The organism is Chryseobacterium aquifrigidense, assembly GCF_006716485.1.
Classification (GTDB): domain Bacteria; phylum Bacteroidota; class Bacteroidia; order Flavobacteriales; family Weeksellaceae; genus Chryseobacterium; species Chryseobacterium vietnamense.
The window spans coordinates 1-57671 of the sequence record NZ_VFPD01000003.1; the positions used below are offsets into that span (position 1 = coordinate 1).

51 protein-coding genes (1 of these 51 running past the window's edge) are annotated in these 57671 nt (G+C 36.6%); 23 read left to right on the top strand and 28 right to left on the bottom strand.

What is annotated here, in order from left to right; genetic code table 11:
* Positions 1-622: 622 nt before the first annotated feature.
* A complete protein-coding gene (locus FB551_RS18615) occupies positions 623-2278 on the bottom strand; it encodes a SusD/RagB family nutrient-binding outer membrane lipoprotein (protein WP_142018533.1) in 1656 nt (551 codons plus the stop codon).
* A gap of 26 nt (positions 2279-2304) precedes the next feature.
* Positions 2305-5445, bottom strand: coding sequence for a SusC/RagA family TonB-linked outer membrane protein (locus tag FB551_RS18620; RefSeq protein ID WP_142018534.1), 3141 nt, complete (start codon positions 5443-5445; stop codon positions 2305-2307).
* 683 nt (positions 5446-6128) lie between these two features.
* On the opposite strand from FB551_RS18620, the gene FB551_RS18625 reads away from it, so the two are divergent.
* Complete coding sequence (locus FB551_RS18625) at positions 6129-6326, top strand: hypothetical protein (RefSeq protein ID WP_142018535.1); 198 nt, start codon at positions 6129-6131, stop codon at positions 6324-6326.
* Between the two features lie 81 nt (positions 6327-6407).
* On the opposite strand, the gene FB551_RS18630 is transcribed toward FB551_RS18625, so the two are convergent.
* Positions 6408-8036 carry an acyl-CoA carboxylase subunit beta gene (locus tag FB551_RS18630; protein ID WP_047428580.1) on the bottom strand — a complete coding sequence of 543 codons (1629 nt, stop codon included), beginning with the start codon at positions 8034-8036 and terminating at the stop codon, positions 6408-6410.
* 281 nt (positions 8037-8317) lie between these two features.
* Positions 8318-8839 carry a GNAT family N-acetyltransferase gene (locus FB551_RS18635; protein ID WP_142018536.1) on the bottom strand — a complete coding sequence of 174 codons (522 nt, stop codon included), beginning with the start codon at positions 8837-8839 and terminating at the stop codon, positions 8318-8320.
* A 171-nt stretch (positions 8840-9010) separates the two neighbouring features.
* Here FB551_RS18635 and FB551_RS18640 point away from each other — a divergent pair, with 171 nt between their 5' ends.
* From FB551_RS18640 to FB551_RS18655, 4 genes are all read left to right on the top strand, one after another.
* Positions 9011-9889 (top strand): DMT family transporter, encoded by an 879-nt coding sequence (locus tag FB551_RS18640; protein WP_047428574.1) that lies wholly within the window; start codon positions 9011-9013, stop codon positions 9887-9889.
* A gap of 13 nt (positions 9890-9902) precedes the next feature.
* The gene (locus FB551_RS18645; protein WP_047428571.1) at positions 9903-10985 is read left to right on the top strand and encodes a putative type IX sorting system protein PorV2; all 1083 of its coding nucleotides are present in this window, start codon (positions 9903-9905) and stop codon (positions 10983-10985) included.
* Positions 10986-10995: 10 nt separating this feature from the next.
* Complete coding sequence (locus FB551_RS18650; RefSeq protein ID WP_142018537.1) at positions 10996-11739, top strand: hypothetical protein; 744 nt, start codon at positions 10996-10998, stop codon at positions 11737-11739.
* Positions 11740-11816: 77 nt separating this feature from the next.
* Positions 11817-14681 carry a T9SS type A sorting domain-containing protein gene (locus FB551_RS18655; RefSeq protein ID WP_142018538.1) on the top strand — a complete coding sequence of 955 codons (2865 nt, stop codon included), beginning with the start codon at positions 11817-11819 and terminating at the stop codon, positions 14679-14681.
* Positions 14682-15071: 390 nt separating this feature from the next.
* On the opposite strand, the gene uvrC is transcribed toward FB551_RS18655, so the two are convergent.
* Entirely contained in the window at positions 15072-16865 is a 1794-nt protein-coding gene (gene uvrC, locus FB551_RS18660; protein ID WP_047428562.1) for an excinuclease ABC subunit UvrC, read from the bottom strand.
* 86 nt (positions 16866-16951) lie between these two features.
* On the bottom strand, positions 16952-17713 hold the full coding sequence (locus tag FB551_RS18665; protein ID WP_142018539.1) for a hypothetical protein: 762 nt from the start codon (positions 17711-17713) through the stop codon (positions 16952-16954).
* A 130-nt stretch (positions 17714-17843) separates the two neighbouring features.
* On the opposite strand from FB551_RS18665, the gene hutH reads away from it, so the two are divergent.
* The 3 genes from hutH (at position 17844) to FB551_RS18680 (ending at position 21481) form a co-directional block, all read left to right on the top strand.
* On the top strand, positions 17844-19331 hold the full coding sequence (gene hutH, locus FB551_RS18670) for a histidine ammonia-lyase (RefSeq protein ID WP_142018540.1): 1488 nt from the start codon (positions 17844-17846) through the stop codon (positions 19329-19331).
* Between the two features lie 130 nt (positions 19332-19461).
* A complete protein-coding gene (locus FB551_RS18675) occupies positions 19462-19908 on the top strand; it encodes a GNAT family N-acetyltransferase (RefSeq protein ID WP_142018541.1) in 447 nt (148 codons plus the stop codon).
* 91 nt (positions 19909-19999) lie between these two features.
* Positions 20000-21481 (top strand): S8 family peptidase, encoded by a 1482-nt coding sequence (locus FB551_RS18680; protein ID WP_142018542.1) that lies wholly within the window; start codon positions 20000-20002, stop codon positions 21479-21481.
* 81 nt (positions 21482-21562) lie between these two features.
* Here the strand turns inward: FB551_RS18680 and FB551_RS18685 are convergent, their stop codons facing one another.
* From FB551_RS18685 to FB551_RS18695, 3 genes are all read right to left on the bottom strand, one after another.
* Entirely contained in the window at positions 21563-22726 is a 1164-nt protein-coding gene (locus tag FB551_RS18685; protein WP_142018543.1) for a carboxypeptidase-like regulatory domain-containing protein, read from the bottom strand.
* A gap of 45 nt (positions 22727-22771) precedes the next feature.
* Positions 22772-23599, bottom strand: coding sequence for a 4,5-DOPA-extradiol-dioxygenase (ygiD, locus tag FB551_RS18690; RefSeq protein ID WP_047428543.1), 828 nt, complete (start codon positions 23597-23599; stop codon positions 22772-22774).
* Positions 23600-23679: 80 nt separating this feature from the next.
* On the bottom strand, positions 23680-24192 hold the full coding sequence (locus tag FB551_RS18695) for a YceI family protein (protein WP_047428539.1): 513 nt from the start codon (positions 24190-24192) through the stop codon (positions 23680-23682).
* A 319-nt stretch (positions 24193-24511) separates the two neighbouring features.
* Here FB551_RS18695 and FB551_RS18700 point away from each other — a divergent pair, with 319 nt between their 5' ends.
* The gene (locus FB551_RS18700; RefSeq protein ID WP_142018544.1) at positions 24512-26650 is read left to right on the top strand and encodes a S9 family peptidase; all 2139 of its coding nucleotides are present in this window, start codon (positions 24512-24514) and stop codon (positions 26648-26650) included.
* Positions 26651-27039: 389 nt separating this feature from the next.
* On the top strand, positions 27040-28065 hold the full coding sequence (locus tag FB551_RS18705) for an LLM class flavin-dependent oxidoreductase (RefSeq protein ID WP_047428533.1): 1026 nt from the start codon (positions 27040-27042) through the stop codon (positions 28063-28065).
* A 75-nt stretch (positions 28066-28140) separates the two neighbouring features.
* Here the strand turns inward: FB551_RS18705 and FB551_RS18710 are convergent, their stop codons facing one another.
* From FB551_RS18710 to FB551_RS23370, 3 genes are all read right to left on the bottom strand, one after another.
* The gene (locus FB551_RS18710; RefSeq protein WP_142018545.1) at positions 28141-31176 is read right to left on the bottom strand and encodes an AAA family ATPase; all 3036 of its coding nucleotides are present in this window, start codon (positions 31174-31176) and stop codon (positions 28141-28143) included.
* Positions 31177-31179: 3 nt separating this feature from the next.
* A complete protein-coding gene (locus tag FB551_RS18715; protein WP_142018546.1) occupies positions 31180-32385 on the bottom strand; it encodes a metallophosphoesterase family protein in 1206 nt (401 codons plus the stop codon).
* Positions 32386-32529: 144 nt separating this feature from the next.
* On the bottom strand, positions 32530-32682 hold the full coding sequence (locus FB551_RS23370) for a hypothetical protein (RefSeq protein ID WP_167497896.1): 153 nt from the start codon (positions 32680-32682) through the stop codon (positions 32530-32532).
* A 158-nt stretch (positions 32683-32840) separates the two neighbouring features.
* On the opposite strand from FB551_RS23370, the gene FB551_RS18720 reads away from it, so the two are divergent.
* The 3 genes from FB551_RS18720 (at position 32841) to FB551_RS18730 (ending at position 34604) form a co-directional block, all read left to right on the top strand.
* Positions 32841-33701 carry a hypothetical protein gene (locus tag FB551_RS18720; RefSeq protein ID WP_226798736.1) on the top strand — a complete coding sequence of 287 codons (861 nt, stop codon included), beginning with the start codon at positions 32841-32843 and terminating at the stop codon, positions 33699-33701.
* A gap of 7 nt (positions 33702-33708) precedes the next feature.
* The gene (locus tag FB551_RS18725; protein ID WP_047428524.1) at positions 33709-33957 is read left to right on the top strand and encodes a VF530 family protein; all 249 of its coding nucleotides are present in this window, start codon (positions 33709-33711) and stop codon (positions 33955-33957) included.
* A gap of 146 nt (positions 33958-34103) precedes the next feature.
* The gene (locus tag FB551_RS18730) at positions 34104-34604 is read left to right on the top strand and encodes an FKBP-type peptidyl-prolyl cis-trans isomerase (RefSeq protein ID WP_047428521.1); all 501 of its coding nucleotides are present in this window, start codon (positions 34104-34106) and stop codon (positions 34602-34604) included.
* Between the two features lie 202 nt (positions 34605-34806).
* Here FB551_RS18730 and FB551_RS18735 read toward each other — a convergent pair whose 3' ends face one another.
* Positions 34807-35184, bottom strand: a complete 378-nt coding sequence (locus tag FB551_RS18735) for a YchJ family protein (protein WP_142018547.1) — start codon at positions 35182-35184, stop codon at positions 34807-34809.
* A 148-nt stretch (positions 35185-35332) separates the two neighbouring features.
* Complete coding sequence (locus FB551_RS18740; protein ID WP_142018548.1) at positions 35333-37474, bottom strand: M3 family metallopeptidase; 2142 nt, start codon at positions 37472-37474, stop codon at positions 35333-35335.
* A gap of 254 nt (positions 37475-37728) precedes the next feature.
* Here FB551_RS18740 and FB551_RS18745 point away from each other — a divergent pair, with 254 nt between their 5' ends.
* Positions 37729-38556, top strand: a complete 828-nt coding sequence (locus FB551_RS18745) for a head GIN domain-containing protein (RefSeq protein WP_142018549.1) — start codon at positions 37729-37731, stop codon at positions 38554-38556.
* 1 nt (position 38557) lies between these two features.
* On the opposite strand, the gene FB551_RS18750 is transcribed toward FB551_RS18745, so the two are convergent.
* The 5 genes from FB551_RS18750 to FB551_RS18770 all read right to left on the bottom strand — a co-directional run bounded on the left by FB551_RS18750 (position 38558) and on the right by FB551_RS18770 (position 42999).
* The gene (locus FB551_RS18750; protein WP_142018550.1) at positions 38558-40447 is read right to left on the bottom strand and encodes a monovalent cation:proton antiporter-2 (CPA2) family protein; all 1890 of its coding nucleotides are present in this window, start codon (positions 40445-40447) and stop codon (positions 38558-38560) included.
* A gap of 3 nt (positions 40448-40450) precedes the next feature.
* A complete protein-coding gene (locus tag FB551_RS18755) occupies positions 40451-40972 on the bottom strand; it encodes an NAD(P)H-dependent oxidoreductase (protein ID WP_142018551.1) in 522 nt (173 codons plus the stop codon).
* Between the two features lie 194 nt (positions 40973-41166).
* Positions 41167-41982, bottom strand: coding sequence for a TPM domain-containing protein (locus tag FB551_RS18760; RefSeq protein ID WP_142018552.1), 816 nt, complete (start codon positions 41980-41982; stop codon positions 41167-41169).
* Positions 41963-42391, bottom strand: coding sequence for a TPM domain-containing protein (locus FB551_RS18765; RefSeq protein ID WP_185150224.1), 429 nt, complete (start codon positions 42389-42391; stop codon positions 41963-41965). The genes FB551_RS18760 and FB551_RS18765 overlap by 20 nt, the downstream gene beginning before the upstream one ends.
* 2 nt (positions 42392-42393) lie before the next feature.
* Positions 42394-42999, bottom strand: coding sequence for a LemA family protein (locus FB551_RS18770; protein ID WP_047428498.1), 606 nt, complete (start codon positions 42997-42999; stop codon positions 42394-42396).
* A 73-nt stretch (positions 43000-43072) separates the two neighbouring features.
* Here FB551_RS18770 and FB551_RS18775 point away from each other — a divergent pair, with 73 nt between their 5' ends.
* Entirely contained in the window at positions 43073-43570 is a 498-nt protein-coding gene (locus FB551_RS18775) for a dihydrofolate reductase (RefSeq protein ID WP_142018554.1), read from the top strand.
* A gap of 147 nt (positions 43571-43717) precedes the next feature.
* Positions 43718-44287 (top strand): membrane protein, encoded by a 570-nt coding sequence (locus FB551_RS18780; RefSeq protein WP_047428490.1) that lies wholly within the window; start codon positions 43718-43720, stop codon positions 44285-44287.
* A gap of 79 nt (positions 44288-44366) precedes the next feature.
* On the opposite strand, the gene FB551_RS18785 is transcribed toward FB551_RS18780, so the two are convergent.
* The 3 genes from FB551_RS18785 to FB551_RS18795 form a co-directional block, all read right to left on the bottom strand.
* Positions 44367-45002, bottom strand: a complete 636-nt coding sequence (locus FB551_RS18785; RefSeq protein ID WP_047428487.1) for a trimeric intracellular cation channel family protein — start codon at positions 45000-45002, stop codon at positions 44367-44369.
* Positions 45003-45112: 110 nt separating this feature from the next.
* Complete coding sequence (gene coaD, locus FB551_RS18790; RefSeq protein WP_047428484.1) at positions 45113-45577, bottom strand: pantetheine-phosphate adenylyltransferase; 465 nt, start codon at positions 45575-45577, stop codon at positions 45113-45115.
* Positions 45578-45663: 86 nt separating this feature from the next.
* Positions 45664-46647: a D-alanine--D-alanine ligase gene (locus FB551_RS18795; protein ID WP_142018555.1), complete on the bottom strand. Its 984-nt coding sequence runs from the start codon at positions 46645-46647 to the stop codon at positions 45664-45666.
* Positions 46648-46803: 156 nt separating this feature from the next.
* Here FB551_RS18795 and FB551_RS18800 point away from each other — a divergent pair, with 156 nt between their 5' ends.
* From FB551_RS18800 to murI, 5 genes are all read left to right on the top strand, one after another.
* On the top strand, positions 46804-47895 hold the full coding sequence (locus FB551_RS18800) for a PASTA domain-containing protein (protein ID WP_047428481.1): 1092 nt from the start codon (positions 46804-46806) through the stop codon (positions 47893-47895).
* Positions 47896-47968: 73 nt separating this feature from the next.
* Entirely contained in the window at positions 47969-49042 is a 1074-nt protein-coding gene (locus tag FB551_RS18805; protein WP_185150225.1) for an RluA family pseudouridine synthase, read from the top strand.
* A gap of 51 nt (positions 49043-49093) precedes the next feature.
* Positions 49094-50044, top strand: a complete 951-nt coding sequence (locus tag FB551_RS18810; protein ID WP_047428474.1) for a PorP/SprF family type IX secretion system membrane protein — start codon at positions 49094-49096, stop codon at positions 50042-50044.
* 51 nt (positions 50045-50095) lie between these two features.
* Complete coding sequence (gene hemW, locus FB551_RS18815; RefSeq protein ID WP_142018556.1) at positions 50096-51220, top strand: radical SAM family heme chaperone HemW; 1125 nt, start codon at positions 50096-50098, stop codon at positions 51218-51220.
* Between the two features lie 59 nt (positions 51221-51279).
* A complete protein-coding gene (gene murI / locus FB551_RS18820) occupies positions 51280-52110 on the top strand; it encodes a glutamate racemase (protein WP_142018557.1) in 831 nt (276 codons plus the stop codon).
* A 79-nt stretch (positions 52111-52189) separates the two neighbouring features.
* On the opposite strand, the gene FB551_RS18825 is transcribed toward murI, so the two are convergent.
* The gene (locus FB551_RS18825; protein WP_142018558.1) at positions 52190-52789 is read right to left on the bottom strand and encodes a nitroreductase family protein; all 600 of its coding nucleotides are present in this window, start codon (positions 52787-52789) and stop codon (positions 52190-52192) included.
* 83 nt (positions 52790-52872) lie between these two features.
* Between FB551_RS18825 and FB551_RS18830 the strand changes: the two genes are divergently transcribed.
* The gene (locus FB551_RS18830) at positions 52873-53220 is read left to right on the top strand and encodes a winged helix-turn-helix transcriptional regulator (RefSeq protein WP_034693356.1); all 348 of its coding nucleotides are present in this window, start codon (positions 52873-52875) and stop codon (positions 53218-53220) included.
* Here FB551_RS18830 and FB551_RS18835 read toward each other — a convergent pair.
* The 5 genes from FB551_RS18835 to FB551_RS18855 all read right to left on the bottom strand — a co-directional run bounded on the left by FB551_RS18835 (position 53217) and on the right by FB551_RS18855 (position 56237).
* A complete protein-coding gene (locus FB551_RS18835; RefSeq protein WP_047428461.1) occupies positions 53217-53789 on the bottom strand; it encodes an RsmD family RNA methyltransferase in 573 nt (190 codons plus the stop codon). The two genes, FB551_RS18830 and FB551_RS18835, sit on opposite strands and share 4 nt — an antisense overlap.
* A gap of 84 nt (positions 53790-53873) precedes the next feature.
* Entirely contained in the window at positions 53874-54590 is a 717-nt protein-coding gene (locus FB551_RS18840) for a DUF3822 family protein (protein WP_142018559.1), read from the bottom strand.
* 18 nt (positions 54591-54608) lie between these two features.
* Complete coding sequence (locus tag FB551_RS18845; protein WP_142018560.1) at positions 54609-55103, bottom strand: Smr/MutS family protein; 495 nt, start codon at positions 55101-55103, stop codon at positions 54609-54611.
* A gap of 110 nt (positions 55104-55213) precedes the next feature.
* The gene (locus FB551_RS18850) at positions 55214-55711 is read right to left on the bottom strand and encodes a metallophosphoesterase family protein (RefSeq protein ID WP_142018561.1); all 498 of its coding nucleotides are present in this window, start codon (positions 55709-55711) and stop codon (positions 55214-55216) included.
* 58 nt (positions 55712-55769) lie between these two features.
* Complete coding sequence (locus FB551_RS18855; protein ID WP_142018562.1) at positions 55770-56237, bottom strand: hypothetical protein; 468 nt, start codon at positions 56235-56237, stop codon at positions 55770-55772.
* Between the two features lie 88 nt (positions 56238-56325).
* Between FB551_RS18855 and FB551_RS18860 the strand changes: the two genes are divergently transcribed.
* On the top strand, positions 56326-57671 hold the 5' portion of the coding sequence (locus FB551_RS18860) for a serine hydrolase (protein ID WP_142018563.1). The gene runs 199 nt beyond the window's last position; only the first 1346 of its 1545 coding nucleotides appear in the window; its start codon is at positions 56326-56328; its stop codon lies off the right edge, out of view.

Sequence of the window (57671 nt, forward strand, 5' to 3'; positions counted from 1 at the left end):
TGCTAACGCGGGAGAGTAGGCCGCCGCCAGTTTTTATTTTATTTTTAAAAATCCTTTATCATAACGATAAAGGATTTTTTTTTGCTTTATACCCAACTCAGGGTTATGAGTAATGAGTAATGGGTAATGAGTAATAGATAATAGATAATAGATAATAGATAATAGATGCGCGTAATAAGCAATCATCAATTATCACTTATCATTCATGTTTCTCCCTAGCCCCGATAGCAATGGTTACCCCGCAGCAGTGGTGTAGAACCGCGGGCTTCGCGCATGGGAAAGCACTAGGCGCGAGGAGTATGAATGAATAGCGGGAAAAAGCTCCTGATTACTATCTGTAATTCATTTGTTATCCCCATCATTCAAATTAAAATAAAACTATCATCCTCTAAGGATCCAAGACCAAAAATAGTGAAGATTGTAAAGTATGGTACTTAGACCCTGAGGATGACATAAAGAAATTGTAAAGAAACTTCACTAATAGATAAATTTCTCTATGTAAGTCACTTTCAATTAATTGAATTGTTGTGAAGGCTTTACACTGTACTTTTTCGTATTACAAAATAACAAGAGCATTATTATTGTTCAATTGTTTATCACAGAGTAGACTTTATTCGTGCGATTATTTCTTATCCCACCAAATTCGGCCTTGTATATCACTTTCACTGGTTCCAAAATCAGGATCCTGCTTCATTTGGTTCAGTGCTTCATTTTGATTTTTATAATTCAGATTATCTTTTGAAGGAGTGGGAAGAACAATTCTTCTTGGCATAGTAAGCAGAACTCCAGCCCCATTAACTGTATTCTCTAGCTTTAGAGAAGTTGAAATATTAGGCATTCCTGTTCTTTTAATCAATGCCCATACTTCATTGGGCTGTTTGAAATAGTTGAGATATTCCTGAATTATGATTTGTTCCAGTGCCGATGATGGATTAAATTTGATCTGCGGTTCATTAAGATAAGCTGTAATATCGTTATCATTGGCTGCTGTATAGCTATCTACCAATGCTTCTTTGGCAATATAGTTATAGGTTTCAACAGACGCTCTGATTCCCTGTTCGTAAAGATCTTTTGCATTCGCAGGAATAATGTTTCTTGCTGCCAGTTCTGCCTTTAATAAAGAATAATCAGCGTACGTAAGAATGGGAAATACTGCATTTCCTGTTCCAATAATGCCATTAGAAGTATTTTCCGGTCTCCAGATTCTATATTGCAATCTGGAAATTGTATCATAATTCACTCCATCTAATAATCTTTTTGCAGAAGTGTAATAACGGCTCATGTTGGCTGGTACCATATTAGGACTGACAGGACCACCAACATAACGCTGACCTTCCGTAACGTGTTGCATTTTACCGGCAGCTGCGAGCTTATTTATATTTTGTTGGGAATAATCATTCTGCTGAAAAAATATTGATATTCTGGGATCTTTGTTTTCATTCATAAAATCAACCATAGGTTTTGTGGCAGACATTCCTGCAGGATTAAAATTACCATGCTCTGTAAATCTTCTGGCGCGTAACATGAAGCTTGACGCTGTACTGTTAATCTCATCCCTTGATAAAACCTGTGTAGCAATGGCCGTCACTTTGGATGGATTTCTTTTTATGAGCCTTGATGCAATTTTTAATCTTAGCGAATTGGCTACTCTTTTCCATTTGCTTATATCTCCTTTAAAAAATAAATCTTTATCTCCCGGATTTACCTGTACGGATTGATCTGCACTTTGTATGGCCGTATAAACATCATTTAGCTGTGTGTCAAAAACATCATACAATTGTTCCTGCGTTTCAAAGCCGGGCGTCTGTGTACCTCCATATCGGGCCTGAAAAGCTTCTGTATAAGCCACACTTCCATTCACATCTGTTACATACCATGCATAATAAACTTTTAAAATTGCAGCGATGCTTTTAATGTTTACGTATTTTATTTGTTCTTCGGCCGGCATGTGGTCAATTTTGTAAATAATGTCTGTGAGTAAAGCGCCATGGTCTCCATAAAAAATATCTTTCCTTTGATTCATATTTGAACCATCATCCATGAACTGTGAAGAGTTACCGGTACTGGGCACCAGGGTCTGGGTCCAGGGCATAATTCTGCGGTAATAATCGTAATAATATTCAAAACTGCCATTATAACCTTTCATAATGGCTAAAGTCAGAAGTTCTTCAGGGGTAGCGTTTATTTGATCTACCGGATTTGTATTGATCTCAGCAAAATCGCGGGTACAGGATATAAAAAAGAGAGATGACAGAGTAACTATAAGTATTTTTTTCATTTTTGATCATTTTTCGAGTTACTATTTTAGAATGAGAAATCCAGATTGAATCCGAAATATCTGGACATGGGAGAACCTCCATATTCCGCAAAGCTGCCTGCGCTGTTGGAATATTTTCCTTCCGGGTTTATTCCATCCGGTAGTTTATTGTATATATAAAATAAGTTCCTGCCTATAAGGGAAAGGTTCAGAGTATTTACTCCAAGAGACTTGATCATTTCAGGTTTAAAAGAGTAGGTCAGACGTGCTTCACGGAGAGATATCCATGTATTTTCAAACACGGCCTGTTCCCGGATACCATTGCCCCATGAGGCTAGATTATCATAATAGGAAGCCATATTTACAGGGTTGATCCATCCTTTTTCATAAGCTTCCTGATAAGTCATTCCACTTACATCTCTGGAGACTCCCTGTTTATCTTTTATAATGGAATTTTGGCCAAATACTCCATCGGGAATTACCCCATATTGAGTGTTGCCCTGGGAATCTGTATATTTGATTCCTCCTCTTTCCTCATCCCTATACTTTAACGTGGATGACAGGTTGCCAAGCTGAACGCCATAATTGTAGGTGGCGGAAAGAATATCACCTCCTACTCTGGCATCTATCAACACACTTAAAGATAAATTTTTATATCTGAAAGTGTTTCTGAAGCTGGCTAAAAAATCAGGAGTTAATTTCCCTACTGTAGTATATCCCTGATTTTGGTAAGAATCTGATCTCAGGTAAGAACCATCAGCTTTCAGAACTTTCATTCCGTTTCTGGGATCGTCAATTTTATTGCCATTCACATCCAGCGCCTGATATCTGGCATAGGCATATTTGGTTTGGATCAAACCATATTGTTGGCCTGGTATTGCTATACTTTTGAAATCAGTCCCCATACCCCAGTTTAATACATATTCAGTAACGCCGGGATAAAGTTCAATCAGCTTATCTCTGTTTTGAGAGAATGTAACTGTGGTATTCCATTTGAAGTTAGGTTGTTTCACCGGAACTGCGTTGACAACTACCTCGATGCCTTGATTTTGCAGATTTCCGGCGTTGATCTGCTGTTGGCTGAGTCCCGATTCTTGCGGTAAGGAAAGTGTTAACAGCTGATTCGTCGTATTGGTTTTATAAAAAGAAACATCAAAATCCAGCCGGTTACTGAAGAAAGCCATATTTAATCCAAATTCTACAGATCTGCTCAATTCATTTTTTAAATTTAAATTCGCGAGTGAGTTACTATTGAAGCCGACTAGCGGAATGCGGGTTCCATCTGGGGAATTGTAAGCAGAGGGGTCGGGTTTGTAATAAAGGCCGGAGCTTGTGTTGTATGGTGAAGTATCTCTTCCTACCCATGCCAGGCTTCCTCTCAGGCTTCCGGAGTTTATCCAATCCGGAAGTTTAAAAGAATTGGAAAATATCCAGTTTCCAACAAATGAAGGATAGAAATAGCTTATACTTCCATGTCCATCAGGATATGCCAATGTGGAAGACCAGTCATTCCGGCCTGTAATATCGATGAATAGCTGATCTTTCCATGCGAAATTAGCAAAGGCATACAAACCCTGGATTCTTTTAGGGGACTGATTACCATCGGTATAATAGGTCTCGCTTCCTATCGGATCTATTGAGTTCTGGATTTGGAAAACACCAGGAGAATTAAGCCCTCCATTTGTCCATTGTCTTGTAGCTTTGTATTTTGATCTGAAATCTTCTCCTCCAACAGATGCATTGAGGGTGAGATTTTCTGTTAATTTGAAGTTGGCGTTTAATAAAAATTTAGTAGTATACTGTTCCTTTCTTCCTTCCAGAATGCTATACCCACCACCAGCGAATCCTGCATTTTCTCCGAGTATTTTAGATTCATTAAGAAAATCATAATTGTTGAAATTGCCGGTTATCATCAAGTTAAGCCAGTCTGTTAGCTGGGATTTGAGCTCTAGCCTGCCTATATAATTGTTTTCCTTCTGGGTTCTTGTGTTCTGGAAAATATTAAAATAAGTAGACGTCATACCGTAAGGATCTGCACTGTCTTGTTTTCGTCCCCCATTTACAGGATCCAGATAATTGTTTTTCCAATATACAGCATCAAAACTTCTGGGAGTACCATAAATGAAACTAAAGAGTGGACTCTCATTTCCTCCCTGAGGTACGGGATTCTGACCGAAAGAGCGGTTATAATTGAAACTTGCATCTACCTGCAAATATTTATTGTACTGATGGGTTGCACGAATAAAATAGGCATTTTTGATAAACTTATTACGGGGAAGAATACCATCAGCTTCCTGATTGGTATAACTCAATAAGATTGTAGATTTATCATTTCCTCCGGAGAGCTCGAATGAGTTTTTCCGATCAAATCCTACCTGATAAATATCTTTGTAATTATTTGGCTGAGGATTCCACAGAATGGTCCTGCCATCAATATCCTGTACTGGTTTTCCGTCAAATTTTGGCCCGTAGCTGTAAAAAAAATTGTTTGGATCAATAAAACGGTCTCCGTTAGCATCCGTTGAAAAATTGGGTCCGATACCGGCACCGAATTCATTCTGAAACCTGGGACCGCTATAGACATGCTGTGTAGTAAGAGAAGAATTTATCCGGACACCCAATCCATTCGTACCTTTTCCTTTCTTCGTTGTAATGACAATAACCCCGTTAGCAGCCCGGGAACCATAAAGAGCCGATGCTGCAGCACCTCTTAGTATGGAAACGGATTCAAAAACATCTGAGTTCAGGTTTTTCATTTCATTACCGAAATCATAACCGGATCCCCAGGAATCAGCACCGGTTACTCCATTATCAATAATTACTCCATCAACTACTATCAACGGCTGGTTATTGTTACCTAATGATGTGTTTCCGCGGATCTGAATCCTGGCGCTGGACTGCGGACCTCCGGATCCTGCCGTAATTTCTACACCCGGAAGTTTTCCCTGAAGGGCTTCCATGGGATTAACAACACCAGCCTGGGTAATGTCTTTGGCCTCAACTTTGGTAATGGCATAGCCTAATTTTCTCTGATCTCTTTTGATCCCAAGTGCAGTAACAACAACTTCATCGATTTGTTTATTCTTTATTGAATCTTTCTTTGCATTTTGACCACTTACGTGGTTTGTACTCAATAGAAAACAAAAAACACCAACAGCCAAGGGAAGTCTTGTACTTAATTGTTTCATTTTGTTCATCATTTGCTTATTGCAATATATAAAAAAAACTGATACAGCAAGATAAATTTAAATATAACGTATTGGTTATCAGCGCTTGCAAGGTTGTTGTTTTCTTGTTAATGCTGATTTTAATGTATAATTTTCTTTAATTAACAATATTGAAAATATAAAAAATGACTATCTATTATTATCTGTAAATTTTATTTTTTTACTTTTTATATGATATGAGGGTTTTGTTATTAAATAAAGGATTGTAAAGTATTTATTGTTATTTTATATAATGTGTATGGGAAATCCCTTATCGTTATCACAATGGTTTTTTGCTTTATACCCAATAGGTACAGAATCAGATATAAGTAATGAGTAATGAGTAATGTAATGTAGTAATTATCATTAATCATTTATTCTTCAAAACCCAAATTACTCACCTTAACCGCCAATCCATTTCCAGCTGCTGTTTTACTACAGTTTACCGGATTATATCTGTCACGTTGTAGGAGGCTAAGTAAATTAGATTAAATTGTATAAAGCATAATTCAATAGTCTCTATAACAATCATTTGTCTGATTTTTAGTAACTAAGGTAATAGAACTTTTAATTAAATTTCACCATGTTTGGAAAAAATAGTAATTTAGAAAAGCGTTATCCGAAAAGCTTAAATAGAGTAGGAAATATCAAAAACTAAAATAACTATGAAAAATCTGGTAAAGGTTTCAAGAGAGAGTTTAAAATCATTAAAAGGAAGTGGAGGACCTGCATGTCCTGATGATCCTGCATTTGGAATGTGCTATCCTCCGGGCTGGCCAAATGGAATTTGTATGACTAAGTATCAATGCTGTATGAAACTTGGTGGGCCCATAGAATTTTGTAAGGAAGAATATGGCAAGTAAAATACTTCCTATTTTAAAGGATAAATAAAAAACGGCTATCTCAAAATCCTGAGATAGCCGTTTTCTATTTATGAATAATGATCATACCTGTATTACTCCAAGGTTGAATTTCTCTGTAATAGGAGCATGATTTGCTGCTTCAATTCCCATAGAAATCCACTTTCTTGTATCGGCAGGATTGATGATAGCATCTGTCCATAATCTTGCTGCGGCATACGTAGATTCAGTTTGTTTCTGGTATTTCTTTGAGATCGTATCCAGAATTTCATTGTGCTCCTCTTCGGAAATTTCTTTTCCTTGTTTTTTCAATGTTGATTCCTGAATCTGAGCCAGTACTTTTGCAGCTTGCGCTCCACCCATTACTGCCAGATCTGCCCAGGGCCATGCAACAATTAATCTTGGATCATAAGCTTTTCCACACATTGCATAATTTCCTGCTCCATAAGAATTACCTGTAATAATAGTGAACTTAGGAACAACAGAATTGGAAACTGCATTTACCATTTTAGCTCCGTCTTTGATAATTCCGCCATGTTCTGATTTGGAACCTACCATAAACCCGGTAACATCCTGTAAGAAGATCAAAGGTATCTTTCTTTGATTACAGTTGGCAATAAATCGGGTAGCTTTATCAGCAGAATCAGAGTAGATTACCCCTCCGAACTGCATTTCTCCTTTTCCACTTTTTACCAGCTTCCTCTGATTGGCTACAATGCCTACAGACCAGCCATCCACTCTGGCAGTTGCGCAGATAATACTTTTACCATAGTCTGGTTTATATTCATCATACTCGGAGTTATCCACAATACACTTGATAATTTCATAGGTATCGTATTGCTCAGCTCTTGAAACCGGCATAATTCCGAAAATATTTTCAGGGTTTTCTTTTGGTGGAAAGCTTTCTATCCTGTCGAAGCCTGCTTTTTCAGTACTTCCGATAGATTTCATGATGGTTTTGATCCTATTTAGAGCGTCTTTATCATCTTTAGCTTTATAATCCGTTACTCCCGAAATAGAGCAGTGAGTGGTAGCTCCACCTAATGTTTCATTATCAATACTTTCCCCGATAGCAGCCTTTACAAGATAGCTTCCGGCAAGGAAAATAGAGCCCGTTTTATCCACAATCATAGCCTCATCACTCATAATGGGAAGATAAGCTCCTCCAGCTACACAACTCCCCATAACAGCGGAGATCTGGATGATTCCCATAGAACTCATTTTAGCATTATTTCTGAAAATCCGCCCAAAATGTTCTTTATCCGGGAAAATTTCATCCTGCATAGGAAGATAAACACCCGCAGAGTCTACCAGATAAATAATAGGCAGTTTGTTTTCCATAGCAATTTCCTGTGCTCTCAGGTTTTTCTTTCCTGTGATAGGAAACCATGCACCTGCTTTTACAGAAGCATCATTAGCCACTACAATACATTGTCTTCCGGAAACGTAGCCAATAACTACTACAACGCCCCCGCTAGGACATCCTCCGTGCTCCTGGTACATCTCATATCCTGCAAATGCTCCTACTTCTATGGAATCTGAATCTTTATCGAGAAGATAATCTATTCTTTCTCTTGCTGTCATTTTTCCTTCATCACGAAGCTTTTGAAGCCTTTTCTCACCACCTCCTTTTTTAATTTCAGTGAGTAAGCGATTTATTTCAGATAATTTTAATCTGTTCTGATCCTCTCGTTTATTGAATTCGATGTCCATAAAATTTTCAATTTTTTACGCTTAAAGATACTATTTTTATGAGGAATACGAATTGGAAGTAAAACAGATGTTTAATTATTTGGTTTTTAGTAATTTGTGAAATTTTTAACTAAAAAATATTTTCAAATAATTTATATTTTTTCTAACTTTACATAAGAGTAATGGAGGGTGATAACCTCTGAAAATTACTCTGTTCCTAGTTTATTTTTTTAATAGTTTATTATTTGAAGGCCCTGAAAGTTTAACAAATTTTCAGGGTTTTTTTAGTAATGCGTGTGTTGTTAGTAATATTTTCTATATTCTATAATATTCAGATCGGTAAGATGATTCTTCTGTTTTTTATATTTTTTTGCAGGAATAAAGCCTAGCTTTTCCGGAATTTTTCTGCTGGCTCTATTGTCTTCATCTACAGGATATAAAATATAGTTTAAAGTAAAATTCTTTTCCAGAAATTCTATCAGGGCCGTTATGATTTCAGTCCCTAATCCTTTCCCCTGAGAACTCTTTTTTAGCCATAAGCCAAGTTCAACAGATTCTTCTGTTATGTTATGCATCCCGCAACATCCTATAAAATCCCTATCAGAATCAATAGCAGCCATTACAAGATCTGTGTTTTGTAATAAAGTTCTTTTTGATTCATTCACAAAGGTGATTATATCCTGTCTATTCCCTTGCGGGTTAAAAGGCATATATCTGGTCACCTCATTGGTAAAATGTTCCAAAATATCATCGATGTGTAAGTCTTTAACAGGACTTAAGGTCAGACGTTTTGTTTTGATTTCTATGCTCTGGCTTAATATCATAATTAAATAATTGATCCTTTTTATTAAATTAATAGAATGGTTCTGAATTAAGAGTAAAGCTGTTAAAAACTTTATTTATTATCTTTTTATTAATGTAAATTTATATTTTTTTGCAAGATTTATAAAAGCGTATTTGTAAATTTGCACGTTAAAATAAAAAGGGGATAGGGTATGCATAAATTGGCACTTTTCAGATTGCATTTAATAGTATTTTTGTGGGGGTTCACTGCAATTTTAGGAAAACTGATTCAGGCCAATGCTCAGATTCTGGTGTTTTACAGAATGTTGTTTGCCTCTGTTTTTCTTTACTTATTTATCCGGATTTTTAAAAAGGAGAGCATAAAGGTCTCCAAAAAAATATTTTTTCAACTGGCAGCCATAGGTTTTGCCATGGCACTTCATTGGTATTGCTTTTTTTATTCTATTAAAGTTTCCAATGTTTCTATTGCCTTAAGCTGTCTCTCATTATCTACGCTTTTTGCCTCCATTCTCGAGCCTATTATTTTTAAAAGGAAAATTGATGTATCTGAAGTGTTAATGGGAACTGTTATTGTCGCCTGTATACTATTGATCTTTAAAACAGAATTTCATTTTAAGGAGGGTATTATGTATGGAATTCTGTGCGCTATATTCGGGACTGTTTTTTCTGTTTTTAATGGTAAGATGTTTGGGAAAACAAGTTCAGGAAATATCATTTTTTATGAAATATTCTGCGGTTGGTTCATTTTAATGATATTTTATTTGCTTTCAGGGCAAATTTTTCAGATGAATGAAATAAACTACAGAGATCTGGCGTTAATATGCTTGTTAGCCAGTGTTTTTACAGCTTTTCCAATGCTGGAATCTGTGAATTTAATGAAATATATATCACCCTTCACTTTAATTTTAACAGTTAATTTAGAACCTGTCTACGGAATTATACTAGCTTTTTTTATCTTTGGGGAATCAGAACATATGAGCCCTATATTTTATATTGCTTCAGGTGTTATGATACTGGCAATCATTGCAAACGGATTAATAAAAGCCAGAAAAACTAAAAACTTAAACTAAGCATCAAATTTATATGATGAAAAAATATTTTTTACTTGCATTTTCACTGCTGTTTGGGCTTTCTCAATCTCAGATTATCAGGAAATATTCCAATGAATTCTTAAATATCGGTGCCGGAGCAAGAGGTCTTGCAATGGGAGGAGCAGTAATTACGAACCAGGATGACGTATATTCTCCAATGTGGAACCCTGCCGGTTTAATGTCAATTGAAAGAGACTGGCAAGGGGCAGCAATGCATGCAGAATACTTCGAGTCCATTGCAAAATATGACTATCTGGCCTATGCAAAAGTACTTGAAGAAGGTGTTTTTGGGGTTTCGGTAGTAAGGCTTGGAGTAGATAATATTTTGAATACTACCCAAATGATTGATTCTGAAGGAAACATTGATTATGATAAAATTACCAAGTTTTCTCAGTCCGACTATGCTGCTATTCTTTCTTATGCTTTCCGACCGGGAGGAAATCCAAAATTGGATGTAGGGGTGAATGCTAAAATAGTTTATAGAAATGTAGGTAAATTTGCGAATGGTTATGGTTTTGGTTTCGATGTCGGAGCAATTTACAAGGCAGATAACGGATGGAAGTTCGGGGGAATGGTAAGAGATATTACAACTACGGTAAACTTCTGGACGATTAATCAGAAAGAACTTTCTACTGTTGTAAACGGGGAAGAGTTTAACCCTGCACCTAAAGATAAGCTGGAACTTACGATGCCTAAGCTGAATGTAGGTGCCAGCAAATTATTCGAAATTAATAGCAGTGTGTATGTATTACCGGAAGCAGGGATCAATGTTGATTTTGCTAAAACTGCATCTTTAATTTCAACAGATTTTGCCAGTATCAGTCCATATGCCGGAGCTGAACTGGGATATCAGAAAATGATTTTTGTGAGATTGGGGATCAACAGATTCCAGTCTATTACAGATATAGAAGACCTTAAGAGAAAAGTTTCTTTCCAGCCGAGTGCAGGTCTTGGGATCAGATATAGAGGGCTTACACTGGATTATGCAATTACGAATTCAGGGATTGGCGGATCTAATTTCTATTCCAATTTCTTCTCATTAAAACTGGATATGGGAGCATTTAGAAACGATTAAAATTATAAAAATGAAAAAGTTATCAATATTGGTGATGGCTGTTTGTTCAACAATGGCTTTCGCACAAAAGGTTTCAGATTATAAATATGTTGCAGTTCCCGAAAAATTTCAGACTTTCAACGGAGATTACGGATTAAAAAACTCTTTTGTTAAAGCTCTGACAGAAAGAAAATATATAATTCTTCCTATCATTAAAGATAACTGGCCGTCTGAAGCAAAAATCAATTATTGTAATGTGATTACAGCAGATGTTCTCAATGATAAAAGTATATTTAAAAATAAACTGATATTACAGTTTAAAGATTGTAATAACAACCTGATACTGGAGTCTAAAGGGAGTTCAAATATTAAAGAATTTGAAGAAGGATTAGGTGAAGCATTGAAACTGGCTTTAATAAAAGTACCAGCTTCCAATCCGGTTGCCCTACTTCCTGCATCCGGTAATACTGTTCAGAATTCATCTTCTGAGCCTGTAGTGGCTGTAGCATCTGCAACAACTCCGGAATCAAGTAATTACTCGAATGGGAAACTGAATCTTCAGAAGATACAGATTGATCCTAGCCAGTTTATTTTGGCAAAGTCTGGCAGCTCTGTACCTTTTGCGGTTTTCAAAGCAACATCAAAGAACGCTGTCTTCCTTGTAAAAATGGCTGATGGAAATACTACCATCGGATATTTTGAAAACGGAAATATTGTGATAGATATTCCACAGACTGACGGAAGATACTCCAAAGAAGTTTTTGCTGCTAAATAATTTACATCAATAATAAAAAACAGATCATCCTTAATTCATAACTTTTTAGAATTAAGGATTTATTTTAACTAATAGCTATGAAAAAAGTTTACATTTCTATACTGGCAATACTGTCAGTATTTTCGAGCGCACAAAGTGTATTTAATACCCAGTTAAACGAAATTAATTTTGGGGCTTCCAGTGATCCTGATAGTTTTATAAAATACAATAATCATATTCTTTTCACAGCCACCAAGTCTACAGAGGAAGGAAGGGAACTGTGGAGCTTTGATCCGGGTACTCAAAAATCAATTCTGCTGAAGAATGTTTTTCCGGGATACAGCATTGGGATGGCTGGAGATCCGTCTTTTATGAGGCTCAATAATAAAATTTACTTTATTGCTGTACAAAGCAATAGCTCGTCCAATAATCAGCTTTGGGTCACAGACGGAACCACGGTAGGAACATCCAAGGTAAAAGATCTGAATTTTGAGTTTTCGGTGGCTGCAACTGCTGCGGTTGGAAATAATATCTTTTTCTACCACCACAATGAACTTTGGTCTTACAATACCGTTACAGATAGCCTGCAGCTATTAAAAACATTTCAATATTCCGGTGATGTAAAAATGTATACCATGAATAATACTTTGTTCCTGGCCGCAGATGACGGCACACATGGAAAAGAGATATGGAAATCAGATGGAACCGTTGCCGGAACATCTTTATTAAAGGATATTGTTCCCAATGCAGGTGGAAGTATTAATGGCGATTTTAAAGCACTGATCTTTAAAAATAAACTATACTTCGTTGTTAATCTTGGAACAGGAACAGCGGGATATGAATTATATTCAACAGATGGAACGGAAGCGGGAACAGTATCCATAAAATCTGTAGGTTATCCGCAGCTGGAAGGAGCTGCCGCTGATAATTATTTTGTTTTTACAGGATTTGATGCAGCAAATGGCTATGAACCATGGGTTTCTGATGGAACAACGGCAGGAACTTATCTGTTGAAAAATCTAATGCCTGGAGCTACAAGTTCTATGGCAATGAAGAAATTTGTAAAATATAATAACAAAATATTCTTTGAAAGTAGTGCCAACGGTGTTAACTCTATGTATGGTAATTATATCTGGGAAACAGATGGTACAGAAGCCGGATCTGTTCTGTTCAATACGCACGCAGGAGCTTTGATTTATGGAAACAGCTCAGATAATAATCATTTGATTCTTACGATGGCTAATTATGGAAACAGATATTGGATAGTGAATGGAAATTCTTCACAGAGTTTTGAGATTTCAGGACTTGGAATGCCAAATAATAATAGTTTTGTAGACCTGAATTCTAAAATTTATCTTACCGGAAATACCCCTAAATATGGCACTGAACTATTTTCACTAAACCCGGTGACCCATCAGACTGCAATAGCTTCGGACATCAGTAGATTTGAAAGTTCTTTGCCTCATGCATTTCAGGTACTGAATGATGATCTTATTTTCATTGCGACAGACAGACAGTATAACAGCCAGATTTATAAGAGAAATAAAATCACACAGCAGATTGAGAGAATATCCAGCTTTGGAGGAAATTCGTTTATAGGTATGGGCAGTGACTTTAATGACAATTTCATTAAAGTAGGAAACTATCTTTACACTCCGGAAGCAGCTTACAGAACAGATGGTACAGAAGCCAATACTTTGTCAATATCATCCCCCAATATTACCAGCAGGGTACCGTATACCAGCTTGAACGATAATACATTGCTTTTTGCCGGATATAATAATGTGGTAGGAACTGAACTTTGGAAGATTGACAATACTTCCAATACTGTTAGTATGGTCAAAGATATTTCCCAGGATAATATGGGAAGTCTTTATTCTGTAGATTCAAAAACTGCAATACTGAATGGTTTTGCTTATTTTGTGGCAAAAGATAATGGAAAACTGGGGATCTGGAAAACAGATGCTACTGAAGCCAATACCCAAAAGGTAATACAGTTCTCCTATCAGGATGGGACAGATGGAGATATTAAAGTACTGAACGCTTTTAATAATAAATTATTCTTTACAAAACAACAGGAAAATACTCCTTCGAATTACAGCTCTGGGCAAAACGAACTTTGGATTTCAAACGGTAATCAGGCATCTGCTACATTACTGAAATCTTACGCTGCGCCTTATGGCTCTTCAAGTATTGCGAGAGAAACAATAATATTTAATAATAAACTTTTTTATGTCACTTCAGGTTATCCTTCTCCAGCGCTGCATTCTACAGATGGAACAGTGGCAGGGACAGAACAGATACTAGCGGGAAACTTTTTGGGTGATGTAAAATTTAAAAAATGTGGGAATCAGTTATTTTTTACCAATAACAATAGTACACAGTTGTGGAAAACAGATGGAACAGCGAATGGCACATCTGATTTATCCCAAAATTTTTCTTCAGTGAAAGATATGACGTGTGCCAACAATTATCTTTACTTTCTTAATGGGGATTCCCAAAAGGTATGGAAAAGTGACGGTGTTTCAACTTCTCCGATGGATATTTTCGTGACAAACGATGATAATCAGCTGTTGGTTAATGAAAATATTCAGAAAATGGGAACAGATGGCGGGAAATTATTTCTGACCATGAATACCAAAGAACATGGAAGTGAATTGTATGTAGTGACTGATCCACTGCCTGTTTATCTTGCAACCCATGAAATATCAGGCGCAGAAAGTAAAAGAGGAAATGCAGATCTGCAGATTTATCCTAATCCTGTTTCAGAATATTTTTCAATAAAACTGAACGAAAATTCTAAAATAGAAAACGTGAAAATTTTTGATGCCTCCGGAAAACTTGTGAAGAATATTATCTACAATAATAAAAATATTGATGTAGCAGAACTTCCATCAGGAATATATTTTGTTAAGTTAAAAACAAATAAAGGGGAATATGTAGGTAAGATTATAAAAAAATAATACGTGTAAAAGGCTCTTAAAAAGAGCCTTTTATAATATATATGCTGATGTGTTTTTCATTTTTGAAACTTTAAACATTCCATCCTTTAGCTATGGAAAGTAATCTAACCATTGATGGAAAATGATACCGTTAAAATAGGTGTAAAAATGAGAAAAATTTTCACAGTATTATTGTTATTAGTTGATAACTCTAATTTATGAAAAAAATACATATAATAATATTTTTAAGTAAAATATTTATTTATTTAGGTGTTTTGTTGCTGTGTTAGTGTTATATCAGGAGGAATTTTAGTTTTTGTCTCATTTTGATAAAATAGAAATATCTTATGAAATCTTACGAATAAGCATCTTTTATTTGTGGTAACTTCACCACTGTAGTAAGCGGGATCATTAATTAGCATTAAAAAACGCCCAAACTACCTTAGCTTTACTTTTACCCAGAATTTCTTCCAGGGTTTCCAGATTAGCTTCTTTGATTCGTTTTACAGATTTCAGTTTAGACAGAAGTAATTCAATAGTTTTTTCTCCCACACCAGGAATTTCCTCCAGCTCAGATTTTATAGTAGAATTTTTTCTTCTTGTTCTGTGATGTTTTACCCCAAATCGGTGGGCTTCATCACGGACACGCTGAAGGATTTTCAACGTTTCAGATTTTTTATCAAGATATAAAGGAATAGGATCTTCCGGGAAGAAAATTTCTTCCAGTCTCTTGGCAATCCCTACAATGGTAATTTTTCCATAAAGTCCTAATAACCTCAGGCTTTTTACAGCAGAAGACAACTGCCCTTTTCCACCATCAATCAGAATCAGCTGAGGAAGGCTTTCCCCTTCATCCAGCATTCTTTTATAACGGCGGTAGATAACCTCTTCCATTGTTGCAAAGTCGTTTGGCCCTTCTACGGTTTTAGGGTGGAAAATTCGGTAATCTGCCTTACTTGGTTTCCCATCTTTAAAAACAACACATGCCGATACCGGATTCGTTCCCTGAATATTGGAGTTATCAAAACCTTCAATATGTCTTGGCTCTACAGGCATTCTCAACAGTTTCTGCATTTCGGCCATAATTCTGTTGGTATGTCTTTCAGGATCTACAATCTGAACCTGCTTCAGCTTTTCCAGACGGTATTCTTTAGCATTCTTTTCAGAAAGCTCTACAATTCTTTTTTTATCTCCTACCTTGGGAACAATAAGTTTTACATTTGGAATTTCTACAGAAAGATGAAACGGTAAAAGAACTTCCTTAGAATCTGAAGAAAACTTTTGACGGATCTCTATCAAAGCTTCCTCCATAATATCTTCATCGGTTTCCTCAAGAATCTTTTTAATTTCAGTAGTAAAACTCTGTATAATATTTCCGTTTCTGATTTTAAAGAAATTGACATATGCTGCTGTTTCATCACTGGTCATTCCGAAAACATCTACATCATCAATATTAGGGTTAACAACCGTGTTTTTAGCCTGATAATCTTCAAGAATATCCAGTCTTTCCTTAATGATCTGGGCCTCTTCAAACTTTAGGTTGGTCGCCAGTTTCATCATCTGATTCACCAGATAATCTTTTGCTTTACGGAAATCTCCTTTGATAATTCCGCGGATAGCATCTATTTTTTCGTCATAATCTTCCTTGCTTTCAAGATCTTCACAGGGGCCTTCACAGTTTTTGATGTGATATTCCAGACAGACTTTATATTTTCCATCTGCGATCTTGGCCGGAGAAAGATTCAGGTTGCACGTTCTAAGCTTATAGATGTGTTTTATGGTATCCAGCAATATCTTTGCAGGACGTACTTTTGCATACGGACCGTAATATTCTGATCCGTCTTTAATCATATTCCGGGTCAGAAAAATTCTGGGAAAATCTTCATTTTTGATACAAATCCATGGGTAGGTCTTGTCATCTTTCAACATGACATTATAAAACGGCTGGTATTCTTTAATCAGATTATTTTCCAGTAAAAGTGCATCATACTCACTGTTTACAATCGTTGTTTCCAGTCGCTGGATTTTGCTGACCATTATTTTGATCCTGTATCCTGAAAGGTTTTTGTTGAAATAGGAGAGTACCCTCTTTTTCAGATTTTTAGCTTTCCCAACATACAAAAGCTGTTCGTTTTTATCATAATAACGATAAACGCCGGGTTCGGATGGTAAGGTTTTGAGCTGTAGTTCTAAAGAAGGATTCATATAACAAAATTAAGGAAACTTTCCCTATTTAAAAAAGAAAAACCTGAAGATGACTCTACAGGTTTTATTTTATGGTTCAAAGTATTTTATCCGTTTGCCATTGCAGTATATTCACTTACAAGAAAACTGAAGTAATCCCATTCCACAGAGTTCTTAGGATATTTTTTCATAAAATCCTGGTTATCTCCAAAAAGGAAATCGTAATTATCTTCAAAATCATCTTTATGCAGCCACATCACTTTGTTGCCCTTTTTTACATAATAAGATTTGATAACCCCGCCTCCAAGCTGTGGAGAGCCCATTACAGAAAACCCTGTAGTTTCTTTAGCCCTCGGATCGTGGTATACTGAAATAATATCATCAAAACCTGGGTTGATAACCTGCATCAGAAATTCCTTATCATCTTTTTTGTTCTTTAGAGAAACAGTCTGGTTGACAAAATAAATTCTGTCATTATTGGTGTTTTTCGTCAATTTCTTAGTTCCGAAATTTCTGATATTCCCCATATATTTTGCCACTTTTGCAATCTTCTCCGCATTGCTTGGATACACATACATCTCATTGATCTGATCCGCATTGAAAGTTGCATTCTTTTTGGTAACACTGTCTTTAATAGCGACTTCGTAGATCTGTCCTTTTTTGGTTTCAATCTTATTACAGAAACCTTTGTAGGTAGTTCCGTCTTTTAGGATGATGGTAGATGTTTTCTTAGGAGATGGAGTATTAAAACCCTCATTAAAAAGGTAAGTTTCCATTTTTTTGATATCCTCTTTAGAGTATTTTACTTTCTGCGCGAAAGCAGTTGTGCTTGCTACACATACAGCAAGAAGTAGAGTTTTCAGTCTCATGTATTATTGTTTTTAATTTTCAGGGCTAAAAGTAGTAAATTATTTCGCTTGTTTTATAAAAATATAGAAGATTGAAATTTAGCTTTTCCAATTATTGTTAAATGCGTAATTTTAAGGAAATTTTTTAGAAATGATATACGGAGTAGATGTTTTTACTTTCCATGATGTTCTGGAAATATGTAAAAAACCTAATAAAGCCAAGCTAAACAAAGCAGCAAAAGAACAAATTTTAAAATCTCAGAAAAACGTACAGAAAATAGTAGAATCAGACAGATGTGTATATGGAATCAATACAGGATTCGGGCCATTATGCGATACTAAAATTTCAGCGGACGAAACAGCTCAGTTACAATATAATCTGATCATTTCTCACGCCGTAGGAGTAGGAAAGCCTATTGATAAGGAGCTTTCCAAGATTATGATCATTGCCAAAGTGCATGCTCTTTCGAAAGGATTTTCAGGAGTTTCCCTGGAAGTTATTGAAAGAATGATTCTGATGCTTGAAAAAGATATCATTCCGGTGGTTCCTGAACAAGGATCTGTAGGAGCTTCAGGAGATCTTGCTCCGTTAGCGCATCTTGTATTGCCCTTACTTGGTTTAGGACAGGTTTGGGAAGGAGATCAGGTATCTGATACCATGGAAGTTTTGAAAAAGCATGACCTTGAACCCCTGGCTCTAGGCCCAAAAGAAGGATTAGGCTTGATCAACGGTACGCAGTTTATCCTTGCTCATGCCATCAAAGGACTTGAGAAATTTGAATACTTATTAGATCTTGCAGATATGACAGCTGCTATGAGTATTGAAGCTTACAGAGGTTCTGAAAGCCCTTTCAAAAAAGAGCTTCATGAGATCAGACCTTTTGAAGGCAGTAAAAAAGTAGCTGCAAGAATGGTTAAATTCCTGAAAGGATCACAAAATATGAAAGCTCACGAAGACTGTGAGAGAGTTCAGGATCCTTATTCCATGAGATGTGTACCACAGGTTCATGGAGCCAGCAGAAATGCCTTTGAGCACCTTAAAGGAATGGCAGAAACAGAATTGAACTCCGTTACCGATAATCCGATCGTACTAAGTGCTGAAGAATCTATTTCAGGTGGAAACTTCCACGGACAGCTGATGGCGTTGCCTTTGGATTATGCTACATTAGCAGCAGCAGAATTGGGGAATATTTCGGACAGAAGAAGTTATTTATTATTGGAAGGAAAATACGGACTTCCAAGATTATTAACGGAAAGCTCAGGGTTAAATTCCGGGTTTATGATTCCTCAGTATACTTCAGCAGCTTTGGTTACAGAGAATAAAACATTATGTTTCCCGGCATCAGCAGACTCTATTCCAACAAGTTTAGGTCAGGAAGATCATGTTTCTATGGGAAGTATTTCAGGAAGAAAATTCAATCAGGTTCTTGGAAATCTTGTCAATATTCTATCTGTTGAGTTGATGTTTGCAGCTCAGGGACTTGAGTTCAGAAGACCTGCGAAATGCTCTAAAGTAATTGAAGAAAACTTTGCGATTCTTCGTTCTAAAGTTGCCAAGCTGGAAGATGACAGGCTGATCGGTAAAGATATGCTGGCAATTGCTGAGTTAATTAACGAAAGAAAATTTATTGTCAACTAATATAAGATAAAATAAAGGCTTCCGAAAGGGAGCTTTTGTGTTTTCTAATTAATGGCTGGGTTTAAACCTTATAGGTTTCAAAAACCTATAAGGTTTGATTCTACCCACATTAATCTTTAAACCAAACAAAATGTATATACTCAGAACAGATTCCACCCATAAAGATTTTCAAACACTGGTAAAATCCCTTGATGCTACTTTAGCCGAGCATAACGGCGAAAATGATGATTTTTTTGCTCAGTTCAATACAATTGATAGCATCAAAAATTGTGTCGTAGCTTATATAGATGATATTCCTGTTGCGTGTGGAGCATTCAAGCCCTTTTCAGAAGATACGGTAGAAATAAAAAGAATGTTTACCCATCCGGAATTCAGAAAGAAGGGACTAGGTTCCACCATTGTAAAAGAACTTGAAAGCTGGGCTGCAGAATTGAACTTTACAAAAGCCGTATTGGAAACTTCCCGGGATTTGAAAGGCGCCATCTCAGTGTATGAAAAAAGTGGTTTTTACAAAATACCGAATTATGGGCAATACGTTGGAATAGAGCAAAGTGTCTGCTACGGGAAAGTATTATAATTTAATATTCGTGTAATGCTAAATTCATTTTTTTTCAATTTTTAATTCCTGTTAAAGTGTTATATTGTGGCTCCAACCAAAATTATAACATATGAAAAAAACTGTATTCCTACTGGCAATATTTTTTGCCTTAAACTCGTGTTCCAGAGAAGAACTTCAGAACGAAAATGTAAAAACTGAAATGTCCCAGAAAGATCCGCTGACTGCAAAACAGATCAACGAAAGGATCAATCAGGCAATTAAAACGGACGGTACTTTTAATTGGAAGAATGAATCCGACCATTTCGTTTGGAGTGCTATTTTCCGCGGAAATAAAATGGTATCTATCGGTTTTGGAGCTTCTAAAGATGATTTCGACAGAAGTAAATCTCCAAACAGCAATGATATCGAAAAAGAAGTTCTTTCTGTGATCAAAAAATATGAAGGAAAAGACGAAAGAAATTTCCTCCTTCTTTCAGATCAGTATCTTAATCAGATGGATGTTGTCATTGAAAATGAGGAAACTGTTTCCGCACTTCGCCAAATGAAAAATATCCGATATGTAGAACCTGCAGATTATCATTATTTTGAATTTGAAGCTCAATATAATGCAGCTGCAAAATCTTCAGGAAGTGGTTCGTCAGGATGTGGATTTTCATCATCTGTATTAAGTACTGCAGATTATACTTCAACGACACCAAGTGCAAAAATACCGTGGGCTTTCACTAAACACAGCATTCCTGAAGCCTGGAGCTACAGTACCGGAGCAGGCGTAACTATTGGCCTTATTGATACAGGTGTTTCACCTGAACAGACTTTGTTGGGAGGAAGCTTTAATAATGGTGCTTCTTCAGGCAGAACAATCAGTAAATATGGAGTATATAATTCTGACGGATCAGGAGATCAGTGCGGACACGGAACAAAAATGGCTTCCGTAATGGCGGCTCCGAGAAATAATGCAGGATTACCTGTAGGAGTAGCTTATAATGCCAATCTGATCGCCTACAGAGCTGCAGAAAATGTTGTTCTTGAAACTTCCAGCGAACAGACTGCTGTAAAAACGGCTTTCACAGAATTGGGTAACAATACCAATGTGAAGATCATTTCTATGTCGATGGGGCATATTTTCTCTGTCGGGAAAATTGAAGACGGTGTGAAATACGCTTATTCTAAAGGAAAACTGATCTTCTGTGCCGGTGGTACTTCTACCAGTTTCACTAGTTTTGTCGGAGTAATTTTCCCTGCATCCATGCCGGAAACTCAGGCGATAACAGGAGTGAAAGAAAATACTTCCAATCAGAAATGTGATGTGTGCCACTCGGGAAGTCAGATTGATTTTACCTTCCAGATGGAGAGACCTTCAGGAAATACTGTTCCTGTATTGAGCTATTACAACGGACAGGCAGATTATGTGGGAGGTTCTTCAGTAGCTACAGCAGCTACAGCAGGAATTGCAGCGTTGGTTTGGGCTAAAAATCCATCATGGACGAGAGATCAGGTTCTCAATAAAATGAGACAGGCAGCTACTTACTATCCAAACGTAAATTCAAGCTATGGCTACGGAAACATCAATGTTCTGAAAGCGGTACAATAAACAATATCCTTACAAATAAAAAGAAAAGGAAATATCTCGGCTGAGGTATTTCCTTTTTAATATAATAATCGGTTCCTGAGATTAATCTCCTAATTGATAATCAAGAGGGAGCATATTTTCAATTTTATTTTTTGAGAAATCGCCTTCATTAATGAGTTGATCAGGCATTGTAATATTACCTTCCTTTGAAACTTCGAATGATTCTCCATCAGAATGCAGAAATGATGATAATATACTTCTGTCTGTTCTTTTTACAAATTCTTTTCCTTTAAGTTCATAATAAAACTTAGGATAGTTGACCTGCAGGATATCTTTAAATTCAAGAAACACATGCCCTTCCGGTCTTTTAACATAATCCGAATCAGGGATTTTAGTTTTTACAATAGCCAGCATGTATGGGCTCTGAGTATTTTTTCTACGGGCAATTTCTCTGATATTTTCAGGAATCGTATGTAAATCAGGTTGGGTGACGAGGTCCAGATAATTTTTTAAAATATTTAATTCTTCCTCTGTGGGATACTTTGGGTTAGGAACTCTTACTACCTGATTCACTATAAAACCTGCCTCAGCAATTTTATTCTCATAGATACTTCTGAAAAAATGAAGCTGACTGCCTTCGTAGGCATTCATCCGGTTTAATTTCACCTTATCCGTATTTTTTGTTTCTTTAAAAAAACTGGTTCCGGAATAATTAACCATTTTAGAATTGAAATCCGAAGAAAAGGCGATCAGATTATAATTGATTTCATAGCCCAGATTTTTATTTTCAATAATGAGTGTATTGGGGGCTTTTACTTTCAGAATCTTATTCTTTTTGTCGTAGGAAAACTTTAAAGATCTTTGATTTTTGATTTTCACATCATCACGATGATTACCTATAAATGTGTCCAGAAAATAATTGATATAGTTCTGATAAGCTTCGGAAGTGTAAGGAACGAGTCTTATTTCTTCGATAGCATTGGTTTTGGTCAATACCACTTTTAAAGTCTTGTTGATGATATCCGGTAATCCGATGGTAATGGTTTCATAATCTTCCTTTTGAAAAACAAGATTTCCGTATTTCTGAGCAGAAACATGTAATGTGAAACTTCCGTCTTCTTCCGAAACGGCCCCTGTTTTCGTACCGTCAAGATAAATGTTAACACCAGAGATCCTGTGGCCGGTATCATCCACCACAGTTCCTTTTACCATTTGTGCGGAAAAAAGGGAAGTGGTGAGTAAAAAAAATAGTAATACTGTTTTCATGGTAAACAATATTACTAAACTTTTAGTGATAAACAAAAGAAGAATTTATCCGATTCTTACACTTGTCATACTCAATGATCCTCCAATAAGATCGTCATTAAATAAACTAAGCTCTTCGGACTGATCTTTTAACCCCAAAGTATACAATAAAGGGAGATAATGATCAGGAGTAGGAACAGCATACTGTAAGAACGTTCCCTGCTTTTGGTAATCAATAATATTCTGAAAATTACCATCAAGTAGCCAATTGTTTGTTTTTTCACGGGCTTCCACTGCCCAATCCCATCCGGCTCCCACCGTATTTATATTTTTCCAGTCAATAAGACGGAGGTTATGAACAATATTTCCACTTCCGATAATAAGAATACCTTTTTCACGAAGTTTGTTCAGTCTTTTGGCAAGATCATAATGATACTGCGGAGGTTTTGTATGATCAATACTCAGCTGTATCACAGGAATATCAGCATCGGGATACATATGTTTGATAACTGACCATGCACCATGATCAAGTCCCCAGCTGTGATCTTCTTCCACCTCTACAGGAAGAAGTAATTCTGCGGTTTCTCTGGCCAGTTCGGGACTTCCCGGAGCAGGATACTGCACATCAAATAGGGCTTTTGGAAAACCATAAAAATCATGAATGGTTTTCGGCATATCCATCGCAGTTACAAAAGTTCCGTCTGTATACCAGTGGGCAGAAATACAAAGAATTGCATTAGGTTTGGGAATTTCTAAAGCTGCTTTCCGGAAACCCTGTACAAACTGATTCTCTTCAATGGCATTCATTGGTGAACCGTGCCCGAGAAATAAAACAGGCATTCTCTGTGTACTTTTAAAACCGTCACTTATATTTTGGAGATCGTTGAGGTTCATAAATATTGAAGATTATAAAAAAATAAAAGGTTCAAGGCTTTTAGAAAAATCCCTGAACCTTTTAAAATATGTGTTATTGACTATGCTTGTTTTACAAACTGTAATTCACCAGCTACTTTTACATCATCACTTACCATTACACCTCCTGCTTCAAGAGCCGCATTCCAGTTTAATCCAAAGTCTTTTCTGCTGATTTTTCCCTCAAAAGAGAAACCTGCTTTTGTATTTCCCCATGGGTCTACGTTAATTCCTCCGAAGTCTACATCAAGATTAACAGGTTTTGTAATTCCGTTGATGGTAAGGTTTCCAACGATAGAATTATTTAACGCCTGAGATTCAAAAGTGATGGTAGGATGTACTTCAGCATTGAAGAACTCTGCAGATTTTAAGTGATTGTCTCTGTCTGTATTGTTTGTGAATACAGAATCCGTCTGGATGGTAGCAGTCGTTTTAGCGTTTGCAAAGAATTCGTCCTCAGAGTCAATTTCAGCAGTGAAAGTTCTGAAGCTTCCTTTTACGTTAGAGATCATCATGTGTTTTACTTTAAAAGTAATTTCACTATGCGTAGGGTCTAAAATCCATTTTGTTGCCATTGTATTTCGTATTTTTTGTTTGTTATTAATGATGCAAATTTAGGACAGCGTACCTATACAAGTCATTGATATAGGATAAGAAATGAGTTTTTAACATTAATCATCACTTTTGCAAGTGAATGGTTAATTTATTTCAATATCAAATTGACAGGCGTAGCGGATTGACCATTGACCATTCACCTATCCCATTAAAAATTCTACTATTAAGTTAAGGAATAATTCCTTTGAATGCATGAATTCCATTTTATGAATGTTTTAATTTAACATTTCTTAACGAATGGTTTTTATTTCTTATTTTTGGAGGATTCAATTTTATACAATGAAATTACATAAATTTTCTTTATTGATGCTGGTTTTAGGCAGTTCAGCATTTGCCCAGACCCAGAAGTTTACCATGGCGGAGGCTGTAAATGGAATGAGAACCAACCTTGCTGTGAAAAATATCTCCCAGTTTTCATGGGCTGCAGATGGGAAATCCTATATTCAGGCCGTAAAAGGCGGTTATCTGATTACAGATTTGAAGACCAACAAACAGGATACTTTGATCTCGTTGAGCCAACTGAACAGAAATCTTTCCAATGATAAGTTTAAAGCTGTTCCACCCATTAAATTTACAGGAAATTCCAGTGGGTATTTTACAACAGGTGGTAAAATGTCATGGATTGAAAAATCAGGAAACGATTGGAAAGTAAAAAGTACAGCCACAATTGACGAGGATGCTGCAAACGTGAAAATGTTTGGGGACGGTCAGACTTTTGCCTTCACTGCAAAGAATAATTTATTTGTAAACAGAAATGGGAAAACCATTGCTGTAACCAGCGAAAGCAATGAAAATATCATTAGCGGACAGGCGGTTCACAGAAATGAATTCGGAATTGATACCGGAATTTTCCCGGCACCGAACTCTGAGAGCGTAGCTTTCTATAAAATGGATCAGAGTATGGTAGCAGATTATCCGATCATCGACTGGTCTGTAACTCCTGCTGTAAACCATAATATCAAATATCCAATGGCTGGACAGACTTCTCACCAGGTGACATTAGGGGTTTTCAATATTAAAACTCAGTCAACCACTTTCTTAAAAGTGGAAGGTGAAAAAGACCAATATCTGACAGCCGTTACCTGGAGCCCCGATTCAAAGTATATCTTTGTAGCTATTCTGAACAGAGGTCAGAATCATATGAAAATGAATCAGTATGACGCTGCGACAGGAGAATTGGTAAAAACGTTATTTGAGGAAACAGACAGCAAATATGTGGAGCCACAACACCCGCTTACTTTCTTCCCTAATTCTAATACAGACTTCATCTGGCAGAGTCAGAGAACAGGATATAACCACTTGTTCCATTACAGCCTTGAGAAAGGTCTGGTAGCACAAATCACGAAAGGTGACTGGCTGGTAACAGATATTTTAGGATTCAACGAGAAGAAAAAAGAAATCTATTTCACTTCAACAAAAGAAACTCCTTTAGAAAGACATTTGTATAAAATTAACTGGACCAACTTTAAGATGCAAAGGCTGGACAGTGAAGAAGGAATGCACATCGGAACTTTGAGCAGTGACGGGAATTATCTTTATGATGCATACAGTAATGCCAATTCACCAAGAGTTGCCAACATTATCAATACAGCCAATTTAAAAACGACCAATATCCTTACTTCTGAGAATCCATTAAAGAATTATCAGAGACCGGAAATAAAAAATGTAGAATTAAAGGCTGATGACGGAACTCCTTTGTATGGAAAAATCATCCTTCCAACCAATTTTGACCCGAATAAAAAATATCCAACTATTGTTTATCTGTACAACGGGCCACATTTACAGCTGATCACCAACAGCTTCCCGGCTTCAGGAAACCTTTGGTACGAATATATGGCTCAAAACGGTTACATCATTTTCACAATGGACGGAAGAGGTTCTTCTAACCGTGGAATGAAGTTTGAGCAGGCTGTATTCAGAAATCTGGGAACTACAGAAATGAACGACCAGATGAAAGGAGTAGACTACTTAAAATCTCTTCCGTATGTAGATGGAGACAAAATGGGAATCCACGGATGGAGTTTCGGAGGATTTATGACAACAAGCTTTATGCTTCGTAAACCGGATGTATTCAAAGTAGGAGTAGCAGGAGGACCAGTGATCGACTGGAGTATGTACGAGATTATGTACGGAGAAAGATATATGGACACGCCACAGGAAAATCCACAGGGATATGCAGCTGCTAATCTTTTGGATAAAGTTCAGAACCTGAAAGGAAAATTACTGATGATCCACGGAGCGCAGGATGATGTAGTAGTATGGCAGCATTCTATTAAATTCATCAAATCTGCTGTGGATAACGGAGTTCAGCTGGATTACTTTACGTATCCGGGACATCCGCATAACGTGATCGGGAAAGACAGGGTTCACCTGATGCAGAAGATTACAGATTATTTTGATTTATATCTGAAGAAATAATAAAGAAATCCAGCCTAAAACCAGGCTGGATTTTTTGTTTTTGCTAATCTTTTTGGAAAACGCAAAGGCGCAGGATTATTAAATGGATTATGTTGTAAGGCGCAAAGATTTTATCTGAGATAAAATTGTTCAACTCTAATACTATTTGCACAAATCTTTGCTGAAAATCTTCGATTTTCTTGCGCCTTAAACAGATGAAGATAAAGATCCTTTTGCGCCTTTGCGCTTTCCAACAAAAGTACAATTTGCTTTGCTCGCAATGACACTCTCGTGTTATTAGTGATACATTAGTGTTATTTGTGTTTTAAAAAAGTAACTTTTCGATCTTAACAAACATCAATGTTTTTGATTTTCCATAGTGGTAACTTTGTATCACTAAAATCAACAATATGGAATTAGGAATAGGAATGTTCGGGGATCTGGCTTTTGACCAGTCAACCGGAAAATATAGAGATGCAGGAATTAAGATCCGTGAAATACTGGATCAGGTAAAATTGATGGATGAGGTAGGAATTGATGTTTTCGCTATGGGAGAACATCACCGTCCGGATTACGCTGTTTCCTCTCCGGAGATTGTTTTGGCAGCAGCAGCAAGTATTACAAAAAATATAAAACTGGCCAGTGGAGTGACTGTTTTGAGTTCTTCGGAGCCGGTAAAAGTATATGAAGATTTTTCAACGCTGGATTTAATTTCAGACGGAAGAGCAGAAATATTTGTAGGACGTGGAAGTTTCATAGAATCATTTCCTTTGTATGGCTATTCGTTGAATGACTATGAACAGCTATTTGACGAAAAATTAGAATTATTGCTGAAAATCAATACTGAGGAAAATGTAAGCTGGTCAGGAAAGCTTCGTGCTCCGATGCAGAATCAGACGGTATATCCAAGAGCAAAAAATGACGGAAAACTTTCCATCTGGAGAGCCGTTGGAGGAACTCCGCAATCTGTTTTAAGTGCTGCACAATTGGGAATGCCTTTAGTGGTGGCTATCATTGGAGGAATGCCAATTCAGTTCAGAAACCTGATCGAATTCTATAAGCAGGAATACCAAAAAGCGGGACATGATGTTTCTAAAATGCAGATCGCAATCCACTCCCATACTTTTGTGAGTGATGATCAAAAAGTAGTCGATGGATATTTCCATAATTATAAATCGCAGATGGATAGGATAGGCGCTTCCCGAGGGTGGGCTCCATATACAAAAGCACAGTATGACGGAGGAAGAAGCAAAGATGGTGCACTATTTATCGGTAGTCCTGCTGAAGTAGCAGATAAGATTGCATATATGAAAGAGATTTTCGGAATTACAAGGTTTATCGGGCATATGGATGTAGGAGATCCTGCTCATGAGGTAATGATGAAATCTATTGAATTGTTTGGAAATGAGGTGAAGCCTGTTATAAAAGGACTGTAACAGGGAAGTTTATTGATAGCAAAAGCCACAAAAGATCTGTTATTTTGTGGCTTTTGTTATTTTAAATATACCGGACTAAATAATTTCAATGATACTTCCTCTTTCTTCATCTTTAATAATATTCAGAGCCGTCGGAATCTTTTCCTTTAGCTCTTCAACATGCGAAATAATACCTACAATCCTGTTTTCTTTCATCAGATTGGTAAGCGTTTCAAATACGATATTCACGGATTCTGTATCCTGCGTTCCGAAACCTTCATCAATAAAGAAGAAATTCTTGTCCGCCTGTGCATTGGCCTGAACACTTTCTGCCAGTGCCAGAGCAAGGCTTAACGATACCTGAAAGGCCTGTCCTCCGGAAAGCGTTTTTACACTTCTGCTTCTTCCTTCGTTGAGGTAATCAATGATTTCAAAATCGTTATTTTCATTAAGCTGGATACTCAGCTGGTTTCTGGTCATCCGGTGGAAACGCACATTGGCATGATCACAAAGCTGTCTCAGATAAATAGACGAAACATATTGTACAAAACCAGCACCTTTAAAAAGGTTCATCATGATTTTCAAATTCTCTGAGCGTTTTTGCAGTTTTACAAGTTCTTTCAGAAGTTCCTCTTTTTTCACAAACTCCTTTTCCAGTCGGTCTATTTCGGCAGTTTTTGTGACTACGGAATCACTTATTTTTTTCTGCTCACCCTGTGCTTCATTGAATTGCTGCTCAGCCAGAGAAAACTGTTCATTATTAAATGAAAGGCCTTTCAGTTTTAGTTCCAGTTCTGTAATGAATTTCTTTAAAGCTTCGAATTCAACTTTGAAATGCTGAACTTTAGCTCTTACCAATTGAATATTAATCTCCTGAAGTAAAATATTCTCAACTTCTTTAACTTCTGTAAAATTCTGATCTGCCAAAGCTTTGAAAATAGCCTCCTCATTTCCTGAAATTTCCTTCTCAAGTGCTGCAATCTGCTTTTCAGATTGGTTGACAATAGTTTTCTGTTCAGCAAGTTTTGGAGAAAGAATTTTTTCCTGTTCTACGGTCTTCTGATAATTTTCTTCAATCTCTTTATTAGAAAGGGCAAGCTTTCGATAAGATTCTTCAATCTCTTTTATTTCCTTTTCAGCATACAGATTCCACTCCAGAATTTTAAGCGCAGAACGGCTGATATTGATTTGTTCCTGTTTTGAAACTTCTTCCAGACGGAAAGCTTCCAGAGCGCTCTTATACTTTTCCAGTGTTTTGGTTTCTCTGTCAATATTTTCCCTTTCAACAGCTAGAGTACGTTCCGTTTCTTCAATCTTCTTCTCCAGCGAAAACGAGTCTGAACGTTTTTTCTCAAATTCCCCTTCCTTGTCAGGTGAAAATGATTTCCAGGTAAAATTAAACAGATGATTTTCAATGTCCTTCTGAATCTGAAGAGTCACTTTCTGCTCTGAAAGAAGCTGTTCCTCAAAGATTTTTCTACGGTCCAGAATCTTGTCAATTTCAGCTTCCTGCTTTTGAAGACCAATAGTTTCCTGTTCCAAAGAAGTTATTTTCTCTTGAATTTCCTTCAGCTCAGCATTCACATCATGAAATTCCACAATATGCGGATGTTCTTTGGAACCGCAAAGAGGGCAGTTTTCACCGTCATGAAGCTCACTGGCAAAACGGGAAAGCTCTTTTTGTATTTTGAGATGATCCAATTTTTGGGAAAGTTCCTTTTTCCTGGTTTCTAAGGTTTCTTTTTTGATTCTGAAATCTTCTTTATAATTTTCGGTATAAGCAAAAGGCTTTAATTCTTCTGCAATTTCTCCAATCAGTTTTTGATGTTTCTCAATTTTTTCCGCCTGTTCCTGAAGTGATTTTTTTAAATTTTTTTGTTGAATAAACCAGTTTCCGACTTCAGAAAGCAGGGCAGAATCAAGTTTCTGTTCTTTTAAATTTTTAATCTGTACAGAAAGTTCATCAATTGTCTTTTGAATTTTCTCTTTATGAGCATCCACTTCTTTTACCTTTTCGGAACCTTTCTGAGTTCTTTCATTCAGAACTTTGATCTCTTCCGAAAATTTCAGAATCTGAATGATGAGGTTCAGATCATTTTCCTGAATTCTGGATTGTTCTAATGCCTTAAATTGTGGTTCAAGAGCGGTGAGCTGTTCTTTTACAGTATTGAAAGCCTTTTCAGTTTCCTGCCAGGATTTAATCTGCTGTTCTTTTTCGTGTTGTTTCGCAGTAATCTCTTTTAAAAGTTTGTTTTTCTCAATAATCAATGGGTTGAAAATTCTGAAAACCCTGTCGTATAATTCTGCCTGTGTTTCCAGTGCATCTATTTGAGGCTTTTCTTCAGAGAGTTTACTGAACTTTCCTTTATTCTGCTGTAAACTTTCGAAATCACTTTTCAGGTTTTTCAGCTGTTGATAGATTTGGGAAACCTTCTCCAGTTTTTCATTGGATTCGGAGAGTTTTTTCTGCTCCTCTGAAAGCTGTTCTTTCTCAACCCGGATTTTTTCCTCATTGATTTCTTCGAAGCCTTTTAATTGTCCTTCCAGCTGATCCAGTTCAGATCTGTTTTTTACATTCAGTGCAGAAACATTGTTCTGAAGATCAAACTTCTGAAGATTAAAGATCTCCTTCATCATATTTGTTCTCTCTGCGGCACCTAATTCAAGGAATTCTTTGAACTGTCCCTGCGGAATAATAATGGTTCTTTTGAAGTTGGAATAGCTTAGCCCAATGATGGATTCTGCATTTGAGTGATCCAGTGGAATCCATTTGCCATTGATGTTTTCATAAAATGTAACCGCGTTAGGCTTTACTTCTTCAAACTTTTTTGAATTTCTCTTAAAATCACGGGCAGCGCGGAAAAGTTTATTTTCATAATTAATAAAATCAAATTCTATATAAGAACTGTTTGATTTTAAATTCATCATGTTATAAGCCCTTTTATCACGCATATTCAGACGTTCCGTTTCTCCGTATAAAGCAAAAGAAATGGCTTCCAGAACAGAAGATTTTCCGGAACCCACCGCTCCGAAAATCCCAAATAATCCTGCTTCGGTAAGATTTCTGAAATCAATAGTCTGGCGTTCCCGATACGAGTAAAGTCCTTCGATAGTTAGTTGAACAGGAATCATGGCTTATGCATTTAAAATTTCGTTAAACAAATTCATCAGTTCTTCATTGGCTTCCTGCCCGCCGTTTTTAGATTTAAAATAATCTTTGAATAAAATATCAATATCCTGGCTCAAATTGATCACGTGGTTTTGATCTTCTGACAATTCCAGATTCCTGACTTTTGGAATAAGGTGTACAATTCCGTTGTGAGACTGATAAATCAATCTTCTTTCATCAGCCGTTAAAAAAGTTTCACTTTCCAGTGTGAGCTCTATAAATGTATTGGGATGATCACTAAGCCATTGAACGGCATCTTCGATAGAATTAAATGTTTTTCTCACCAGAGTTCTGCCATTTTCCAATATCTTCTTCTCGTAAGAAACTGCTTTCCCGGGTTCTACATCTATAATGGAAACATACTTCTTTTGTCCGGCTTCACTGAAACTGTAGCACAGAGGAGAAGATGAATAAACAACAGGTTTTTCCTTCGTTCCGATATTCTGAAAACCATGAAGGTGGCCCAATGCCGTATATTGAATCTGCTCAGGAATGCTGTCCGAAAAAATCAAATCTGCATTTCCTATTTTAATCGGTTTTTCTCCTTCGGGTTCTTCCAGAATTTCTGCCCCTCTTTTATTCATGTATAAATGAGCAGTCAGAAGATTCACTCCGGTATCATCGCAGAACTGATCCGCAAGATTTTTCCATTCCTGTGCAAGTACTTTGTTGATTTCTTCTTCTTTATTTTCACCAAAATATTCCTTTAAACGAATCTCATTCGCAAAAGGAGTGTGAAGAATTCTTACCGGAAAATTTATACCATCAATTTTCAGCTCTATAAAACCTTCTTTCGAGTTGGTAATGTTGAAATATCCTGTACCGAAGGGCACGATCTCAGCTTTAGGATGACCAATTAAAATAATTCCGCATTCCCTTGCCAGAGGATCGGGAGCATTGATTAAGCTTGGAGAATCATGATTACCGGAAATAGCAATCACAGGGCGTTTACCATTCAGTGATAAACGTTTTAAGGTTTTATAAAAAAGTTCAGCAGCCTCTACACCTGGATTGAAATTATCAAAGAGATCACCGGCAATTAATACCAGATCAACATTTTGTTCGTCAGCAATCTGAACAATTTCATTCATCACCAAAACCTGTTCTTCCAGTCTTGAAAAACGGTCGAGGCGTTTACCCAAATGCCAGTCGGCAGTGTGGAGGATTTTCATAACTTAAATTTGAGAATTAAAAAGAGTATGTGCAACGTAATTCTCAACTTGTTGGGTAGAAAATTATTTGCAGGTATTACCATGTAAAGATAGAGAATACTTCATTTAAAAAAATAAGGTTTCCCTTAATCAGATAAAAACAATTTACAGCTTATGGTCAGCTTCTCTGGCTTTGAAATCTTCCCGGATCTGTTTTAATTTTGCTTTCCTTTCCGCTTCAGCATTTTGTATTTTACGTTTTTTCTGATCAATTTTCTTTTTATTTTTCTTCCTGTTTGCTTCGTTATTTTTGCTCATGTTTTTTTATAGCAGATAATTTTTATTGGTAAGAAATAGCTTCTTCAAAAATAAGAAACAAAATATAAAAATATAGATTGATGATTAAATTTAAACCCTATACAAATCTTTTTCGGGCAGATTTATTTTATTAGTATTTTTGATGAAAATTAATATTCATGAAGTTTTGTTTAACAATATTATTGGCTTTATTAGGGATGTCTATTAATGCTCAAGACCTTGAGAAAATATCAAAGGAGGTAACAGAAGAAGGGATAGCATTATATCGTAGTGAAATGGCAAGTTGGTATGGTACAGATATCGTAAAAGAGAATTACAGAAATATGGAAAATATAGGAGGATATTTTTCTTATTTAGATGATGTCCCTAAATGTATTTTCTTCTCCAAGCAGAATAAAGTGGTGGCTACAGTTTCTTTTCCTACCAATTATAACCCTGCTAATGCAAAAATTGATTTGTCTGAAAGGGATTTCACTTCTGTTGAGCAGGATTATTTTACCATCAGACAGAAAGCTCTTGCCAGAATAAGCAATGACACCATTTTTAAGCAGTATAATAATACAAACTTTAATCTGGTTCCTATCATTAAGCAGGATTCTAAGAAAGTGTATGTTTTAACCGGACCTTCTGTCAATAATGTTGTTGTTTTCGGAAATGATTATCTGCTGACTTTCAATAATAATAATGAAATAAAAAATGTTGAAAAACTACATAAAGGAATAATTGTTCATGATATAACCAATATCAACAAAGATAGTGATGCAAGTGGAGTTCATTCTCATGTTTTGGATAACTGGCAGCAGATTACTCCTACAGATATTTGTACCCTTATGCTATATCAAAATCTTACAGGATGGGAAACCTATACAACAGTTTCCAAAAAGTATGCTAGTATATGGAATCATAAATCGAACAGGGCATTTGTAATGAAAACTGAAAACTTTAAAAAGATAGCCAATTATCAACGGGAGAAAAATAAGAAGGCAGAAAATAAAGATACTCAAGATTCAAAAAAATAAAAAAAAGATGGAGCAACAATCCAAAGATCCTCTACACGGAAAAAGACTGGATGCTATCCTTGAAGAACTGGTAGAATATTATCAAGGTTTTGAAAGGCTTGGCGAACAGATCAATATAAAATGTTTTACAGATAACCCAAGTATAAATTCTTCCCTGAAATTTCTACGGAAAACACCATGGGCAAGAACAAAAGTGGAGAGCCTGTATCTTTTTGTCCTGAGGCAGAAAAAAAGAGAGGAGAATAGAAAAAAATAATGGCTGTAACAGGGAAATTTATTTTTCTTTATGCCTCTCATAGCTTCCATCTTCCATCTCCCATCTTCCAGGCTCATTGAATCATTTCAAAAAGAGTATATTTGTATGATTAATCGTGAAACAAAATCACGAAAAAAAGAAAAAATATGACAATCGAAAACAATCACGTTGTAGCTGTAAAGTATATACTTCACACTATCGAACCAGATGGAAGTAAGATTCTTGTAGAAGAAACAACAACAGAAAATCCGCTTACATTTTTGTATGGTGTGGGAATGATGATTCCAAAATTTGAACAAAATATCCTTGGCTTACAAGCAGGTGATAAAGCTGCATTTGTGATTCAGCCTGAAGAAGCTTACGGTGAAAGACAGCCGGATGCTATTGCACAGTTACCAGTGGAAATGTTCAAAGAATCAGGACTTCCACCTGTAGGAGCTATTTTACCTTTATCAGACAATCAGGGAAATAACTTTCAGGCTTTTGTAGTAGAAATTACTCCGGAAGTTGTAGTAGCAGACCTTAACCACCCGATGGCGGGTAAAGTTTTAGATTTCGACGTGGAAGTTTTAAGTACTCGTCCGGCCACTGAAGAGGAGCTGGCACATGGTCACGCTCACGGAATTGACGGTACTGAAGGTCACTAAAAAAATAATATAATATCCGAAAAGTCGGATATTATATTAGATAAATGATACAAAATAAGCCAAGGATAATTCTTTGGCTATTTTTATTTATAAGGTACACCAGCTATCGAATGCTTGGCGTTCCCCTCTACCGGAGGGGCGGCGAAAATTCAAAGAATTTTTGACGGGGGGGTTCTACACACAAAGCATCACTCTATACTTACTAATCCAAAAACTCTCCGGAAACATAATACCAGCGTTCATGCATCTTCTGAAAAACAGAAAACTCATGATGAACTTGCGGATGACCGTCCTGATCCGTATAATAAGCCTTAAATTCTACATGGTTTAAAGCAGGGGTTCTGATGATTTCCAGTTTCGTCCACCGGTTGATTTCTCCCCATTCCTGAAGATCTTTTTTATTGTGGTATTTTCTTTTTCCCGGAAGAGTAGTCTCCATCAGATATTGACCATTCGGAATGGCAAAAGCAGAAAATCTTGAGCGCATCAGAGCTTCAGCTGTGGGAGCATGTTTTTCTCCGGTATGATAAGGTTTACAGCATTCCTCGTAGGATTTCCCTGAACAGCATGGACAGTCCATATATTGTATTTAAAATTTGAGATGCAAAAATAATCAATATCAATAGAAACGGGCTTTAGCCCGTTAAAAAATAAAGAAATAAAAATCCATTGGCTTTAGCCGAAACATAAAAAAGAAGCACTCTAATTAAAGAATGCTTCCTGTTAATTTATTTAATAAACCCTCTGTTTCTCAATAAAGGTTTGATATCCGGATCGTGTCCTGTAAAATCTCTGAATGCCTGGTTCAGGTCTACAGAATTTCCTACAGAAAGAATATATTTTCTGAAACGGTCACCATTTTCTCTGGTTAACCCTCCATTCTTACTGATCCATTCCCATGCATCGTTATCCAAAGTTTCAGACCATAAATAAGCATAGTATCCTGCAGAATATCCGCCTCCCCAGATATGGGCAAAATAAGGAGTGTGATATCTCGGCGGAACCGTTGCCAAATTGAATCCATGGCTTGCCAAAGACTGTTTTTCAAAATCTAAAACAGGAATAAACTGACTTTCATTGCTTACTGTATGCCAATCCATATCAAGTTCAGCTGCAGAAACCAATTCAGTAGTCATATAACCCTGGTTGAAAGTAGATGCTTTTTTAATCTTGTCTACCAAAGCCTGCGGAATAGGCTGTTTTGTTTCATAATGTACTGCATAATTCTTCAGAACAACAGGATCTAAAGCCCAGTGCTCATTGATCTGAGATGGAAATTCCACAAAGTCTCTCGGTACATTTGTCCCCGAAAGTGAAGGGTATTTCTGGCTGGCAAACATTCCGTGAATAGAGTGACCAAATTCATGGAAGATGGTTGACACATCATCATAGCTTATTAATGAAGGTTTTCCCGGAGCCGGCTTCTGATAATTGTAACAGTTAACGATTACAGGCTTTGTTCCCAGTAAATAAGACTGTTCTACAAAATTACTCATCCATGCACCACCATTTTTAGAATCTCTTGTATAGAAATCCAGGTAGTAAATGGCAATAGATTTCCCATCATGATCGAAAACCTCATACGTTACTACATCAGGATGGTAAACAGGAAGATCTGTTCTCTTTTTGAAAGTCAGTCCGTAGAATTTTTCAGCGGCAAAGAAAACTCCTTTTTCAAGAACGGTTGTAATTTCAAAATAAGGTTTTATTTCACTTTCATCAAGATCAAACTTAGCTTTTCTTACCTGTTCAGCATAGAAATTCCAGTCCCATGGTTCTACCTTGAAACCTCCTTTCTGCTGGTCGATAAGATCCTGGATATCTTTTGCTTCACGTCTTGCAGTTTCCACTGCCGGAGTAGCAATCTGGTTCATCAGTTTCGTGGCAGCTTCAGGTGTTTTTGCCATCTGATCCTGAAGTTTCCATTCAGCGAAGTTTTTCTTTCCTAAGATCTGAGCTTTCTTCAATCTCAGTTTGGCAAGTTGTTCTATCGTTGATCTTGTATCATTAGCATCACCTTTTTCAGCTCTTGTCCACGAAGCTTTGAATAGCTTTTCTCTGGTAGCTCTGTTTTTTAAATTTTGTAAAAGAGGCTGCTGTGTGGTATTTTGTAAAGCCAGAAGATATTTTCCCGGTTGACCTGCTGTTTTGGCATCAGCTGCTGCTGCAGCAATTTCATCAGCAGAAAGTCCATCCAGTTCTTTTGCATCGGAAAAGAAAACTCCACCCTGCTTTCTTGCTTCCAGTAATTTATTGGAATATTGGGTAGAAAGAGAAGCCAGTTCCTGGTTGAGCTGCTTTAATTTTTCTTTATCCGCTGCAGAAAGATTAGCACCTGCAATTTCAAAGTTCTGCTTATAATATTGTACCAGTCTTTTGCTTTCGGAATCAAGACCATCTTCTTTGATGGATTGTATTCTTTTATAAAGATTTTCATTCAGGTACAGTTTGTCAGAATGTGCGGCAAAAATAGGAGCATATTCTTCATCTAAAGTCTGTAATGTAGGATTCGTATTAGCACTGGTAAGATTTGAAAATACAATTTGTGCTCTTCTCAGTACTTCACCGCTTTTTTCCAATGCCACGATGGTATTTTCAAAAGTAGGGGCAGCCGGATTATTGGCAATTTTTATAATTTCAGCTTCATGCTGCTTTAAACCGTAGTTAAAAGCAGGTTTGAAGTGCTCATTTTTAATTTTGTCAAACTCTGGAGCTTCGTACTGAAGCTTGCTCTTCTTCATAAAAGGATTTGAAGATAAAGAGGGATCAGGTGCTGGAAGCTCCTGTTGAATATCGGTCTGTTTCATTGTAGTACAAGATTGATTGAACGCCAAGGCAGAAATTAATAATACCGATGAAATATTCTTCATAAATATAGTTGTTATTAAACCATAAAGATATTAAAAACTTGTATCATAGAATATATTTTGGCAAATGTATTTCTTTAAGCCATTTTGCGGGTATTCTACAATGAATCAGTTAAGTAGCTGAAGACCTGAAAAGTCTTTCCAAATAATCTCTCTTGCAGACTATTACAGTATTTTCAAATGTAATGTAATATTTTTTATAAATTAGTTGTTATTTAAATAAAGAAATCAACAAAAAATTAACAAAAGGAATAAGCATGAAAACAAGGACTTTATTTATTTTTTCAGCCTTAGTGGCTTTAGCCTCATGTAATGATAAACATGAGAACAGAAACAGAGACAGAGAAGAAGACAGGGGTAATTGGGTAGAGAAGGTAGTGAGCAAGGAAAGCGGCCCGATACAGCATAAAGAATTTAATGGAGATTTTGATGAAATTCAGGTTTCACAGGCTATTGAAGCAGAGGTTATAAAATCTGAAACAGAAAGAGTAGAAATCTCAGCACCTCAAAGTATCATTGATGAAATTCTTGTAGATAATGATGGTGGAAAATTACATATTCATTATAAGCCGGGGATCAGAGTGATGAATATCAGCAAAGTAACAGCGAAGATCTATGCAAAAGACTTTAAGAAACTCCTTGCCGATTCAGCAGCGAGAATTGTTGTAAAAGATAAATTTACTCAGGAGAAAGCAGAGATCGAAGCATCAAGTGCAGGAAGTATTTCCGGAGATCTCGAAGCTAATGATATGGATATCAATGTAAGCAGCAGCAGTAGTTTTGATGGAAAAATATGGGCGGTAAACCTTGATGTTGAATCTTCATCAGGATCAACCCTGGATCTTTCAGGAAAAGCAAAAAAAGTAGAGATAAGTGCTTCTTCGGGAAGCAGTGTTTCAGCTAAAAATGTTATTGCTGAGGATGTAGAAGCAGATGCTTCCAGTGGAGCAAGTGTTCACATAAGTGCTGTTTCCAGTGTGAAAGCAGGTGCTTCATCCGGTGGAAGTGTGGATATCTCGAAAAAAGGTGAGCTTAAGAATGTGATAAAAGAAGAAAGCAGCGGAGGAAGCGTAAACATCCAGTAAATTAATCCTGAGATTCTTCCTCATCTTCTTCATCAACTGATGAGGATCCTTCCCAGTTTTTATTATCAAAATTAAGATTATCATAAGCCAATAAATCCTCCTCTCGCTGGAGGATTTCTTTTGTGGTAAACAGAGTAATATCTTCATCATTTTCCTTCATTTTTGCCAGCTTCCTGATTGATGCTTTATCAATAGCCATAAATCTTTGGCCAAGACGTCTTGCGGCATATTTTCTCATTCCGGTTTCATGAAGTACATCTACAGCCATATCTACTGCTGTTCCCAGTGTTTCACGGTAGATGTGATTGACCCCGCTGTTCAGATAATCATAAGCATCAATTCTGTTTTTTGCTCTTACAAAAATTTTCACATTGGGATAATGTTCACGGACAAGTTCTGCAATAAATTTATTATCATCCGGATCATCCAGGCATAAAACCAGAATTTCAGCATCTTCAATTCCTGCAGCTCTTAAAATAGGAATCCTGGTAGCGTCCCCATAATATACTTTAAAACCATAGCTTCTGAGCAGTTTCACACGGTCGGAATCCCGGTCCAAAACCGTAGCGGATATTTTATTGGCTTTTAAAAGACGTCCTACAGTACTTCCAAAATGCCCAAAACCTACAATAATAATTTTCTTTTGAGCAACATCGCTATCGAGAATATTATAATCATGATCTGTCTCGGGAATTTCTTTAATGAATTTTGGAGTAATCAGTCTGTCATTGATGATAAGCAGGATAGGAGTAATACACATCGTAATTGCTGTTACCGCCATCATTTGGGCATTCATCTCCGGGCCTAAAAGATAAAGATCCGAGGCATAATTAAGCAGTACAAATGCAAATTCCCCGACCTGAGAAAGAGCAAATGCATAAAAAAGACTTTGGGGAGTATCTATCCTGAAAAATTTTCCAATGGCATATAAAACCACAAACTTTACGGCCAGCACGGCAAAAACAGTACTGAAGATAAATAAGGGATCTTTCTGAATAATATTAAAATTAATGGTTGATCCTACGCTGACGAAAAAGACAGCCAGTAAAAGCCCTTTGAACGGATCAATCTGCGCTTCCAGCTCATGGCGGAATTCACTGTTGGCAAGCATTACTCCTGCCAGGAAAGCACCCAAAGCAGGTGAAAGGCCAATCACCACCATTAGCTCTGATACACCAATAACAAGAAATAGCGAAGAAGCAGTCAGGAGTTCTGTCATTCCCGATTTTGAAACATAACGCAGGAAAGGAACAAAGACATATCTACCCAGCAGAATAAGCAATGCAACTCCAAAAATTACAGTTCCGGCCTGAAGCCATTCCGGAAGTTTTTGAATCAGAATCTGGATTTCATTGTCATGATGTTTGGCTTTATAATTGGCTAGAATAGGCAATATTGCTAAAATGGGAATCACTGAAATATCCTGAAACAGAAGGGTAGAAAATGAAGCTTCTCCGGCGGTAGTTTTGAGATTGTTTTTTTCCTGTAAAGTCTGCAGAACAATGGCAGTAGAAGATAATGCAAAACACATGGCAATGGCAATCGCTTTGTCTACTCTCCAGCCTACGCTTGTGAATACCAGGAAAAGCAGAAGAATGGTAAGAGCCATCTGAGATAGTCCAAGGCCCATTATTTTCTTTCTCATTTCCCAGAACTTACGGGGCTCCAGTTCTAATCCTACCAAAAATAAAAGCATGATAACGCCAAATTCGCTGGCATGCATAATATCATTGACATTGTTTCCTGTAAGTTTAAGGACATAAGGCCCTATAAGGATTCCTCCCAGAATATAACCGATTACAGAACTCAACCCTAATTTCCTTGCCAATGGAACCATGATAATGGCTACACCGAGGAAAATTAATGTGTTCATCGCTAAGCTGGATTCCATATGCTATTGATTGAGTAGTTCTGTGAATTCTTTTTTATGTAAAATAATTTCTTTTTTAGAGAGCTTGTTAGCTTCGTATACGATTTTAATATGCTTAATATCTGCTTTGAAAACCCTTAATGAAACAATAAGCCCGCTGATCAGTTCATCTATGGTATATTGATAGGTTCCTGTTTTACTGAAAGATCTTTCTTTTCCTCCAGTCGTTATCAGGATATAGACTTCTTTGCCTTCCAGGGGATTAAGTTCACCTTCTTTCAGCCAGTCTCTGTCGAAAACTTCATCAATCCATAATCTGAGGAGTGGCGGCATGCCGAACCATATCAGGGGAAACTGGAAGATAAAACGCTCATAGTTTTTAAGGCGTTTTCTTTCCCGGAAAGCAGCGATATGAAAGTCGGGGTATTCTTCGTAAAGATCTCTCAGGGTATAATGCTGGTGTCGAACGTAGAAATTGATGAGCTCTACATTCGAATTGGAGTGCTCCAGATAAGGGTGTGCAAATACTACCAGCGTCTTCTTCATAATCCTGTTTTCCGTAAATATAGTGAAAAAATATTGAATAAAAGGTGGTTTTTATGAGGTTTTATTAACTTTTTAACACCTAAATGTCAATTTAATATTAATAAAAGGTAAAGAATCGATGTTATTTTAGATTTTTAAATAAAAAAATCAGATCATAATGATCTGATTTTATATCAATTTTGAAATGTTAATTTTTACCAACCTCCGGATGCACCGCCTCCTCCAAAACTTCCACCGCCGCCGAAACCTCCAAAGCCGCCGCCACCGCCGCCAGAACTTCCTCCGCCAAAGCCGCCTCCTCCGAAGCTGCCAGGGAATGGGAAGAAACCACCGGGATAATTTCTGCGTCCTCTTCTGGTGATGATCACATCATCATCGTCGTCATTATTTCCACCACTCCCGCCGCCTCTGTTACCAAATAAGATAGCAATGATGATGAAAATAATAAAAGCTATGATAAGAACTTTAAAGGCACTTCCATTGCCGGAAGGAGCCGTGGTAGCTACAGGTTTGAATTTCCCCTCAACAGCTTCCATAATCGCTGAGGTTCCACCGTTGATCCCTTCATACCAAAGTCCCTTCTTAAAATTTGGGGTAACAATATAATCTAAGATCTGTCCGGCTACTGAAGCGGTAAGGTATTGTTCTACAGCACGTCCCTGCTGTATAGACATCGTTCTGTCTTCCGTTGCAATAAGAAAGACAACTCCGTTATCAACTCCTTTTTTTCCGATTTTCCATTTCTCGCCAAACATGGTTGCCAGAAAGTTGACATCTTCTCCTTTGGTGGATCGGATAATTACTACTTCGATTTCTGTTGAGGTAGAATCTGCAAACTTGATCAGTTTATGATTAAGTGCATCTTTTTCCTGCTGAGAAAGCAATCCGGCTTCATCAAAAACAGGATACAGCACTGCAGGTTTTTCGGGAATGGTGTATTGTGCTGATACAAAAGTGTAAAAGCAGAGTAGTAAAAATGAAAATACTATTTTAAGAGAACGTAATTTCATTTGGGAGTTGGTTTGGGTTTTCTCCTTCTACAGGAAAATGTTTTTTGAGTTCAAGTCCTGTTTCCAGGATGGCACTTTTCAGGGCCTGATGATAATTTCCTTTGGCAAATTCGGCGGTGATATAATCGTGAAGATGATCCCAGTAAGATTGTTTTACTTTTTCATGAATGCCGATATCTCCAATGATGGTAAGATATTTCTGTTCAAAGTTGACATGGAAAAGCACGGCATTTCTGTCTGCAGTTTTATCCATAGCCAGTTTTTTGAAAACTTCAAATGCTGTCTTGGCATCCCGGTTTTCAGTATTGGAATCAATATGCACTCTGATCTCTCCTGTAGAATGATCTTCCGCAGACTGAATCGCTTCCACAAGGGAAGCGATCTGTTGATTTGTTAGGAAATTACCCATTATTATTTGAATACTTCAGGGGCTTTCTGAGCACCTGCATCAGCTTTGAAATAAGGTTTTTCTTTGAAATTGGTGAAATTCGCCAGAATATTATTCGGGAAAGTCTTGATGGAAGTATTATAATCCTTTGCAGCATCATTATAATAAACAGTTTCAGTTCTGATACTGTTTTCGATCGCAGTGTATTCTCTTTGGAAATTGATATACTGCTGGTCAGCTTTTAAGTTAGGATAAGACTCTACCACGGCCATCAATCTGCTTAATGCACCGGATAATTCTCCCTGTGCTGCCTGGAATTTAGCCAGATCAGCTTCGGTCATATTCGTAGGATCAATATTGATAGAAGTCGCTTTGGAACGGGCTTCCACAACCTGAGTTAAAGTTTCCTGCTCAAATTTTGAATACGATTTTACAGTTCTTTCCAGGTTAGGAATGAGGTTCGCTCTTTTCTGATATACAGTCTCTACATTAGACCATTTTGCATTCACAGTCTGTTCTTTGTTCACAAAATTGTTATAGCCGCTTTTTCCCCAGAAGAATAAAACAGCAACAATAATAAGGAGGGCGATACCAATGGTTCCTGCACCCAGACATCCTTTATTTTTCATAGTTTATTTTTTTAAATTTTTTGTGCTAACCAAATATACAAATTATGTGCTAATTTTGTAAAAAATTATTTGAATGACAACAATAGTGGTGGCAATGGGAGAGAAAAATGAAATTGGTTTTGAAAACCAGTTGCTTTGGCATCTTCCCAAAGATTTGAAACATTTTAAAGATATTACTTCCGGGCATCCTGTAATCATGGGTAGAAAAACCTATGAAAGTATTGGGAAAGCCCTTCCGAACCGTACCAACATTGTTGTGTCAAGAAAGAAAGACTGGTTCGAAGAAGGAATTCTTATCGTAGGAAGCATTAAAGAAGCATTGAAATTTGCTAAAAAAATTGATGAAGAAGTTTTTGTAATTGGTGGTGGAAACATCTACGAGCAGACTATGGATGTTGTGGACAGGCTTGAAGTGACTTTGGTGAAAGCAGATCTTCAGGCTGATACATTCTTTCCTAAAATAGATCCGAAAATCTGGAGAATGACCAACGAAATCTGCCATGAGAAAGATGAAAAGAATGGCTATGATTTCTGTTTCCAGACGTTTGAAAAAATCAAAAACGAAGCGTAGAACCAATAGTCAGTTTTTGTTTCGCAAAGTAAATCGTGAATTTCTTGCAGTTCCAAAGTTAATAAACGCAGCGAATTGACCATTCACCATTGACTTTTTGAACTTTAAGCCCTAAATTTATTATCTTTGCACTTCTAAAATTTAATAATGAATAAATACATAAAAATTGCAGTAGCAGCAGTCCTTATTTTACTGGGACTTTATATGATGTTCTTCACGAGAAATCTTGGGTGGGGTATTGTTGTTTTCCTATTGGCTGCATTTCCGATCTTACTATTCTTTAAAAACGAATATATCTTGTTGGCATTCTGGCAATTGAGAAAACAAAATATGGAGAAAGCCGGAGAATGGTTATCCAAAATAACAGATTATAAAGGACAGCTTCATAAGACTCAATACGGATATTTCCATTATTTATCAGGATTGACACAAGCTCAGGATCATCCTGCAAAAGTAGAACCTTTCATGAAAAAAGCATTGGAATATGGTTTGAATATGAAACACGACAGAGCAATGGCTACTTTAAATCTTGCAGCAGCCGCTATTTCTAAAGGAAGAAAACAGGAAGGGCAGAAATTGCTGGAAGAAGCAAAAAGACTGGACAGTGCAGGAATGATGACCGATCAGATCAAAATGATGAAAGATCAGTTGAAAATGCCAACCATGCAGAAGCATATGCATAACCCGAATATGAGAAACAGAGGAAAATTCTTCTAGTCAACCTAACATATACTATAAAAGTCCTGAATTTTCAGGACTTTTTTGTTTTTTAATATTGGATTTAAATGGGTTTAAATTACATTTCCGAATTATTATGGTCGTAGCCATAAAATTTAGGCATCTGCCAGTGGTATTTTACAGCAAGTGTCCGTATGGCAACAATAAGGAGAATGGTGAGAATCTGTACAAAAGTATAGGAAAGTACAGAATATTTGGTCATTAACAGAAATACTGCTCCTCCCACAATACAGGCTGTAGCATAAATTTCCTTTCTGAAAATCAAAGGAATCCTGTTGAGTAATATATCTCTGATAATACCACCGAAACAACCCGTAATCGTTCCCAATGCAATACAGATCATGGGATGGATTCCTGCATTCAAACCTTTTTGTACACCAATTATGGTAAATAATCCGAGCCCGAAGCTGTCGAAGATAAATAAAGTTACTTTAAAGTTTTTTTCAAGAGATTTGAAAATCATTGAAAAAATACTGGTCACCAGAATCAGGGTACACATCAGAATATCATGCATCCAGAAAACAGGGATGTCAAGCAGCAGGTCTCTTACAGTTCCTCCTCCTACAGAAGTTACAAATGCAATAATAAGCACCCCGAACGGATCAAGCCGTTTCTGCATCGCTGCAAAACTTCCCGACATGGAAAAGGCAATGGTCCCAAGGACTTCTATTGCAAAATTGAACTGTTCGTGCATATATAATTATAAATGATTGTTGATAAATGATAATTGATGAATGATTTCTGCTTAAGCAAATTCTTGGCCATTATATCAATTATCATTTATCGCTCATCAATTATATTTTTTTACCGCTCCACTCTCACGGATTCAGGAACCAGTAGTTCGTATTCACCTCCATGGTTAAGGATTTCTCTTACAATACTGCTGCTGATGAAAGATTTTCCGGAAGAAGTCAGTAAGAATACTGTTTCCAGTTTTTTGTGGGCTAAAGTTCTGTTGGTATGGGCAATTGCTTTTTCAAACTCGAAATCAGCCGGATTCCTCAGTCCTCTGATGATGTATTGTGCGTTTTTTTCAAAACAGTAATCAACGGTTAGCCCTTCAAAATAATCTACTTCCACATTGGGGAATTCTGCAACAGAATTCTGGATAAATTCCATTCTTTTTTCAAGAGGGAACATATATTTTTTCTGAGAGTTTTGCCCGATAGCGATAATTAATTTATCAAATAGCGGTGCCGCTCTTTCTATAATATCGTAATGTCCTAGTGTAATCGGATCAAAAGACCCTGGGAAAACAGCAATTTTCATGTTGTACGAGTTATGATTTTGAGTCGTGAATAACAGGTGAAGTTTTAAGTTGATTTTACTTCTGACCTGTCATTTCTAACCTTTGATTATTTATTAAGTGCTTTTTCTACTTCATTTCCACACAGATCCATAATGGAAATTCCATAATGTTTTGCCTGTTGAGGAAGAATACTTGCAGGAGAGAATCCAGGGTTCGTATTCATTTCCAACATATAAGGAATTCCGTTCATCAGAATGTATTCACTTCTTGAAAAACCACTCATTCCTAAAGAATTATAAGCTCTTTTCGCAATTTCTTCCACTCTTTTTGTGGTTTCTTCATCAATTCTTGCAGGTGTAATTTCTTCTGAAGCTCCTTCGTATTTTGCTTCATAATCGAAAAACTCATTGGTAGGAACAATTTCTGTAATTCCTAATACAATTGTTTCGCCTTTAAAATCAATAACTCCTACGGAAACTTCCATACCGTCAAGGAAGCTCTCTATCAGGATTTCATTATCTTCTTTGAATGCAATTTCAGTAGCTGCAATCAGTTCAGATTTTTCTTTTACTTTAGAAATTCCCAGTGAAGATCCGGATTGGTTAGGTTTTACAAATAATGGAAGGTTGAGTTCTGATACAATTTCGTCCACATTGATGTCTTCACCTTTTCTTAAATAAATACTTTTAGCAGATGGAATTCCGTATTTTGACAATACGGCAAGAGTGTCTTTTTTATTGAAAGTAAGGGCACTCTGGTAAAAATCACAACCTGTATATTTTTGACCGATGGCATCCCAGTATGCCTGAAGGATTCCGTTCTCTCCGGGAGTTCCGTGGATGATATTGAAACAAACATCAAATTTTAAAGTTTCTCCATTATCTAAAGTCACAGAAAAATCTCCTCTGTTGATGGCATATTTTGTATCATTTTCACCTAAAAAATACCATTCATCTTTAAGGACTACTACTTTATATACGTCATAGAGATTTCTGTCTAAAGAATCATAAATCAATTGTCCGCTTTTTAAAGAAACAACATATTCATCAGAATAGCCTCCCATTACTACGGCAACACTTTTTTTATTCATAACCATATAGTATCAATTAAGGCAAATTTAATCATTTTATGTAATGCAATACGGGAAATCGGCAAATTTTAAAATCAAAAATGAATTGTGTTAAATAAAAAGTCCATTCTAAAATTATTAGCTATATTTGCGGTTATAATTAAAGTATTTTTAAGTATGCTTAAATCACTTTTCAATTGGAAAGTTTTACTGAATTTAGTAGTAGCCATCGGTGTTTTCGTTGGGCTGGTATGGCTCACATTTCGCTGGTTGGAGTACCATACTAACCACGGTCAGGAAATTCCTGTTCCCAATATTGTAAATAAATCGGTACATGATGCCGTTAAAATATTAGATGATACAGGGCTGGAATATGAAGTAGACAGTGCCAATTACGACCCGAAATACAGACCATTCCAGGTATTGCAGGTATATCCTGCACCAGGTTCCCGTGTAAAAGACGGAAGAACCGTAACGCTTAAAGTAAATCCGAGAACATGGGCTCCTATTGCGGTGCCGAATGTAATTAATAAATATTCCGGACTGGCATTCCAGAGATTGGATCAGGTAGGACTTAAAATCGGTGATACAATTTATGAGCCTAGTATTCAGAAAGATGCTCTTTTAAGAATATTATATAAAGGTAATGCTGTGAACCCAGGTACCCGTTTACCAAGATTCTCTACGATTGATGTTGTGGTAGGTTCCGGGCCGATGAGAAATATCTCTATTCCGAATGTTGTGGGACTTACAGTAAAAGAAGCAAGAGCAGTAATTACCAAGAGTATGTTTGAGGTAGGGCTGGTAGAGCACGAAGATGGAAGTAAAGATGAATCTGATATTATTTATTATCAGGACCCTGCTTCCGGAGATGTTCGTGATCAGGGAATGCAGATTGACCTTTGGGCGAGTAAGAAAACTCCCGCAGAATTAAGAGCAAAAGTAGAGCAGTTGAATTCTATCTATCGTATGAAAGTGGATACTTCACTTCCTCCGGTACGATATGAAGAAGTGCACAATGAGCCAAGTTATGAAGCTCCCGTAGTACCAACTCCGGCTCCAAGAAGGGAGACACCAAAACCTGAAGTACCGAAAACTGAGACTCCAAAGCCTCAGACAACAACTTCTAAACCTGCAGGTCAAAGTACAGAGAAGCCTAAAACTTCTACCACTACTCCTGCGACAGGAAGTACAGCTAAACCAGCTGCTTCAACAACAACACAGCAGCCTGCCCAAAAGCCGAAAGCTAAGAAGGTTGTCGTAGAATAAGATCAGATTAATATCAAAAATACAGGCTTCAACTGCAAAATGTTGAAGCCTTTTGTGTAAAAAAAATAAAACAATGTCAGAAGATAACGAAGATTTTTTAGATGAAGAATTATTAGATTCCAACAGTATTGAAAATATCGATATTGACGAGGAAAATAAGGGTTTGTATGAACATCTTAATATCACTGTTGACAGTAAGCAGGAACCCTTAAGAATAGATAAGTTCCTATTAATATACAGACAGAATTCTTCAAGAAATAAAATTTCACAGACCTGCAGAGCCGGAAATGTGATAGTGAATGGAACTGCAGTAAAGCAGAATTACCGTGTAAAACCGGGAGATCAGATTTCAGTGTTGCTTACCCATCCTCCAAGAGAGAATGTTATTATTCCACAAGATATTCCTGTGAAAATCGTTTATGAAGATGATGATCTTGTAGTAGTGGATAAGGAAGCGGGAATGGTGGTACATCCAGGGTTTGGAAACTGGGATGGAACATTGGTAAATGCTCTGGCTTTTCATTTTGAAAAGAACGGTGAAAAATCTGATCTTGACAGAGTAGGGCTTGTCCACAGAATTGATAAAGATACATCAGGGCTATTGGTGATTGCCAAGAATGAATATGCATTGAGTTTCCTGGCAAAGCAATTCTTTAACCGAACTACAAAGAGACTCTACTGGGCTTTTGTGTGGGGCAATATGCAGGACGAAGAAGGTACCATCAGAGGGCATATCGGAAGGCATCCTAAGAATAGAATGCAGATGTCTGTTTATGAAGATGGCAGCCAGGGTAAACATGCAGTAACCCATTATAAAGTTCTTGAAAGATTCAAATATATGACGTGGGTGGAATGTAAACTGGAGACGGGAAGAACCCATCAGATTAGAGCGCATTTCAGACATATCGGTCATACTTTGTTTAATGATGAAAGATATGAAGGACATACGCCTTTAAGAGGGGTAAATCTTCCAAAATACAAGCAGTTTATTAAAAATGTTTTTGAAATTTTGCCAAGACATGCCCTTCATGCACATACCCTAGGATTTATGCACCCAACAACAAAAAAGGAATTATATTTTGAGAGCCCAATGCCCAAAGATATGGCGGATGCTGTAAAAAAATGGAGAAATTATTTAGAAAACTAAAAATATATTGAGATTTTTTTTATATTTGTTGAATTGAAATCAAGATTTGTTATGAGAAAACTATATGCTATCGTATGTTTAGCTCTTTTGTCAAATGCATACAAAGCACAAGAATCACTACCATACTATCAGCAATATCTTTTGGATGGTGAGTTCCTGTTCAACCCAGCTCAATACGGAAAAACAGATTACGTACAGCTCAACGCCAATTATCAACAACAATTTTCAAAATTCAGTAATTCTCCGAATGTTCAGTCAATCGGGATTAATGCGAATATCTTTGATAGAGTAGGTGCTGGTATTTCCGTGTTCAGAGACAGTAACGGACCGATCTCTGCGGGTGGTATCACGGCTGGTGCTTCATATTTTATTCCGCTAAGTAGTGAAGGAGACAGAAAAGACCAGTTCTCTTTCGGTACAAGTGTTAACTTCTATAACATGAATTTTGATTATTCAAAAATCAATACTGAAGAAGGTGGTGACCCATTATTGAGAGGTGAAGAAAGTAATATCTTTATGGTGTATGCAAACTTCGGTTTGGCAGCTACCTACAGAGGTTTATTCGGGGGTGTTTCCGTAAATGATATCGCATTAAGTAATGATGCTTCTATCGTAAACAACTACGAGCCTTCTCCAATTAAATTCTTCTTAAACTTAGGATACAACTGGAACATTGCTGATAATATTACATTGGCACCTTCAGCATTAATCAATCTTAATACAAATTCAACGAGAATGATAGACTGGAACCTAATGGCTACATTCTCTAATGATATTAACGCATTCTCTTTCGGGGTAAGCTACAGAACGGTTCAGAACAGATTTGATAATCAGAACCTGAGTATCTCTCCAATTGTAAAAGTAAGATTCAACAAATTCATGATTGGAGCTACTTATAACCTTGGATTATCTGATATCCAGAGCTATGGTGGAAACAGCTTCATGATTGGTCTGGGGTATAACTTCGACAACTTTATTAATGCTAGAGGATTTAGATATTAATTAATTTAATTTAAATAAATTTGAGCTCTGAAATTTTTCAGAGCTTTTTTTATGATTTATATTCACATTCCGTTCTGTAAACAAAAATGCAGTTATTGTAACTTTCATTTTTCAACATCCCTGAATTTCAAGGATGAAATGCTTCGCGCCATGAAAACTGAAATACTATTGAGAAAAGATGAGTTACAGAATAAAAATCTCAAATCTCTGTATTTTGGAGGCGGAACTCCTTCTATTCTTTCGGTAGATGAGATCAGTTCTTTAATAGATGAAATTTTGCAGCATTTCAGTTTTGAAAATGATATTGAAGTCACTTTGGAAGCCAATCCTGATGATCTGGACAAAAATTTCCTGAAACAGCTGGCAGGAACACCAGTGAACAGACTGTCCATTGGTACTCAAAGTTTTTTTGAAGAAGATCTGAAGTTGATGAACAGAGCTCACAGTGCCTCCGAGGCCGAAAGTTCCATCAAACGAGCACAGGACTTCGGTTTTGAAAATCTAAGTATTGATCTGATCTATGGTTCACCCACTTCCAATCTTGAGATCTGGAAAGAAAATCTGAATAAAACCATCGCTCTGGAAGTTCCACATATTTCATCTTATGCATTGACAGTAGAACCCAAAACGGCTTTGGAAAACTGGATCTCAAAAGGAAAAGTAAAAAGTCCTAAAGAAGAAGAACAAAACAAAGAATTCTATTATTTATCTGACTTTTTAAAAGATAACGGTTTTGAGCATTATGAAGTTTCCAATTTTGCTAAATCTGGCTTTTACTCCCGCCACAATTCTGCCTATTGGAAGTATCAGGAATATCTTGGGATAGGGCCATCAGCACATTCGTATAACGGATTCGATGTCCGAAGCTGGAATATAGCTAATAATCAGCAATACATTAAAAAACTAAATGGTAAATTGCTGGCCAAAGAGGAAGAAATCCTTTCCAAGGAAGATCAGTTTAATGAAATGATTATGATCGGCTTGCGTACCATCTGGGGAGTAGATCTGCAGAGTTTGCAAAACAAATTTTCAGAGAGAATGCTGGAACATTTTCGGGTAGAAATAAAACCGAAAATAGAAGAAGGTATTTTAATTATTGAAAATGATCATTTAAAAATTCCTGAAAAGCATTGGTTTATGGCAGACGGAATTGCTTCGGATTTATTTATTGTATAGCATTTTGATGTATATGATATACCATAAATTCACTATTTTTGTATAAAATTTCAGCTCATTTGAAAACTAAAAAACAAGATTATTCACATCTTTCACCAGCCCAGCCTATCGGAATTTTTGATAGTGGAGTAGGAGGTCTTACCGTTGCCAAAGAAATTAAAAGACTTCTGCCTCATGAAGACCTTATTTACTTTGGAGATACAAAGCACCTTCCTTACGGAGAAAAATCCAAGGAAGCGATTATTGAATATTCTACAAAGATCACCAATTTTCTGCTGGAGCAGAATTGTAAAGCTATTGTAATTGCCTGTAATACGGCAACAGCTAATGCTTTGAATGAAGTGATGCAGTCTGTTGCGGGAAAAGTACCTGTCATAGACGTTATTAATCCTGTTGCTGAAAAAGTATCTTATGAAATTCACAATAATGTAGGCGTTATTGCTACCAAAGCAACTGTGAATTCCGGGTTGTATAAAAAGAGCATCAGAAAGCACAATAAGTGGATCAAAGTGGATGAACTGGCAACACCATTACTGGTTCCTGCCATTGAAGAAGGATTTAAAAACCATCCGATTACCCATGCTATTATTTATAATTATTTAAGTAACAGTAAATTAAAAAATATTGAAACTTTGATTCTGGGCTGTACCCATTATCCTCTTTTAATAGATGAAATCAAGCAGTATTATGGAAACAGAGTCCGTGTAATAGACTCTCCGAATATTGTGGCCAATCATTTAAAAATCATTCTGGATAAGTACAACCTTTTAAATGATAACAATCACCAGCCGAATTATCATTTCTACCTTTCAGATCTTACCAAGAATTTTGAAAAGATCTCCAAGAAGTTCTTCGGAAAAACAATTGATTTAGAATTGAAAGTATTATAAATAAAGAGTCTGCCTCATATTGAAGCAGACTTTTTTATTAGTGTCCTTTGTGAAAGAGATTGTGAAATTTTTGTTTATGTTACGCCTCCACAATTACTTTTTCAGCATTCAGCCTTTTCTTCGGATTGAATTTCGGCTGATTAGCATCCGTTTCATCTCTTTGCCCGATAGCTACGGCAAATAGGGTTTCATAGTTTTCATTATTCAGAACAGCATCATAGCCTTCCGGTTCAATTCCTTCCATTGGAGTGGAATCTATTCCCATCGCTGCACAGGCAGACAAAAGTACGCCTAGAGATAAATATACCTGATGCCCGAGCCATGATTTTATAGCATCTTCTCCCTTTGGTTTTACCATAGTACGGTAATAATTAACAGAGCCTTCCGGTAGATTTTCTTCAATTTGTTTTTCAAAGTTTTCAATGTTTTTGATCACCTGAAAAACAATAATATGACTACTATCCAGTACTTTTTCTTTATTAAAATAAGATTTTTCACCCAATTGCTTTTTTATTTCAGTATCATTTACGAAAATAAAATTCCATGGCTGGCTGTTAATAGATGACGGGCTTAAATTTAAAATCTCCTGAAGCGCTGCAATTTGTTCTTCACTGATTTTTCCCTGTGGATTATACTTTTTTACAGTATATCTGTTTTTCATTTTGTCTAAAAAGTTCATAATTTTATACTATCATTTTTATAGTTACAAAAGTAATTTAAGTTTATTAACTTTGCAATAACGGTAAAAAATGATAGTATAAAATGTATACAATAGATAATAAATCCTATCCCTGCTGTACCAGCGTTACGATGAAATTTATCGGAGGGAAATGGAAAGCAGTAATTTTACACCACCTCATTGGAGGAGCTAAGCGTTATAATGAAATAAGAAAATCCATTCCTACCATCACGGAAAGAACATTGAGTTTACAGCTAAAGCAATTGGAGGAAGACGGAATTGTTGACAGAAAAGTTTTTACAGAAAAACCTCCTTTAGTGGTAGAATATGAATTAACGGACTTTGGAAAGACGCTTTTACCTGTTTTAGAAGCTATAACAAAATGGGGTGAAGAATCTCCAGTCATATCAAAAAAAATAATCAGGAATTAAAGTTCCTGATTATCTTCTTTATTGGGTTCAAAAAAACTGAAACTTACGTTTCCGTATTTTCTGGTATCTATTAAATTGGGATGGTCGAGCTTCATACGGCTTTGGTGCTCTACAATCAGAACGCCGTTTTCCTTCAGGTATTTATTGTTTAAAACCAGAGAAATCAGCTCATAATATTTTTTCTCTTCCATTTCAAAGGGAGCATCAGAGAAAACAATTTCAAAAGATTTATTATTTCTGAATTTTTTAAGCCAGTCAAAGACATCCCCTCTCTGTACATTGATCTGAAGTGCCATATCTAGCTCAGAAGCAGTGGAGTTGATAAATGCGGTGTGTTTTGGATTCAGCTCTACCGAAGTAACATTCTGACAGCCTCGTGAAGCAAATTCAAAGGTAATAGAACCAATTCCTGCAAAAAGATCAAGCACAGAAATCGACTGCATATCGTATTTGTTTTCCAGAATGCTGAATAAAGCCTCTTTCGCAAAATCGGTGGTAGGTCTTACTTCAAAGTTTTTTGGAGCGGCAATTTTCTTGGCTTTCCATTTGCCTGATATTATTCTGAACATATTTTTTTTAGGGTTTAGGTAATAGATTATAGGTGGCTGGTAATTATGTCCGGGAACTGATCCCTAATACCTGCGGCCTGTAACCTAGTTGAGTATAAAATTCTTATTGGGAATATTGTCAAAGACAATTTTCAGATTTTTAACAAATTTCTGAAGTTCGGAAATAAACGTTTCATTTTCCGTAGTTTCTCCGTAAGCATAAAAGCTGGTTTCATTGATTCCGAAACCTATTTTGCTTAATGTAAACATAATAAAGTAAAGGAAATCAACTTCGGAGTTGACATCCAGGTTATTATAAAGAATGATTTTCTTATTATCAATTGCAAAAAACTCACATTGGTTGTGATATAGATTGATGTGAATTTCCTTATTGGTTTTATTATTGATCGCACTTAGAAACTTTTCTCCGGAGAAATTAAAATGAACTGGTACTGCAAGCTCTTTTATTTTCTTATAATAGTTTTTTGGGAAAGTATAATAAAACTGAATATTGAATTTTTTATTGATAGAAAGCATCAGCTCTTCCTTTTCTCTGTCAGTTGGAGCGTTGAAAGCGATCAGATCAAAACCTGCATCATGCTCAGAAAAACCTTCCGGCATCAGGGTAAAGTGGTTAAATGCTGAAATCACATGGATTTCGTCATAGCGCTGCTTTAAAAGAACTTCATCCAGCTTTTGATCAATAAGATTGGCTGGTGTCTCTTCAGTAACGAAATAAGACTTTTCCTCCAGAATGTTTTTGTTTTTAACAATCTGGCAGATCAATCCGTCTTTGGTAAAAAGTAAATTAAGTACGTTCATATTTCAATTCCTGCAAATTTAGTGAAATTCTACCATTACCGCACCCGATTGATGGTGAAGTATTTCCTTATTATAAAAATCAATATTAACCTGGCTTTCCAGCACATCCCGAACCATCCTCTGTAAAGTCCCATCACCAATGCCATGAACAATTTCCAGTCTCTTCAGGTTGTTCTTCCTGCAAAACTCAATCACTTCAATCAGTTTTTCCTTCTGTATAAACAATCTTTCAAAGCTGTCATAGTCATTGGGATTCTTTACCAAATTATGAAAATGCAGATCTAAAACCAAATGATTTTTCTGGTGTTTCTTAGAAATAATTTTTTTAGGCTCCGCTTTTCTGACGATTCTGATATTTTCATAGAGATCCGAATCTTTAGGAACCAGTTTTTCTTTAGGATATTGATGGGTAAAGCCATATTCATCTTTAAAAACGACAATATTTCCCTTCACGGATGTAATTACTCCGCTTAAATCTTCATCTACTACCGAAACCTTATCGCCGATCTTCATAATTTCTAAGACTTGTCTAATCCAATATTTCTGCAAAGGTAAAAACTAAAACGGATAGAAGACAAACTCCTTTACCCTCAAACACTCATACTCCCTAGCACTCTCACTCATCATACTCTCGGTCCCAGTTCAATCACTTCCAGATCTTTGATTTCCTCACCGTCCACCACAAAGCGCATCATCGTTCTCACTTTATGCCAGCCCTGTTTTCCGCAGGCGCCGGGATTCAGATGAAGCAGACTTTTTTTCTCGTCATACATGGCTTTCAAAATATGAGAGTGCCCTGAAATAAATAATTTCGGAGCCTTTTCTGCAATTTCTTTTTTAGTAAGTGGAGTATATTTTCCCGGATATCCTCCAATGTGAATCATCAGAACTTCCAGTTTTTCACAAAAAAATCGGTTCACCTCCGGAAATTCAGCCTGAATTTTGGCATTATCAATGTTTCCGTAAACGCCCTTGAGAGGTTTTACTTTTTCAAGCTGTTCAATAACATCCAGGCTTCCGAAATCTCCGCAATGCCATACTTCATCGGCCTGAGAAGCATATTCCAGAATTCTGTCATCAATATAAGAATGAGAGTCGGAAAGGAGAAGAACTTTTGTCATGTACTGCCATTTTTAAGAGTGCAAATATAAAGAAGCTTTTATCAATTCATAAGAGATCCTACTCAGTAATATTTTTTGTTTTTCTGATTGAATCCAGTTTCTTTTCAATATCCGCACTGAAAACCTTTTTTAATTTCAGCTGATTTTCCGTAAGCTTTGAAATAACAAAAGTGCCGGTCATATTGGTATTGGAAGGAAAAATTAGAGTAACTGTAGAGTCTGAAGCTTTTTTCCAGCTCCCGATATAGCGGTCTGGTTTTTCATTTTTCTTAGTAACAGGTTCTTCCAGGGTATCATATCTTAAGGTAGATTTAATCAGATTTCCGGTGATTTTTCCGTTTTTCTGAAATCTGATTCCTTCTCTCCTTGCCTCAAAGCCATCCTGTTTTTCATAGGTATAAATATAAGTATCCATTTTATTGAGATTCCAGGTTTGTAAAAGCAGAGGATTGGCAGTTCTGTCCTGGGCTTTGGTACCACTGATAGCGAAAAGAGAAAATATACAGATACAAATAGACTTGTTCATAAATACAATTGATTTATAGTAAAGTTTTAGCACTGCTAAAATTAGCATCGCTTAATATTTAGTAAATTTGGGAAAATTAAAATAAACAATGAAACAGAAACTTTCTTTTTTCATTTTTCTTTTGACCGTAGGATTGGCCAATGCGCAGGTTGAAGAAAAAAAGCTGGATGAACTGATCCAAAATACCCTGAAAACCTTTGATGTACCAGGAATGTCAGTGGGAATTGTAAAAGATGGTAAAGTAACCTATTCTAAAGGCTTTGGAGTACGTTCTCTTACTACGAAGCAGCCTATGGATGATAATACACTAGTGGGAATTGCTTCCAACTCAAAAGGTTTTACTTGTGTGGCATTAGCCATCTTAGCAGATGAGGGAAAACTGAACTGGGATGATAAAGTTTCAAAATATATTCCTGAGTTTCAAATGTACGATCCTTACGTTTCTCAAAATGTTACCATTAAAGATCTTATTACGCACAGAGCAGGATTAGGACTTGGGCAGGGTGATCTTATGTTTTTTCCTGAAGGAGGCAGTATGACTGTGAACGATATTGTTCGTAACGTAAGATATTTAAAGCCAGAAAATCCTTTCAGAACAAAACTGGATTATAACAATATTATGTTTATTGTGGCCGGAGAAGTGATTCACAGAATTTCCGGATTAAGCTGGGCAGAATTTATTGAGCAAAGAATCATGAAGCCGGTAGGAATGACTTCAAGTTTCGGAAGCTACAACAGAGCAAAAGCTACAGCTAATAAAATTGATGCACATGCTCCTGTGGATGGAAAAGCGATTGCTGTTCCTCACGATTGGAATGAAACAGCCAATGCCGCTGGTGGAATTATGAGTAATATTAAGGATATGACAACCTGGGCAGAATGTCTCCTGAATAACTTCACAACAAAAGACGGAAAAAAACTGGTGTCTGATAAGAATGCCCAACAGCTGTGGAGCTTACAGATCCCTGACAGAGTAGCCGCAAAAAATCCTTATGATACAAGTTTCTACGGATACGGTTTAGGGTGGTTCCTGAGTGATGTTAAAGGACATAAACAGGTACAGCATACCGGAGGATTGATCGGGACGGTTACACAGTTTACGTTAATTCCGGATATGAAACTGGGAATTGTTGTATTGACGAACCAACAATCTGGAGCAGCTTTCAATACCATTACCAATACGGTGAAGGATTCTTATCTTGGCGTTGCAGACAGAAACTGGCTAAAAACCTATGGGGACAGAATGTCTAAAATGGAAGCTGAATTCAATAAACAGAAGAAAGACGCTTTTGCAAAATCAGAAGCATTTAAAAAAGAAAAATCACTTCAGCCAAAAGCAGAACAGTTCACAGGAACTTACAATGATGTTTGGTTTGGTGATGTAGAAATTGCTCAGCAGGGAAATACTTATAGAATTTCATGTAAAAACTCTCC

What these genes read in the sequence shown, in the direction of transcription:
- FB551_RS18750 (WP_142018550.1), bottom strand. Translation starts at nt 40,447, where the DNA reads ATGGAATCCAGCTTAGCGATGAACACATTAATTTTCCTCGGTGTAGCC.
- FB551_RS18720 (WP_226798736.1), top strand. Translation starts at nt 32,841, where the DNA reads ATGAAGTTTTGTTTAACAATATTATTGGCTTTATTAGGGATGTCTATT.
- FB551_RS18845 (WP_142018560.1), bottom strand. Translation starts at nt 55,103, where the DNA reads ATGAAGATCGGCGATAAGGTTTCGGTAGTAGATGAAGATTTAAGCGGA.
- FB551_RS18655 (WP_142018538.1), top strand. Translation starts at nt 11,817, where the DNA reads ATGAAAAAAGTTTACATTTCTATACTGGCAATACTGTCAGTATTTTCG.
- FB551_RS23370 (WP_167497896.1), bottom strand. Translation starts at nt 32,682, where the DNA reads ATGAGCAAAAATAACGAAGCAAACAGGAAGAAAAATAAAAAGAAAATT.
- FB551_RS18775 (WP_142018554.1), top strand. Translation starts at nt 43,073, where the DNA reads ATGACAACAATAGTGGTGGCAATGGGAGAGAAAAATGAAATTGGTTTT.
- FB551_RS18780 (WP_047428490.1), top strand. Translation starts at nt 43,718, where the DNA reads ATGAATAAATACATAAAAATTGCAGTAGCAGCAGTCCTTATTTTACTG.
- FB551_RS18855 (WP_142018562.1), bottom strand. Translation starts at nt 56,237, where the DNA reads ATGAACAAGTCTATTTGTATCTGTATATTTTCTCTTTTCGCTATCAGT.
- FB551_RS18640 (WP_047428574.1), top strand. Translation starts at nt 9,011, where the DNA reads ATGCATAAATTGGCACTTTTCAGATTGCATTTAATAGTATTTTTGTGG.
- FB551_RS18740 (WP_142018548.1), bottom strand. Translation starts at nt 37,474, where the DNA reads ATGAAGAATATTTCATCGGTATTATTAATTTCTGCCTTGGCGTTCAAT.
- FB551_RS18755 (WP_142018551.1), bottom strand. Translation starts at nt 40,972, where the DNA reads ATGAAGAAGACGCTGGTAGTATTTGCACACCCTTATCTGGAGCACTCC.
- coaD (WP_047428484.1), bottom strand. Translation starts at nt 45,577, where the DNA reads ATGAAAATTGCTGTTTTCCCAGGGTCTTTTGATCCGATTACACTAGGA.
- FB551_RS18665 (WP_142018539.1), bottom strand. Translation starts at nt 17,713, where the DNA reads ATGAGACTGAAAACTCTACTTCTTGCTGTATGTGTAGCAAGCACAACT.
- FB551_RS18675 (WP_142018541.1), top strand. Translation starts at nt 19,462, where the DNA reads ATGTATATACTCAGAACAGATTCCACCCATAAAGATTTTCAAACACTG.
- hutH (WP_142018540.1), top strand. Translation starts at nt 17,844, where the DNA reads ATGATATACGGAGTAGATGTTTTTACTTTCCATGATGTTCTGGAAATA.
- FB551_RS18615 (WP_142018533.1), bottom strand. Translation starts at nt 2,278, where the DNA reads ATGAAAAAAATACTTATAGTTACTCTGTCATCTCTCTTTTTTATATCC.
- FB551_RS18630 (WP_047428580.1), bottom strand. Translation starts at nt 8,036, where the DNA reads ATGGACATCGAATTCAATAAACGAGAGGATCAGAACAGATTAAAATTA.
- FB551_RS18745 (WP_142018549.1), top strand. Translation starts at nt 37,729, where the DNA reads ATGAAAACAAGGACTTTATTTATTTTTTCAGCCTTAGTGGCTTTAGCC.
- FB551_RS18625 (WP_142018535.1), top strand. Translation starts at nt 6,129, where the DNA reads ATGAAAAATCTGGTAAAGGTTTCAAGAGAGAGTTTAAAATCATTAAAA.
- FB551_RS18850 (WP_142018561.1), bottom strand. Translation starts at nt 55,711, where the DNA reads ATGACAAAAGTTCTTCTCCTTTCCGACTCTCATTCTTATATTGATGAC.
- FB551_RS18650 (WP_142018537.1), top strand. Translation starts at nt 10,996, where the DNA reads ATGAAAAAGTTATCAATATTGGTGATGGCTGTTTGTTCAACAATGGCT.
- FB551_RS18700 (WP_142018544.1), top strand. Translation starts at nt 24,512, where the DNA reads ATGAAATTACATAAATTTTCTTTATTGATGCTGGTTTTAGGCAGTTCA.
- FB551_RS18765 (WP_185150224.1), bottom strand. Translation starts at nt 42,391, where the DNA reads ATGGGTAATTTCCTAACAAATCAACAGATCGCTTCCCTTGTGGAAGCG.
- FB551_RS18830 (WP_034693356.1), top strand. Translation starts at nt 52,873, where the DNA reads ATGTATACAATAGATAATAAATCCTATCCCTGCTGTACCAGCGTTACG.
- FB551_RS18735 (WP_142018547.1), bottom strand. Translation starts at nt 35,184, where the DNA reads ATGGACTGTCCATGCTGTTCAGGGAAATCCTACGAGGAATGCTGTAAA.
- FB551_RS18730 (WP_047428521.1), top strand. Translation starts at nt 34,104, where the DNA reads ATGACAATCGAAAACAATCACGTTGTAGCTGTAAAGTATATACTTCAC.
- FB551_RS18705 (WP_047428533.1), top strand. Translation starts at nt 27,040, where the DNA reads ATGGAATTAGGAATAGGAATGTTCGGGGATCTGGCTTTTGACCAGTCA.
- FB551_RS18680 (WP_142018542.1), top strand. Translation starts at nt 20,000, where the DNA reads ATGAAAAAAACTGTATTCCTACTGGCAATATTTTTTGCCTTAAACTCG.
- FB551_RS18760 (WP_142018552.1), bottom strand. Translation starts at nt 41,982, where the DNA reads ATGAAATTACGTTCTCTTAAAATAGTATTTTCATTTTTACTACTCTGC.
- FB551_RS18725 (WP_047428524.1), top strand. Translation starts at nt 33,709, where the DNA reads ATGGAGCAACAATCCAAAGATCCTCTACACGGAAAAAGACTGGATGCT.
- FB551_RS18840 (WP_142018559.1), bottom strand. Translation starts at nt 54,590, where the DNA reads ATGAACGTACTTAATTTACTTTTTACCAAAGACGGATTGATCTGCCAG.
- FB551_RS18715 (WP_142018546.1), bottom strand. Translation starts at nt 32,385, where the DNA reads ATGAAAATCCTCCACACTGCCGACTGGCATTTGGGTAAACGCCTCGAC.
- FB551_RS18710 (WP_142018545.1), bottom strand. Translation starts at nt 31,176, where the DNA reads ATGATTCCTGTTCAACTAACTATCGAAGGACTTTACTCGTATCGGGAA.
- FB551_RS18805 (WP_185150225.1), top strand. Translation starts at nt 47,969, where the DNA reads ATGTCAGAAGATAACGAAGATTTTTTAGATGAAGAATTATTAGATTCC.
- FB551_RS18620 (WP_142018534.1), bottom strand. Translation starts at nt 5,445, where the DNA reads ATGAAACAATTAAGTACAAGACTTCCCTTGGCTGTTGGTGTTTTTTGT.
- ygiD (WP_047428543.1), bottom strand. Translation starts at nt 23,599, where the DNA reads ATGAACCTCAACGATCTCCAAAATATAAGTGACGGTTTTAAAAGTACA.
- FB551_RS18825 (WP_142018558.1), bottom strand. Translation starts at nt 52,789, where the DNA reads ATGAACTTTTTAGACAAAATGAAAAACAGATATACTGTAAAAAAGTAT.
- FB551_RS18695 (WP_047428539.1), bottom strand. Translation starts at nt 24,192, where the DNA reads ATGGCAACAAAATGGATTTTAGACCCTACGCATAGTGAAATTACTTTT.
- FB551_RS18635 (WP_142018536.1), bottom strand. Translation starts at nt 8,839, where the DNA reads ATGATATTAAGCCAGAGCATAGAAATCAAAACAAAACGTCTGACCTTA.
- FB551_RS18795 (WP_142018555.1), bottom strand. Translation starts at nt 46,647, where the DNA reads ATGAATAAAAAAAGTGTTGCCGTAGTAATGGGAGGCTATTCTGATGAA.
- FB551_RS18810 (WP_047428474.1), top strand. Translation starts at nt 49,094, where the DNA reads ATGAGAAAACTATATGCTATCGTATGTTTAGCTCTTTTGTCAAATGCA.
- hemW (WP_142018556.1), top strand. Translation starts at nt 50,096, where the DNA reads ATGATTTATATTCACATTCCGTTCTGTAAACAAAAATGCAGTTATTGT.
- FB551_RS18770 (WP_047428498.1), bottom strand. Translation starts at nt 42,999, where the DNA reads ATGAAAAATAAAGGATGTCTGGGTGCAGGAACCATTGGTATCGCCCTC.
- FB551_RS18800 (WP_047428481.1), top strand. Translation starts at nt 46,804, where the DNA reads ATGCTTAAATCACTTTTCAATTGGAAAGTTTTACTGAATTTAGTAGTA.
- uvrC (WP_047428562.1), bottom strand. Translation starts at nt 16,865, where the DNA reads ATGAATCCTTCTTTAGAACTACAGCTCAAAACCTTACCATCCGAACCC.
- FB551_RS18685 (WP_142018543.1), bottom strand. Translation starts at nt 22,726, where the DNA reads ATGAAAACAGTATTACTATTTTTTTTACTCACCACTTCCCTTTTTTCC.
- FB551_RS18785 (WP_047428487.1), bottom strand. Translation starts at nt 45,002, where the DNA reads ATGCACGAACAGTTCAATTTTGCAATAGAAGTCCTTGGGACCATTGCC.
- FB551_RS18835 (WP_047428461.1), bottom strand. Translation starts at nt 53,789, where the DNA reads ATGTTCAGAATAATATCAGGCAAATGGAAAGCCAAGAAAATTGCCGCT.
- FB551_RS18645 (WP_047428571.1), top strand. Translation starts at nt 9,903, where the DNA reads ATGATGAAAAAATATTTTTTACTTGCATTTTCACTGCTGTTTGGGCTT.